Below are 57,671 nucleotides of genomic sequence, written 5' to 3'. Positions count from 1 at the left end.
ACGCAGCGCTGAACGGGTGATGTACAACCGCATCCAGATCGCACAAATTTATGGTGTGGCCTGGGGATACGGTATTATTTTGCGGGTCGAACCCGGCAACACTGAGCAGATCCGCAGTCAGTTACCGGATGTGCTGAAAACCGTCGATCCAAATATTGAAGTTTTTTCCGTGCGGACTATGGATGAACAGTTGCATCGGATGTATCGCAACGAATTCGGCCTTGCCACTTTGTTGGCGGTGTTAAGCGGGTTGATGCTATTAGTGTCGATGATTTCCAGCTACAGCAACGCCCATTTTAATGCACTGAAACGCCAGCAGGAAATTGGTATCAAACGGGCGCTTGGTGCCAGCAAACAAGGCATTTTGCTGGAAATGCTGACGGAAAACTGGTGTACGACAGTGGCAGGTGCAGGCATAGGGATAGTGGCGGCCTGGCTGCTGAATCAGGCACTGGCACTGGTGATTAGTATTCCGGCCTTACCGGTCTGGCTGCCGCTGACGGCGCTGTTGATGCTGATGCTTTGTGTCACTCTGGCCACATGGTATCCTGCCAGAATTGCAACCCAGGTTTCTCCGGCAACAGCAACTAAGACTTTGTAACTGATGGCAAAAATACTGGTTATTGATGACAACGAAGCGGTGCTGACCGCTTTGCTGACGCTGTTTCAGCTGGAAGGGCATCAGGTCTGGACCGCGACTGAGCCCAGCGCAGCGCTGGCATTACTGGCGCAACAACCGTTGGATCTGGTGTTGCAGGATATGAATTTTGCCAAAGGTGAAATGACCGGGCAGCAAGGCAAAACACTGTTTTATTTGTTACGTGCGCAATATCCGCAGATCCCGGTGGTATTGATGACGGCCTGGACCGCGCTGGATATGGTGGTCGAGCTGGTCAAAGCCGGCGCCTGTGATTACATCGCCAAACCCTGGGACGACCAGCGTCTGCTGATGACCGTACAAAACGCGCTGAAATTGAAAAAATTGCAGGATCAGCAACGCGACACTGAACGGAAACAGCAGGAACGGCTGCAGGCATTTATCGGCAAGGATCTGTGTGGGCTGGTATTTGCCAGCACTGCGATGGAACGACTGCTGCAGATGACGCTGCAGCTCGCACCATCGCAGGCGGCAGTGCTGATCACCGGTGAAAACGGCAGTGGCAAAGAAGGCATCGCGCAGATTTTGCATGCCAACTCGCCGCGGGCCGGTAAAGCGCTGATCAAAGTCAATATGGGCGCGCTGCCGGCAGATTTAATGGAAGCCGAATTGTTTGGCGCTGAAGCCGGCGCTTACACCGGCCTGACCAAAGCCCGCATCGGCCGCTTTGAGGCGGCGGATGGCGGCACTTTGTTTCTCGATGAGATCGGCAATCTGTCATTAAGCGGTCAGATGAAATTGCTGCGGGTGCTGCAAACCGGTGAGTTCGAGCGGCTCGGGTCCAGCGTTACGCGCCGGGTTGATGTGCGATTATTGTCGGCGACTAACGCCGATTTAACCAAAGCCATTGCGCTTGGCCAGTTCCGTCAGGACTTGTACTACCGCATTAACGTGGTGCAGTTACATGTGCCGGCGTTAAAAGAGCGGCAGGACGATATTCTGCCCCTGGCGCGACATTTCTTAGCCGGTGAAAAAGCCCTGAGCCGGGACGCTGAAACGACACTGTTGCAGTACCCCTGGCCCGGCAATGTGCGCGAATTACAGAATGTGTGTCAGCGTGCGTTGTTATTGAGTCAGGGTGGGCAAATCAGTCCGGCCGATTTAGGGCTGGAAGCTGACAACAGCAGTAAAAACCGCGCCTTGGATGATATAGCCCGGCAAGATATTGAACGGGCACTGCATACGCATCAGGGCGTTGTGTCACGCGCGGCCAAAGCGCTTGGTATTACCCGGCAAGCCTTATACCGGCGAATGGAGTTTTATGGTATCGATGCGCCTTAAGCTGAGCCGGCGTAGTCTGATCTTGATGATTACACTGCTGCTGGCAGGTTTTGCCGGGTTGTTGTGGCAACTTGCGCCGCAGTCTTATGCGTTGTGGGGTAGCTATGGCGGATTGACGCTGGCGCTGGTGCTGCTGTTAGGGCGCTATTTGCAGCAACTGGATCAGGAAGTGTTGGCGCTGAATCTGCAAGCTGACAGTTTGCGTGACCAGAGTTTTAATCTGGCTGCCAACAGTGAGATCCTGGGCGAACTCAAGCCACTGGCCAACGCGCTGAATGACATGTCAGCCGAGCTGATGCGCCAGCGCGCCACCCTGTATCAACGTGAGTTATTGCTCGACACCGTATTACAGACCAGTCCCAGTGCATTGATCCTGACCGACGAGGGCGGACGGGTGCTGCTGAGCAACCCGGCGGCCCGGCATCTGTTGTGTCAGGGCCGCAAGTTTGATGGCAGTCTGCTCAGCAAGGTTTTAGCCGACTGGCCGGAATTACTGCAGGCTTGTCAGCGTGCCCAACAAGGCCTGATCCATTTAGGCGATGCGCAAAGTGTCTGGCATATATCGGTCAGTCCGTTCCGGTTGAATCAGCGTCAGCACTGGTTGTATCAGCTCAAACCGATGACAAGGGAATTTAAGCAGGAAGAAGTGAAAGCCTGGAAAAAACTCATCCGGGTGATTGGGCATGAACTGAATAACAGCCTGGCACCGATGTCATCGCTGGCGTTTTCCGGCGCCCGCTTGCTGAGCCAGTCTAGCGCTGCGGAGCCACCAGACAACCAACAGCTGGTGCAGATTTTTGCCCATATCGGTGAGCGTTGTCAGCAGTTAAACGGTTTTCTGCAGGGCTACCTGAATTTTGCAAAACTGCCGCCGCCAGTGCCATCACTGGTTAATTTTCCAAAACTTATCAATGCATTACAAAATCAGTACGAATTTGAGTTACTGGGCGATCTGCCCCGGCATGCCTGGTATCTGGACGGTGCACAGCTCACGCAGTTGTTACTGAATTTGCTGAAAAATGCGCATGAGGCCGGCGCCAGTGGCAGCGGTACGACGCTGAAACTGCAGGAATTCCCGCAGCAGCTGGTACTGGAATTACAGGATGACGGTGGCGGTGTCAGTGCTGAAGTGCTGCAGCATGCCTTAGTGCCGTTTTACACCACCAAAGTACAGGGATCGGGTATTGGCCTGACCTTGTGCAGCGATATTATGGAATCACATGGTGGCAGCCTGCAGCTGTTGAATCAGCCACCGGGTTTATTAGTCCGGCTGATCTTTCCGCGTATCACTGATACAACTCCGTCACAGCCATAGCGGCGGTACTTTGCAAAAGTCATCGCAGAAATTACACTGCCGCCTTTGCAGTACAGCCATCAAGACATCCAGAGGGATTTATGCAGGTTCAGACATCTGTTGTTGATTTAACCACGCCAACAGGCCCAATGCGGGTTGCAGTCTATCAGCCCAAAGCTGACAAGCCTTACCCGGCGGTATTGTTATATTCAGAAATTTTCCAGATCACGGCACCTATAACGCGGATGGCGACCATACTGGCCGGTCAGGGCCTGTTAGTTTTGGTGCCCGAAGTATTCCATGAACTGAATCCGCCAGGCACTGTGCTGGCATACGATGATGCCGGTAAAGATAAAGGCAATCAGGACAAATGGACCAAACCTTTAGGTCATTATGACAGCGACAATCAGGCGCTGATCGCATATTTGCAGACGCTGGCGCACTGGGACGGCCGGGTTGGCGCGATGGGTGTGTGTATTGGTGGTCACCTGGCGCTGCGTGCCGCTTTACAGCCGCAGGTGCGGGCTGCCCTTTGTTTGTATCCGACAGATTTACACAGTGACACGCTGCCTGCAGGTAATGCTGGCCAGACGTTGGCGCGGGTTGGCGAAAGTACGGCGCAATTAGTGTTTGTGTTTGGCCGGCAAGATCCGCATGTGGCGGAAGCCGGACGGCGTCAGATCCAACAACAGCTGCAACAATCCGGTGTCAGTTTCGACTGGCATGAAGTCAATGCTGAACATGCGTTTATGCGCGATGAAGGTGAACGTTATGACCCCGCTTTAGCACTGTGGGTGTACCAACGCGCCCGCGAGCTTTTTTTGCAAATGTAAGCAAATATTGCTCGGAAAATTTCGGAAAGTTTGTTATTTATTTGTATATCATACTTATTTAAGCTATTCATAAATATAAATACCTCACAAAAGGATTTGTTAATGAAATTATCTGCATTATTTCGCCGCAGTATGCTTGCTGCATGCTTCGGGCTGTTCAGTGCACAGTCGCTGGCCGCTGTGTCTGATCTGCCTACTTTACTGACTAAAAAACCGACATTATTCGATTTTAAAATTTCACCTGACGGCAACTATCTGGCCGCGAAGACATACAGCAATAACAAAGCCGTCTTGGTATTTTTAGATGCTAAAACTTTAACCATGCTGAGTTCGGTGCCGATGGGTGGTGACTTACAGGTCGGTGAGTATCAGTGGGTCACTGATAAACGGGTAATTTTCAAAATCACTGCATTACGGCCATGGGAAAAAGAACCGGTGCATACTGGTGAATTATATGGCGTCAATGTCGACGGCAGCAAAAATGGCTTGTTGTTCGGTTATCGTGCCGCTGAGCAACAAGTGGGAAGTAATTTCAAAAAGCGTGTGTCCCGCGATGCCTACGGTGATTTTATCGATATGGTACCGGATGAAAACAACCGGGTGCTGATTAAAAGTATCCCGGCAACGTTGGATGGCGAAGCCTACCCAGAAGTATTGGCGATGGATATTTACAACGGCCGCACGCAAAGCAGAGGTCGTTTACCGACACCACTGGCCGATGTAGTTCCGGGGGCAAACGGACGACCAAGAGTTGCGGCGGGAGTCAACCGGCAGCGCGAAAAAGAAGTGTTTATCCGGCCAGCTGACAGCACAAGTAATGACTGGGAAGCGATGCCTGCCCTGCAATATGGCAACATGTTTGATCCAGTCGCGGTTACTGCAGATAATAAGTCACTTTATGTGATTGATAATCCGAAAGGCGGCCTGAGTGGCGTGCACAAACTCAATCTGGCCACCGGAAAGTATGATGAGGTGTATACCGATGCCAATGTTGATGTGACAGAAGCCATCCGGACTACTGATGAGCGCGGTGTATACGGCATCCGGGTCGATGATGGCCGGCCGGCTTATTTGCTGTTGACCAACGACCATGCTGAAGCCAAAATTTTTAAAGAATTGCTGGCGACTTTCCCGGGCGAAAAAGTGGATATCACCAGCCAGACGCGTGATGGACACAAATGGATAGTGTATGTCAGTTCAGACGTGAACCCGGGCACCTATTATCTGTACGACAATCAGAAAGTATCGCTGTCGAAACTGGCGGATGTCAGTCCAGAACTTGCTGGTACGAATCTGGCGCCGGTTGAACCGATCCAATTTGCCGCCCGCGATGGCCTGAAAATTAATGGTTATCTGACCAAGGCACCGAAGCAGTCTGCCGAAAAACCAATGGTAGTGCTGGTACATGGCGGCCCGCATTTTGTCCGTGACAGTTGGGAGTTCAATGCCGAGGTGCAATTGTTGGCTCTGAGTGGCTATAACGTGTTGCAGGTCAACTACCGGGGGTCCGGTGGCTATGGTCAGGCTTACCAGCGGGCAGGGTTCCGTCAGTGGGGCGGTCTGATCCAGCAAGACATCATCGATGGTACCCAATGGGCTGTCAGTCAGGGCCATGCCAAAGCTGGCAATATTTGTCTGATGGGCGGCTCTTTTGGTGGCTATTCTGCGGTACAGGCCGCGACAATGGCGCCGGATCTGTACAAGTGCGGTGTGGCTGTTGCCGGTGTCTATGACTTATCAATCATGGGCAAAGAAGGGGATGTGCCCAGAGTCTATTTTGGCAAAGCCTATTTGAACGAAGTGTTAGGCCAGGATGAAGCACAGTTAGCGCAATTTTCACCAACACACCAAGCTGGCAAATTGAAGGCGCACTTGTTGATTATTCACGGCGCACGTGACGAGCGGGCGCCGATAGAGCATGCCGAACGGTTAAAAGCTGCATTGGATAAAGCCGGCAAACCTTATCAATGGCAGATTTTTGACGATGAAACCCATGGTTTTTATGGTGAAGAAAATCAACAAAAATACTTCCGGATGGTTCAGCAGTATCTGGGCACCCAGTTAAAGCTTTGATGCATTCCCAGGCTGAAGGTCGCAGTTGTGATGACTGCGGCCTTTATGCATATTGATAACCAGCTGAAATAAAACGTGTAAAAGCCTATACTGCAATTTAGTGCCAACTTTTGGCCTTGCATGACATTGGGATGGCAAACGTCATACCAATGTCAGACAAGCCTGCTACGCTGCGGGCGGTAACCGTAAAAGGCAGATCCATGTCGTTATTTGAACATATCCTCATCATCATATTGCTGATCACGATCAGCGCATTTTTTTCCATGTCCGAAATTGCACTCGCAGCCGCACGTAAATTACGCCTGCGCCAGTTGGTGGCTGAAGGCGAAGCACGCGCCAGTAAAGTCCTTGAATTGCAGCAGCACCCGGGTAATTTTTTCACTATCGTGCAGATTGGCCTCAATGCTGTGGCGATCCTCGGCGGTATCCTCGGTGAGGCAGCTTTCACCCCTTATATTGCCGATTTGTTACGCGACACTTACAACGGCGTCTGGCTGGAAAATATCAGCTTTGGCTTGTCGGTTTTATTGGTAACGACCTTGTTTATTTTGTTTGCCGATTTGATGCCGAAGCGTCTTGCCATGCTGGCGCCTGAGCAGGTTGCCTTGGTCGTGGTGCGGCCAATTCTGGCGCTGTTGGTGGTACTGAAACCACTGGTGTTTTTGTTTAACAGTGTCGCGAATCTGGTGTTCCGGTTGTTCAATGTTCCGATCCACCGCAAAGATCAAATTACACCGGAAGATATCATCTCGATGATGGATGAAGGCGCCGAAGCCGGTGTGTTGCAGCAGCAGGAACATAAACTGCTGGAAAATGTGTTTGATATGGACCAGCGTACCGTGACATCGGCGATGACCCCGCGTGAAAGTCTGGTCTATTTTATCCTGGGTGAAGCCGAAGACAGTATCCGCAAAAAGTTGCTGGATTCGCCGCACGCACGGTTTTTGGTCTGTGACACCAGTCTGGATCGGGTGGTGGGTTACATTGAATCACGGGAATTGCTGGTGCAGGTGCTGAACGGTCTGCCGATTTCGATCACGCATCCTGGCATGCTCCATACGCCGCTGATTATTCCGGACACGCTGTCGTTGTACGAAGTGCTGGAGCATTTCAAAAGCAGCGGTGTTGATTTTGCCGTGATCCTGAACGAATACGCGATGGTGGTTGGCATGATCACGCTCAAAGATGTAATGAGTATCGTGATGGGCGAGTTAGTGCACTCGGAAGAAGAGCAAATCGTCAAACGGGATGATGATTCGTGGTTAGTTGAAGGCTTAACGCCGCTGGACGACGTGATGCGGGCGCTGGAAATTGATGCCTTTCCGGATCAGCAAAACTATGAAACCATTGCCGGTTTTATGATGTATATGCTGCGCAAAATTCCTAAGCGCACCGACTCGGTCAATTACTGCGGCTACAAATTTGAAGTGGTCGATATCGACAGCTATAAAATCGACCAGTTGCTGGTGACCAAAATCAAAGCAGAAGACAAAGCCTGAGCGGACTCAGGCTTATGCAGAGTTAAAACAGGTAACGATACAAACTGGCGCCAGCCAGGATCAGATAACTAATTGCAACCGTGGGTTTCAGTGCGGCTTGCAGATAGCTGCCAATCAGACCGACCACACCCGGCCGCTCGGCCTGCCAACTGGTTTGCCACTGGCAGGCAATGTCCTTGCCTTCGCGCAGCGCTGCTTCCAATGCAAGTAAACGCAAGCCAGCGCGGTCCTGCTGCGCTTTCCACAGCGCTTCGTTCAACCAGCAAAAGCCAATCAGGCCAGCCTGCAGCACGACGCTGCTTTCGTTTTCAACTAAAGCCAGCCACAGCGTCAGACACAGCAGCCGCAGCCACAACGCGTGTTTTTCCATCTGATCGTAACTTTGCTGCAGTTGCAGCCATTCCTGTTGTGTTGCGTGCATTACCGCCTGCCTTTGTGATGAAATAAAAACCAGCCTGCGATAAAAAAACAGGCTGGTCAAGCCCATTACTGCTGCTGTAGCTGCTGCTGGATCCACTGATCAGTTTGTTTTTCCAGGATGAGCATCGGCATTGCGCCGCCGAGCAGGACCATGTCATGGAAGGCCCTGATATCAAATTTATCGCCCAGCGCCTGACGGGCTTTTTCTCTGAGCTCCACCAGCTTTAACATGCCAAGTTTGTAACCAAGCGCCTGACCAGGCCAGGCCATATAGCGTTCAATTTCGCTGATCACATCGGAAGACGCGGTACCGGTGGTGTCGGCCATATATTGGATTGCCTGCTCACGGGTCCATTTTTTCGCGTGCAGGCCGGTGTCAACGACCAGCCGCACCGAGCGGAACAGTTCGGCCTTGAGCCGGCCTAAATCACCGAACGGGTCATTTTTGTACATGCCCATTTCCGCCGCAACCAGCTCGGAATATAAACCCCAGCCTTCTGCATAAGCGTTGTATGGTGCAATACGCTGCAGCAATGGCAATTGCTCCTGCGCCAGATTCAAGGCGATCTGCCAATGATGACCTGGATTGGCTTCATGATAAGTCAGTGTTTTTAAATCAAATTTAGCGTTGGCTTTCATGTCGGCCAGATTGATCCAATAGATGCCAGGTTTGCTGCCGTCGATGGCCGGCGAGGTGTACTGACCACCAGCCGCGCTGTCCTGTACTTCAACCGGAATACGGCGCACTTCGACAGTATAGGGTGGGCGGGTTTTAAATTGTTCGCTGATCCGGCCGTCCATCTCTTTAATGTAGCCGTTTAGATCAGCCAGCAGCTGCGCGCGGCCTGCATCTGAATCTTCATATAAAAAGCGTGGCTCTTCATTGAGTGCCGCCATCCGGTCGCCAACACTGCCTTCATTGTAACCGTTGGCTTTGAGAATTTTGTCCATGGCTTTACTGATCCGCGCCACTTCGTCCAGACCCACCTGGTGGATTTGTTCCGGCGTCAGTGTGGTGTCACCAAGCTGGCGCACCGAATAGGCGTAAAAATCGCTGCCATTGGGTTGTGCCCAAATACCGGCTTCGATTCGGGCATTGGGTAATGCGGCTTTGACATCGTCATGCAGCTGCTGATAAGCCGGTGCGACCACAGTGCTGATCAGTTCAGCTGCCCGGCCCAGATATTGAGTTTTGCTGGCAGCATCTATCCCGGTTGCTGCATTGAGTTTTTTCTCGAAATCCTGATATAGCGCATGGGCTTTTGCATCAGGCTGTGCATAAGTACTGAGAATTTTGCTCGATTTATCTAACAGCACGCGGGGTGGTAACCAGCCAGATTTTTGGTCGGTGGCAAATTTATCGCTGACTGAACGCAATGCCGGGCCAAATTGTTCCAGCCGTTGCAGATAGTTCTGTGCGTCAGCAGCGTTTTTTACCGGGTGAGAATTTAACAAGGCACCAGGCATATCAATGGTTGGGCCATTGATTTGATTGATAATAAATGGGGAATGGCCCATCCAGATATCGATGTAACCTTGTGAGAAACGCGGGTCGCCGGCATAAAAAGCCAGAATATTGGCCATGACTTGCTGGCTGATAGCATTGGCGGGTAATTCTGGCAGTGGTAAGGCACTCAGCGCTTTGGCATTAACTGCCATATTTTCACGCAAGGCATTTTCAGCGCTGCTGTTGTAAAACTCCATCTCGCCGGCAAAAGGTTTGCCAACCTGGCTTTCTGACAAACTGTATGCCGAAGCACTGAGCGGACGCGCCTGAAATAATGCTTGGGTTGCCGCCTGATAATAATCCGCGGCATAAGGACTGGCGGCTTTGACGGTTGGTGTGACTGCGGCTGGCTGCGGCTGACTGGTGCTGCTGTCGGCCGCTGGCTGACAGGCGCTCAGCAAGCCGGCAGCAATAGCGGCGGTAATTAAAGATAAACGCATCAAAAAGTCCTCAGAGATCAATCATGCAAAAGTCGTTATGATACACCTTTTCATCGCAACATCAGCAAGAGCGGCCGCAGCGAATCCACCTTCTGGCCGGATCTGGTATGGAGTATTTACCGATGTATGGCAAAGGCAGCCGGCAGTACCGGCAAATCACCTGGGTCCTCTGCTTTGCCGCTGTCGTGGTATTTGCCAATCTGCACGCTTTACAGCCGTTGCTGCCGGAACTGAGCAGGTTGTTTGTCCTGACGCCGCTGCAGGCCAGCTGGAGTTATGCGATCGGCACCCTGACCCTTGGCTTGTCACTGTTGTTGTACAGTGCGCTGTCCGATGCCATTGGCCGGCGTGCCTTGCTTGGTTTCAGTCTGATTGGCATGACCTGCAGCACTTTATTGCTGACCCAGGTCGAATCTTTCAGCGCACTCCTGTGGGGCCGCGCACTGCAGGGTTTTTTTCTCGGTGGATTGCCGGCCATTGCAGTAGCGTACATGGGCGAAGAGCTGGAGAAACCCGCGTTGTTGACCGCAGTTGGCCTCTATATCAGTGCCAGTTCTTTAGGCGGCATTTCCGGACGGGTTCTGGCCGGTTTTGGTGCAGAACTGGGCCACTGGCAGTGGGTGTTCTGGTTGTGGAGCCTGCTGTCACTTGGATTACTTTGGGTATTCTGGCGCTATCTGCCGGCGTCGCAGCATTTTGTCCGCAAAGCTTTTTCGGCACGCCAAGCGCTCAGATACAACTGGTATCATCTGCGGCAAAAAGTTTTGTTGCTGACGTTTCTGCTTGGCGGGCTTAATTTTTTTATCTATCTGAATCAATATACTTACATCGCTTTTGTTCTGGCAGAGCCGCCTTATTCGCTCAGTTCCGGCTGGATTGGTTTGTTATTTTTGACTTATCTGACCGGTACGCTGGGCTCGGCTATTTCCGGAAAAGTCGCGCGGCGGATGTCGATCCCGCAGGGGATGGCGCTTGGTGTCGTCATCATGATGGCTGGTTCGCTCTGTACGTTGTTGCCGGGGATCCTGTGGATAGTTGTGGGCTTTTTTATCAGCGCTTTTGGCTTTTTCTTAACGCACAGCCTGGCGACGGGCTGGGTCAATCAACATGCGACACACGCCAAAGCCAGTGCCAGTGCGCTTTATCTGGTGTTCTATTATCTGGGCGCCAGTACCGGCGGTTTATATCTGCATTGGTTCTGGCAATGGCAAGGCTGGATGGGCGTGGTGCTGGGGTCTTTATGTGGATATGCGCTGGCGTTGTGGCTTTGTGCCAGGTTGCGGGATTATACCTTACCTGTCGTTCATACTGCTGCTGTGGTTAACCCATCACCGCCTGTGCCACCTGCTGCGGACTAAGCTCACGTACTTCACCGGTATTGAGTTCGGGCAATGATAAGGCACCAATACTAATGCGTTGTAACTGCAATACTTTTAACCCAAGTTGCTTGCACATATAACGAATTTGCCGGTTTTTGCCTTCGGTCAGCGTCAGTTGCAGCAATGTGGGTGCGAGCAGCTCCGCCAGACAGGGGCGAGCCTCAATCCACTGCGTCCCAGCCCGGTAACATAAACCCACACGCAACTGTTGTAGCATTATAGTGCTGACGGTTTTATCAACCTGAACCTGATAGGTTTTCTGATGTTGTTGCGCAGGGTGTAGTAATCGCTGCGCAAAGGCACCGTCATTACTGAGCAATAACAAGCCACAGCTGTCTTTATCGAGCCGGCCAATGGCAAACACACCCGCCGGCAGGTGCTGGAGTACTGACGCGATGCTATGTGGATCTGATGTCCGGACATTGCAGTCGACACCAACAGGTTTGTGGTAGGCCCAATATTGCCGTGGCGGCACTGCGGGTAACTGCAGGTTATCGACCCAGAGCTGACTGTCGTTTGGCAGCCAGTGGGACAGTTTGAGTGGTGAGGTAGTCGCTGGAACCAGACTCAACCGGCCCGCGTCCAGCAAAGCCTGCTGCGAAGCCGGTGGGATCCCGGCCTCGGTCAGGCGTTGCCATAAACGCTGGCGCAGCTGCTGGCTTGTCATGCCGGATTAAGCTGAAGTGCCTTGTGGTTTGCGCGCTGCTGCCGGCCGGTTTTGCTGTGGGCGTGGGCTGTTCTGGCCTGCGCCTTGTGGTTTACGTTGACCTTGCGGCTGACCCGGACGACCAGCAGGACGTGAGACGGTATTGCCATCAGCACCAGTGGCGGCTGCTGGTTTACGCGCCGGACGTGGTGCGCCCTGACGTGGAGCAGCCCGTTCGCCGGCCGGCCCTTTTGGTTGCGGGCGAGGTGGGCGTGGCGGGCGTTGTGTCAGTTCTTTATCATTCAGCTGCAAGGATGGATCAATTGTGATGCTGCCTTGTGGGATCTTCATACCGATCAGTTTTTCGACCTGTTTCAGCTGGCTGACTTCATCCGGATATACCAGTGACACAGCAAGCCCGGTCATCCCGGCACGACCGGTCCGGCCGATGCGGTGCACATAATCAGCCGGACTACGTGGCAGCGTGAAGTTCACCACATACGGCAGCTGGGCGATGTCGATGCCACGGGCGGCCACATCAGAGGCAACCAACACGCGGATCTCATTGGATTTAAAGCCGGCCAGGGCTGCAGTACGGGCGTTTTGGCTTTTATTGCCGTGAATGGCCGCAGCGCTGATGCCGGCTTCGTTTAACTTGTCAGTCAGGCGATTGGCTTCATGTTTGGTGGCCATAAAGACCAACACTTGTTTCCAGTCGTTTTTGGCGATCAGCTGGATCAGTGTGGCTGATTTCTGGCCTTTGGCGACCTGATACACCTGCTGTTCAACTTTTTCAGCGGTGCTGTTTTGTGGCGCCACACTGATCGACAACGGGTTGTGCAGCAGTTTGTTGGTGAACTGTTTAATGTCATCAGAGAAGGTCGCGGAAAACAGCAGGTTTTGCCGTTGCTTTGGCAGTAAAGCCAGAATTTTCTTGATGTCGTGGATAAAACCCATATCCAGCATGCGGTCAGCTTCATCAAGGACCAGCGTTTGCACCTGATTGATTTTCAGGGCGTTCTGGCCAATTAAATCTAATAAACGACCTGGTGTTGCAGTCAGGATATCAACACCGCCACGCAGAGCCTGCATCTGTGGATTGATGGAAACACCACCAAACACCACCAGATGTTTCAGTTTTGGCTGCAGGTGTTGGCTGTATTTTGCCACCTGTTCACTGACCTGCGCGGCCAGTTCACGGGTTGGCGTCAGGATTAATGCGCGGACCGGGCGCGGATGCGCCACTGGCTGACTCATCAGCTGCTGCAGGATTGGCAGTACGAAGCTGGCAGTTTTGCCGGTACCGGTCTGGGCAGCGGCCATCAGGTCGCGGCCACTCAGCACTGCCGGAATGGCTTGTTGCTGGATCGGAGTAGGCGTGCTGTAACCAGCATCAGTAATTGCCTGTAACAGCTTCGGATCTAAATTTAACGCAGAAAACGACATATCAACCCCAGGTAGCACAGCGCGCCGGGGTGGGGCTGTACGAAAAAGTCGCGCATTCTACCTTGGATGCCGGGCGCTGGCTATCTTTGTGTCAGGATTTCGCCGATCGGCCACTACTTTGCCGTCAGGCGAAATGCAGCGCCGATAGAGTGCACAGGCCTTTACCAACTGAACCGAAGCGATCTCCGGCGATTAGTGGTACATCTGGCAGTAATTGCTGTAATTGTCGCTTGACTCCGCTGGCCGCTGATGCACCGCCGGTTAAAAAAATCTGATCAGGGACAACCCCGGCGGCCGTCAGGCAATCGCTGATCAACACTTTTAAACTGTTCATTTCGACATACAGGGCATGGTCCAGCATAGCGTTGTCCAATATGGTACTAAGGCCTGACTGTAGCCGCTCCAGGTTGACCTGCACCTGCGCCGCTGCTGCCAGATTGATTTTGGCTTGTTCCGCCTGCTGCACCAGATAATAACTCAGGTGCTGCTGATACAAAGTCTGCAGCAATGCGACTTGCGCAGGCGTTGCGGCTATTTCCAGTAACTTGCTAATCTCTTTTGCAGTGGCTGGTTGATAAAACTGCTCCTGCGCATAGATATCGATAATGTTGACCGCATCACTGAACAAAGCAGAGGGGAGCGGTTTCCCGCTTTGTGCCAGACTGCCGCGGCCCAATAACGGCATCAGGCCATAGATTGCCAGTTTGATATCCATATCGACGCCGCCAAGTCGCCGGCCGGCGTGACTGAGTAAATCGGCACTGCGATCGGCCTGATGCGCATGGTTTGGGCCCAGGCGGATCAAGCTGATATCAGACGTGCCCCCACCGATATCAACCACAAGTACCAGTTGTTCAGACGTTAATGTGCGTTCGTATTCAACGGCCGCTGCGACTGGTTCATAGGCAAATTGCACTTCACGAAAACCAGCGCTGGCCGCTGCGGCGCGCAGCAATGTTTCGGCGCGGGCATCACCGTCGGCGCCATCAATGCCCTGAAAATGCACAGGCCGGCCGATCACAGCACATTCAGTATGTTGCTGGCTACTTTGGTCAGCGCATTGGTGGATGTGTGACAACATCAGGCCACACACTTGTTGGTAGAGCTGAGTTTGCAGCGGATTGAGTCTTGAACCCAACATCGATTTGGGTGAGCGAATGAAAATACCGCCGAGGGGATCGCTACTGTAGCGATCATGTGCGGCCTGACCCAACAACGCATGTTGTGGTTGGCGCAACAGCTGCGCCAGTGATGGCTTTTTCTGGCTATCATCCTCAATGTCGTAGCTGTCCGGCCATGGCAGGTATAGCGCCGAACTCAGATAAGCAGAACCGCCTTCCAGTGCCAGAAGTTCCGGTTGACGCGACTGGCTTAGTCGTCCGGCAGTGCAGTTGGAGGTGCCAAAGTCGATACCGAGATAAGATGATTGCATAGTGTACTAAGCCTTGCGCTGTAAGCTACAAAAGCGCGGCAGTATACCCAAGCAGCGCAAAGACCCCAAACTTCTGGCATAAAAGTTTGCATCAGGAACAAATCTGGCAGGTTTTTTGCTGAACTTCCGATAATTCAGCTGTTTTTTTAATCTGTCCGGAGGTCCAATGCGACATTCCAGCTTGATCTTGCTGGCCCTGAGCGCCAGTTTAGCGGCCTGCCAGCAACAACCAGAGCGGCAGGAAACTGCCGCTGTGGTGCAGGATGTGGCCGTGGGGCCCATTTTAATGTACACCGAGCGTCTGGCTGGCAGGCTGTTTGCCGGGATCCAGCCGTTGCCCAAGGGGGCAGTGGCGGTGGTCAGTTTTACTGAGTTGCGAAATCTCATGCCTGACCCCTATAACCTGTCACAAAATTTACTCGGATTACAGTTACAGGAAAGCATGATTGCAGTGGCTTCACAGCGCGGCTATCAGGTCAAAGAGTTGCGGGCAGGTCAGGCTGTTGAAGTCTTCAGCGATCACGAACGTTTGCTGACACGTGATTTGGCGGAACTTGCGACGCAACAGGCGGTGCGTTACGTCATCGTGGGCACGCTGAATCAGGCGGAGCAGTACACTACAGTAAATGCCCGGATGGTCGATATCCAAACTAATACGGTGGTGGCTGCGGCGTCAGATCTGATCCCGGCAGAAGTGCTGGGCGCCACTGAGCAAGTGCAGCTGCGGCAGCAAAAATTGTATCGTCAGAGTGACAATTAAACTCGCCGGAATAAATTGGAACCAACTATGAAAAAAATTCACAGTCTTTTGTTGCTATGTCTGACAGTGTTATCCGGTTGTGCCAGCTGGGAGCGTTATTCGCTGCTGACCGGGAACGCTGAGGCGGAAGTGGAAATACAAGGCCAGGCACAGCAGCGCAGTAAACCGCAGTATTTTGTCAGTCCTGCTTTATACGACGGTGAGGCTTATCAGGCAACGCAGCAGGCCGTTCAGAAGCTGCAATCGCAGTATCAACCACAAGCAGCCGTGAACGTGAATCACTATGTGCAAAGTATGATGCATGATCTGGTGGCCAATCTCGATTTAGTCAATCCACAAATGGTGATAGGCATGACCAGTTTTGTTTATCTGGACGGCCCGTATGATCAAACCGATTTGCTTGGCAATCAGTTGTCTGAAAGCTTTATGCACGAAGTACATCAGTTTGGCCTTGGCGTGATCGACTTTAAAACCACTGACTACATTAGGGTTACACCGCAAGGCGATTTTGTCTTCAGTCGTGATTTTATGGATCTTAAAGAGGAGCAGCCGATTGAATACGTGCTTGGTGGGACATTGGTTCGTCATCAGGGCGGGACTTTGATCAATGCACGGCTGGTGTCCGTGGCCAGTAAAAAGGTTGCCGCGACTGCGCAGGGTTTCATTCCACAACAGGTTGTGGACGCACTCTATCAATCAGGTGGTTCAGAAAAGCTGTTACTGAAGCAGGGTGAATAAGATGAAAAAAACGGCATTGAGCTTGTTAGTAATCGGTTTGTCCGGCTGTGCTCAGTGGTGTGAGTGTGACAAACATAGCCGTGCTGCTGATTCTGCAGCGACAGTGCCCGCCGAAAAGCCTAATGCTACAGCCGTTGGCAGTGATGGTTATGTGTTGCAAGACAAGCCAATGGCAGAGGCGGAACCTGCAGGAACCATCAGCCGGCCCTCTCAGCTGGAGATGGTCGCCAACGACCCAAATGCCCGGCCATTTTTACCAGTGACTGCAACGCAACGAAGGCTGACCCGTAAACTGTTGCCTTCAGAGTTTCCGGTAGCAATTGAAGGAGCTGTGGTGCCAGCATCACCATACCCAAACTTGCAGCATAGTAAGAAGCAGCTGGCAGATTATGCCGGCCAGCTTGGCTTTAAACTGGCAGCATTTGACGTATTAAAAGGCGCCAAAGTAGGCGTCACCAGTTTTGTTGAATTTGACGACAGTCTGCAACACAGCAATGCACTGGGGAATCAGTTCGCCGAAGCAATGGCGACAACACTGCCGCAACACGGCGTTGACGTGATTGATTTTAAGCTGACACGAAAGATTATCGTCAGCCGGGAGGGGGATTTTGCTCTGTCGCGTGATGTCCGTCAGTTATCAGAAAAAGCTGGTATGGATTACATCCTGGTCGGAACGCTGGTGACAACCCGACGTGGTGTGCAAATTAACAGCAGGGTGGTGTCGGTCAAAGGTCAGCAAGTGGTCGCGGCTGCATCAACCTTGCTACCCCATTTAGTACTGCAACAAATCCAGCCCTGAAATAGTTGAGAGTCATATAATACGCAGATGCCTGCTTATGCAGGCGCTGTTTATTTAATCTGTTGATTTCAGAGCGATTCACAGCCGTGCGGCCATCTGTTAGACTCGTCGCTCTGCTGCCTCGTAGTTAAACTGGATATAACGGGTGCCTCCTAAGCGCCAGTCGTGAGTTCGAGTCTCGCCGGGGCAGCCAGTTCATTCTTCTGTGGTATCCGCTTCATCACCAAAGTCGTCAACTGGCTTGCGGGTTGGCATTGCCAAATCACCCGCTTGTATGTTGGCCAACAAATCGGCGTTGACACTCTCTGCCCATGCTGCCTCGCTACTTAGTTGGGTAATTTTCACCGTCAGCTCAGTGACTGCGAGCAAAGGTTGGATCCGCCCAAAGCTATCTGGGATTTCACGGCGATGCACCAGCTTGAACGTGTCACCGACATTGGCACCATGCGCTTTACCAATACTAAGAAGTACCTGATTTTGTTTCACTTGTATCACTTCGGCCTGCAATGGTTCGCAACGGATGGCTTCTTCAACATCCATCGCCGCGGCATTTAATATTCGCTCAGCTGCCTGACCGTAGGGCGTCTCCCAGAACCGGTGATAGTCTGGATCAAGATTGGTTGATTTTCGATGTGTCCACAGCGCGTTGGTTTGATATTTTTGACTGAAAACGGTACGTTCTTCGGCCAAATCAAACACCTGAACCTGTAAGTGATAATAGCGGTCCCGGTCAGCATCGGTCCAGAACGTCCAGTTGGTCCCTGTGGTGCCACCTAAGGAAACGTCGTCAATACTTGCGCTGAGCACATAACGGGCGCCAAGCTGTTGTTGCAGTGCCTTACGTTCCAAATAGCTTAACGCAGTGACATCGATAGGGTTGTTGTAAGCTGCTGGCCAGCTGCTATGACCAACTTCTTCCAGTTTGTTGCTAAATACTTTGCCGCTGACTTTACCGATATTAAAGAGGTCGCCCACAATCGCCTGTTCCGGGATCGCCAGTCTGAATGGTGTGATCAATAATTTTTTGCGGTACGCCATCGTTGGGCAAATTGCCTCAGTCGGCTCAATGTCGGCTCGGATGGTCACTTCAAAATAACCATCGCGGGTCATTTCAGAGACTAATTGCACATTTTGTACTTCACCACTACTTTCAACTTGAAGGCTTTCTTGCGTCAATAATCCGTCAGTGACTTGCTGGACACTGCGGATACTAACACCGGCAAACAACAAAGCGCGTTTCACAGCGTCCTCAGTGGCCTGTGCGCGGGCTGTCGCTTCATCTCCCTGCCTGATCAGTGCCCGACCGGTAGTTTCATACCACTGGGCCGTCGCGGGTAGGGCAGAGATCCCGAGCAGTGCCGGGACCCACAATTTGGCTGACGATGACATAACACAACTCCGCATTCCGATATTGGACTGATTAAGCAAAGACTATGCCTTAGCTGCGGAATTTCTGCGGAGACAGCAGTGTTGGCGTGATTTCTGCAAAGTTTTTGCAGTCATGTGTTGGAATTGTTTGCCACACACCATTTTTCCGGAGAGTTCAGATGCGCATTGTATTTATATTCCTCAGCTTGGGACTTCTTTCTGGTTGCGGCATGTTTTATGACCGCGAAGTTCAGTGGGAAACTGTCCCGCCAAAAACATTCCCTGTGCTGAAAGCTATTGGCTATGCACCGTTAGCAGAGCAGAAAGCGGATAGTGCGGAGCAACGGATGCTGATGGCAATCAAGGCATCGAAATTAGAAGCGTATCGCGAGCTGGCAGAGCAGGTTTATGGTCAGAAAGTTGACTATAAAGTGACCATGCAGCAGGCGGTGATTGGTAATGACAAACTGAAAGCGTCAGTACAGGGCATTATCAAGGGGGCCCGTGTCGTAAAGACCTATCCGGTGGGTGAGTTTTACGCTACAGAGATGGAGTTAGATTTCAAGCAGGTATATGAAATTTATCAGAATTCAGCACCTGTGAGACGGATAAAGTCGGTGAAGTATTACTGAACGCTATGAAAGACTGTGAATTTGTTGACAGTCCGACTCTATCAGGCTTTTATTCCTTTGCCGACTGAATCAAGGGCGGGCTTACCTTTAGCGTTATAAGTAAGTCCTGATTTACCGCGCTGCTGCAGTAACTCATGTTTAAAGCGTTCTATTTTCAGTTGGCTTTGCTCTAACGTCAGACGGTTGATTTCATTTTGTTCTTTGCACAGCAGTAACACACTATCAATGCTATGCACTTGACTGAGCAATGATGGCTCTGTTTTCAACTGTAGCAATTGGGGGTGGCCGGCGATCTGTAAGTCTAACAGCTGAATTTGTTCAAGCTGCTGCAACTTGACAGCGGAATTCTCTTCAAGAGCGGTAATGTCGCGACTGCTGATGGCGTTAAGCTCTTGCTTTAAAAGCAACAAAAGCACTTCGAGGTGCTCTTGTTGTTGTATCAGTAAGGAAAGGACAGGGGGCTGACTGGTCATTTTTTACCGAACAACTCGCCTTCAAATTGTACAATGCGACGCGCTAACTGCTCTACGTTCACTTTATATTTGCCTTCGGCAATCGCCTGTTTGATCTCGTCGACCTTTTTATGGTCTATGCCTGAGCTATTGCTGGCTTTTTCTTGTGCTTTGGTAAATTGTTGCGCCTGACTGGTCAACGACACAGAATCCTGGCGTTGTGCAGGTTGGTTAATTCCAGTTTGCTGCTGTGCAACCTGTTGTTGTTTCTGAATATTTTGGTCAACTTTATCGGTTTTCACCGTGGTGGTTGCCGGCACCGTTTGATTCACATTAATAGACATTTTGACACCCCATTGACCTGCTGGCCTCTTCCTTGACCATTTTAACGGCAGCTCCTGCTGAAACTTTAGGACTATTTACAGATTTATCGCGACTCTTTTTACTGCCGTGACGCTGGCCTGAACCTTGCGCCCTGAATTCAGGTTTTGTACCTGAATATTGTCGCCTAAACTGCCGTCAGATAACGCTTTGCCGCTGGTTGCGACGCTAAGACTACCAGAGATCACTTCAATTGTAACCATATCTCCTTTACATACAAGGCAAAGGTCCTGCAAAGTTAAAATCTGCCCGCGACTAAGTGATTTTTTAGTTCGCGCTCCATCCAGAAGCGCCAGATCTGTAACAACTGCGCCACGGCTATAAAGCTGATCTCGGGATTCCATCTGGATCATTTCTTTATTCAGAATGACTCCCGGCGCCAGTTGCCGACGGCTGACAACAACCTCCTGCATCTGGCTCACTTTTGCACTTAGATAAAGTTGCCACCCGGAATCGGTCTCACACAGCACTTTTATACTGTTTTGAGTTTGTAATTTCGGATTTACCAGACTGAATTGCAGAGGGACAGCGCATTCCCGATCCTGACTGCGAGAATCCAAAGGATATACGCGGATTTGGGCTTGTCCTGAGCCAGCGTTTTGTTGCAACCAATGCTCGGCAGCAGCTGTCAATTTGTCTGGTGAATATATTTCAGCAGATGCCGCACCATGCAGGAATCCGATCAGTAATGCCAGACTACTTAACTTGCTTAACTTAAAATTGTCGTACATTTTCATATGGTTTCGGCTATGCTTTATCGACAAAGGGGAATAACATACAGTTCTTTGTATTTTCAGTACTTTGCTGCAGATACTCTCTACTTACCTGTAGGTCTGCAAGAATCGATCCGAACTGTTTTGCTTGGAGTCTTAAATGGCGAGTATTCTTGATTCAGTCAATCAGCGCACACAATTAGTCGGGCAGAACCGGTTAGAGTTATTGCTATTCCGTCTCGCCGGCCGTCAAAGATTTGGCATTAATGTATTTAAAGTGCGTGAAGTTCTGCAGTGCCCGCCGCTTACTGCAATCCCAAAACGTAATAAGTTCGTCAGAGGCATAGCTCACATTCGCGGTCAGACCATTTCGGTGATTGACCTCAGTCTGGCGACCGGCGGACGGCCGATCGAAAATACCAAAGATAGTTTCATCATCATTGCTGAATATAATCGTTCCGTGCAGGGATTTCTGGTCAACTCAGTCGAGCGCATTATCAATATTAATTGGGAAGCAATTATGCCTCCGCCAAAAGGAACGGGCGGTCGGCAAAGCTATTTAACTGCAGTAACAGAGATCGATAAGGAACTAGTTGAAATTATCGACGTTGAAAAAATACTTGAAGAAATCTCACCGTCACCGACAGCCGTCAGCAATACCTTTGAAACTCAGACGATTCAGCAGGATTTAGGCGACCGGATTATTCTGATTGCTGATGACTCCGCAGTTGCACGAAATCAGGTGAAACGTGCATTAGACAGTCTGGGCATTGCAATGCATCTGGTGAAAAATGGCCGGGAAGCATTAACCTACCTGCAAGAAGTTGCCGCCCAATGTGAGCAGTCAGTGACCGAAAAAATTGGTCTGTTGATTTCCGACATCGAAATGCCTGATATGGATGGCTATACCCTGACTGCCGAAGTGCGTCTCGATCCTAAACTCAAGCCACTGCACGTCATTTTGCACACATCACTCAGCGGAGTGTTTAATCAGCAAATGGTGCAAAAAGTTGGTGCTGACGATTTTATTGCCAAATTTAATCCGGATGAATTGGCTGAGTCAGTACGTAAATGGTTGCATACTGAATAACTTGCGGAAACAGACGCGTGAATAAAGAGCTGCACGACAGCGAGTATAAAACATTCCGGGATTTCCTCGAGCAGCAATGTGGAATTGTGTTGGGGGAGAATAAACAATATCTGGTCAAAAGCCGGCTGGCGCCTTTGATGATGCGTTTTAGTCTTGACAGCTTGTCTGAGCTGGTAAACAAAACGCTGAGTCCTTTTGAACGCCAGCTAAGGTCAGCAGTTATTGATGCGATGACCACGAACGAAACTTTATGGTTTCGAGACACCTATCCCTATGAATTATTAAAGAAGCAAATTTTTCCTGAGCTGGAGAAAGACCATCGTAATGTCAAAATATGGTCGGCCGCCAGCTCCAGCGGACAAGAACCTTATTCAATTGCGATGACCGGTCTTGAGTATCAGCAGATGCGTCCTGCTGCATTTGGCTTGGGTGTACATATATTGGGGACTGATATATCGAATACGATGCTCGAGCATTGCCAACGCGCAGAATACGATGGCTTAGCTTTATCACGAGGACTGTCACCAGAACGACGTAGTAAGTTTTTCGAGGACAGTGGGAATGGCATGATGCGGGTTAAGGACGTAGCCAGGCGTAATGTCAGCTTCCGTCATTTGAATCTGTTGGACAGTTATACATTGCTTGGTAAATTTGACATCATTTTTTGCCGCAATGTACTGATTTATTTTTCACCTGAAGTGAAAGCAAAAATCATCCGTCAGTTCGCACAGGCACTAAATCCAAAAGGTTTCCTCATTTTGGGTGCCTCAGAGTCTTTATCCAGCACGAACAACGACTTCGAGATGATTCGCTGTAATCCGGGTATTATCTATCGCCGCAAGAACTAGGTTTTGTTGACAGCAAAACCAATTTCCCTTTCAACACTGTTATAAATCTGACACTGCTGTTGGCCTGACTCTTGCTAACAAACTAATAAGGTTTGATGGAGGAGCGGGTCATGGCCATTAGTTTTAACAACGCATTTGGTTTACATGAGCAGGGTACGTTACTGCGTGAACGGCGAACTGAGCTGTTGGCTAATAACATAGCCAATGCTGATACGCCGGGATACAAAGCACAAGATCTTGATTTTCATACTGCTCTGGCAAATGCGCAGGCTCGGCAAACAGGCTCTTTGCAGCAATCTGACGTCAAGCACTTTGATATTTCGCCATCAACTCGCCACGAAGTGTTATTCCGCAATGTAGAACAAACCGATACAGGTGATGGCAATAGCGTGGATATTCATCGCGAACGCAATGCGTTTAGTCAGAATGCCATGGAATACCAAAGCTCTCTGCAGTTTTTAAACAGTAAAATCAGTGGGTTAAAAAAAGCTTTAGGAGGACAATCCTGATGAGCTTATACCGAGTTTTTGATATTGCCGGAACTGGATTGACTGCGCAGGCGCTGCGATTAAATACAACGGCCAGTAACATAGCCAATGCAGAAAGCGTCAGCTCAAATTTAGAGTCGACCTATCGGGGCCGTCATCCGGTGTTTGCTGCTGAGTATGACAATGCGATGTCGGAACAAGGCGCTGGCGTTAAAGTGCTTGGGGTCGTCGAGAGTGATGCACCATTGAACAAAGAGTACAACCCGGCGCACCCGCTGGCGGATGAAAACGGATTTATCTACAAACCAAATGTAAATGTGATGGAAGAAATGGCCAACATGATTTCTGCATCACGATCTTATGATGCCAACGTGCAGGTCGCTGATGCAGCAAAACAGATGCTGAGCCGGACTCTGACCCTTGGTCAGCGTTGATAAGGAGTAAATGATGACCACGGTTTCCAATACCAGCGGTAGTAGTTATATCGACAGCCTGAAGGGTGTCACCGATGGCACAAAAAAAGAAGACAGCGGGGCGTTAACCCAGTCCGATTTTTTTGCCTTATTGACGCAGCAACTGGCATTTCAGGATCCCACCAAGCCCGTTGAGAATGACCAAATGATTGCGCAAATGACCAGCTTTACGATGGCCGACGGCATCAGTTCATTGAATACCAATTTCAAAGATTTTGCCGCCAGCATGAATTCAAATCAGGCATTGCAGGCATCCAGTCTGGTTGGGCGCAATGTGAGGGTGAATTCGGATACCCTTATTTTTGATGGCACCAACAAGTCTTATGGCGCAATTGAGGTACCAGGAAAAACTACCTCGATGAAAGTCAGTATCTATGATGCCAGCGGAGCGCTGCTGAAAAGCGATACGGTGACGAACCCTGATGAAGGTAAGTTTGAACTGGCCTGGGATGGAACGAATGAAGCCGGTGTGAAACAAACCGCAGGCCTTTACACGATGAAAATTGACGCAACTGTTGATGGTAAAAGTCAAAGTCTGGTGACGTCCAGCTATGTACCCGTCGCGAGTGTCACACTCGGCACATCAACCGCAGACATGAAACTGAATTTGCTTGGCCTTGGCGCCAAAAAAATGTCAGACATATTAGAAATTGCAGCAGGCTGATGCCTGACTATCGAGGTGAACTATGAGTTTTAATATTGCATTGAGTGGTCTGGCAGCGGCCCAGAAAGATCTGGATACCACCGCAAATAATATCGCCAACGTGAATACAACAGGCTTTAAAGAATCCCGCGCTGAGTTTGCTGACGTGTATGCAGGCTCAATTTTTTCACCGGGGCGCACCAAAGTAGGTGATGGCGTGACGACATCACAAGTCGCACAACAGTTCAGCCAAGGAGCGTTGAAATTCACACAGAACTCACTGGACATGGCGATCACCGGCGACGGTTTTTTTGCATTGACCGCTGATTTGTCGTCGCGCGATATGACTTTTACCCGTTCTGGTGCTTTTAAACTCAGCAAAGATAATTTTATTGTCGATAATAACGGCAACTTTCTGCAGGGTTATCCGGTCGACCCGGCAACAGGCTCTGCCAGTTCGGTCAGTCTGAGCACAACCAAACCGATCCAGATCCCAAGCACTGCCGGCGCCCCACGGTCTACCAATAATGTCTATATGACAATGAATCTGAATTCAACAATGACTGCGCCTGCAGGCGGTTGGCCAGCTTTTAATCCGACCGACAAAGCCACCTATAACAATGGTGCCACAACATCCACCACAGTTTATGACAGCTTGGGTGAACCACATGTGTTGTCATTTTATTTCCGTCGAACAGCCACTGCGACTGACAATGATTGGGAAGTCTACGCAGTGTTTGATGATAATACAGCCGCCCCACCAGGAACCGCGACCAATGGTCAGTACTTCGGGACTGGTACCTTGCTGAGATTCGATGCCAACGGTATTCCTGAGTTTCCAACTTCGACTTCAATGCCAGATTTGGTGATCCCGTCCGCATCGTTAAACACAACGGCGTATTTAACCAATGGTGCACAGTTTACCAGTAACTTGACCGTGAACTTCAGTAACCAGGCTGGAACGAATTTTCCGACGCAATATGCCAGCAAGTTCGAAGTCGGTTCCTTAAATCAGGATGGCACCACTGTAGGTCGACTGACCAGCATCGATATTGATGCTGCGGGCAAAGTGATGGCGAGTTACAGCAATGGCGACCAGACTTATCTGTCGCAGGTCAGCATGGTGAAATTTGCCAATCCACAAGGTCTGACACAGGCGGGCAATACTTCCTGGAAACAAAGTCTGCGTTCAGGTGAAGCGCTGGCCGGCGAAGCCAATACCGGCACCCTTGGTGCTATTAACTCGTCGGCTTTGGAAAGCTCCAATGTCAACCTGACCAACGAGCTGGTTGACCTGATTGCGGCACAACGTAACTTTCAGGCTAACTCACGGGCGCTGGAAGTGAACAGTTCGTTGCAACAAACAGTCCTGCAAATCCGCTAATCCAGCGATTGAATTAAAAACCACCTTCGGGTGGTTTTTTGTTTTGTAGTCTCTGGTTTGCGGCACTATGTTGCCGCATGCCTTGTCCTGTATGCATCTCTCATTGTGGCACTATCCTTGCTTTAACTACCTTAGTGCACAAGGGGGATCACTATGGATCGCATGGTTTACATCGCAATGACGGGCGCAAAAGAAAATATGAATGCGCTGTCAGTGCGGGCTAATAACCTGGCAAATGCCAATACCGTTGGTTTTAAAGCAGATTTAGCGCAAGCACGCGCAATGCAGGCTTTCGGTGATGGCCAGCCGACCCGTGTGTTTGCACTTACTGAAATGCCAAGTCAGAATTTTGACGCTGGCGAGATAAAAGTCACGCAAAACGAACTAGACGTGGCGATTCAGGGCGACGGCTGGTTTGCTGTTGAAGATGGTGAAGGCAACGAAGCCTATACCCGTGCCGGCAACCTGCAAATTAACGCACAAGGTTTTTTACAGACATCGTCAGGTCTCAATATTATCGGTGAGGGTGGGCCTATCGAGGTGCCTCAGCCGATGAGCAAAATTGAGATCACGAAAGACGGGGCCGTTAATGTATTACCACGCGGAGCACCTTCAACAGCGATGGTTGAAGTTGCCCGGATCAAATTGGTGAAGCCAGAACATCAGGACATGTTTAAGGGAAATGACGGCTTGTTTCGGCGCAAAGACGGCGAAGCGGCTGAAGTTGACCCAACAGTGAATTTACTCAGTGGTGCCGTCGAAGGCAGTAATGTCAACGCAGTCTCTGAGATGACTTATATGATCAACCTGCAACGGCAATATGAGCTGCAGGTAAAAATGATGAAGACGGCTGAAGATATGGACCGTCAACATAATCAGGTACTTCGTATCATCTAGAGCTTAAAGCTCAGGAGGACTCTATGCATCCGGCACTTTGGATCAGTAAAACCGGTTTAGACGCCAAGCAGCGTGACATTTCGGTGATCTCTAACAATTTGGCGAACGCCAGTACGGTAGGCTATAAAAAGAGCCGCGCGGTGTTTGAAGATTTGCTGTATCAAAATATCAACCAGCCTGGTGGCCGTTCCTCGCAGAACTCTGAGCTGCCAAACGGCCTGATGATCGGTGCCGGGACCAAAGTGGTTGCGACGCAGAAAAACTTTACTCAGGGCAATCACATGACAACTGACAATGCGTTGGATGTGATGATACAGGGGTCAGGTTTTTTTGAAGTACTGATGCCAGACGGCACCATTTCTTATTCCCGTAATGGCCAGTTCACCACCGATAACGAAGGCAATCTGGTCACCTCAGGTGCCGGTTATCAGATCCAGCCAACCATTACTATTCCACCTGAAGCTACCGAAATTACCATCTCCCAAGATGGTGAGGTGTCGGTAAAGCTGCCCGGACAAGTTGAAAATGCCGTGTTGGGTCAGCTTGTTGTCACTAATTTTATCAATCCGGCTGGTCTTGAGCCTATAGGCCAAAACCTGTTTAAACAAACCGGGGCCAGCGGTGATCCGGTGCAAGGAGTGCCCGGCATAGAAGGTATTGGCTTTATTGTACAAGGCGCATTGGAAGCATCCAACGTCAATGTGACCGAAGAGTTAGTCGGTCTAATTGAAAGTCAGCGGGTCTATGAGATGAACTCCAAAGTCATCTCCGCGGTAGACCAGATGCTGAGCTTTGCAATCCAGCAGCTCTAAGAGCAAGGGGGAGTTATGCGGCAGTTATGGTTGGTGTTGTTGTGTTGGGGGCTGGCATCTTGTGCTACCTATACGCCGGAAGCATTCCCGGATGATCCTGCTTTTGCACCGTTACCGCCGGAACCCGCAGCGAAGCCGGTGCTGCATACCGGATCGCTGTATGCCAATGGCTTATCCAATGGTCTGTATTCCGATAACAAAGCCCGACGTGAAGGCGATATCATCACTGTGGTGCTGAAAGAAAATACCCAGGCATCCAAAAAGGCAAAAACTGAATTTGGTAAAGACGCCAGCAATTCTGTTGATCCGATGATTGGGCTTGGGGGGCGTAACGTGTCTGTGGCGAACAATACTCTGCAGCTGGGGATTAATTCCAGCAGCGAATTTAAAGGCGATTCTAAAGCAGACCAGAGCAATAGCCTGGTTGGTGATATTTCGGTCAATGTGCTGCGGGTGATGGCAAACGGCAATTTGGTGATCCGTGGCGAAAAATGGCTGACATTAAACACCGGAAAAGAATATATCCGGCTGACCGGCGTGATCCGGCCGGAAGATGTCGATGCACGCAATACCGTTGAATCAACCAAGATTGCCAATGCCCGGATTGAATACAGCGGTACTGGCGCAGCGCATGGCGGACAAGGCCCTGGTTGGCTGACGCGGTTCTTTTCAAGCGCATTGTGGCCATTCTGAGGCAAGGGGTAATGTATGCATAAGTATCTGATCAGTATGCTGTTGGTCCTGCTCAGCACGGTTGCTCAGGCTGCGCGTGTCAAAGACGTGGCAACAGTCGAAGGTGTGCGGCACAACCAGCTGGTTGGTTACGGTCTGGTGGTTGGTTTGCCGGGCACAGGCGAACAAAGCCCGTTTACCGAGCAAAGTTTTAAAACCATGCTGGCGAATTTTGGCATTAATTTGCCAGCAGGCATGAAAGCGCAAATCAAAAACGTCGCAGCAGTTGCGGTGACGGCAGAATTACCACCTTTTGCCAAGCCGGGCCAAAATTTGGATATCACTGTTGCCTCTGTCGGCAGTTCCAAAGGTCTGCGTGGCGGCCAATTGCTGCAGACTTTTCTGAAAGGTCTGGACGGGCAGGTATATGCGGTGGCACAGGGCAGTCTCATTGTGTCGGGTCTGGGCGCGGAAGGTGCTGATGGTTCACAGGTGGTGGTAAATACACCGACGGTCGGGCGCATTCCGAATGGTGCTACCGTCGAGCGAGAGGTGCCGACGCCATTCGCGCAGGGCGATTACATCACGTTTAACTTAAATCGCGGCGACTTCACGACCGCAAAAAATTTGACGGCAGCCATTAATCAGTTTATCGGCGCTGACACTGCACGCACACTCGATGCACGCTCAGTTCAGGTGCGTGCGCCGCGCGACATCGATCAGCGGGTATCCTACCTGTCAACACTGGAAAACCTCAGTTTTGAACCAGCGTCTGATGCCGCCAAAATCATTATAAATTCGCGCACCGGCACTATTGTGATCGGTAAAGATGTTCGGCTGTTTCCGGCGGCGATCACACATGGCGGGATGACCGTGACTATCGCGGAAAACCCAACAGTAGTGCAACCAAATGCACTGGCTGGCGGCCAGACCGCTGTTGAGCAAAATACCATTATTGATGTGCGGCCTGATAAGTCGCGAATGTTTAAATTTGACCCAGGCACCACTTTGGATGAGCTGGTGCAAACTGTAAATGCAGTCGGTGCTGCACCTGGTGACCTGATGGCGATTCTGGAAGCACTGAAAGAAGCCGGTGCTATCCACGGCGAACTGGTGGTGATCTAACATGGCCGCGCCGCAAGTTGATGTGTCGTATCACGACCTCTCCAGCCTCAATGATATCCGTGCTTTAGCCAGCAAGGATAAAATTGGCGCGATCCGTCAGGCGGCACAGCAGTTTGAATCAGTCTTTATGGGCATGTTGATGTCGAGTATGCGCAAGGCCAACCAGACGTTTGAGGAAGATAACCCTTTAAACAGTCAGGCAACCGGATTTTACCGCGACATGTATGACAGTCAGTTAACTGCGGAGTTATCAAAAAAGGGCACGCTGGGACTAGCGGATCTGATGGTACAACAACTGGCACCTGAAGCTGCAAAAAGCAAAGTCGCCAGTCTGGTTTCCGCATCTAACCAGTTCTCTGCACCATCAGAAAAATCGTTGCCGCTGGAAAAAGTAGTGCAAGCCAAAACCCTGCCCAAACACCAGGCAATGAAACTTGATGCGGAACGTATTATATATCCGGCACAGCACGTCAACGTGACAAAACCTTTGATCGCTGGTGGTTCCCGTGAGCTGGAAGGGCAAGTAGTAACTTCCCCGCTGACCGGTTCGTCGGGGGCTGGCTTGTATCAACTGGGAGCGGAACTTGTCGTGGCGCAAACTATTGTTCCGGTAAAGGCCAGTCAGCCTCAGAACTCCGTGCCAGCGAAATCTGCACAGCCTACAGCCTCGGTTAAGGCAGACGTCGACACATTAGACCCACTCGCAGCCTTACAGGGGCCGGAAGCTGAGTTTGTCCGTAAGATTCTGCCAGCGGCGCGCCAGGCTGCCCGTCAGCTTGGTCTGGAGCCTCTGGCATTAGTCGCTCAAGCTGCACTGGAAACCGGCTGGGGTCAACGCATGTTAAAAGCGGCGGACGGCCGGGAAAGTTTTAATTTATTTGGCATCAAAGCGCATGGTGAATGGCAGGGCGATGTAGCTGTGGTCGATACACTGGAATACCGGCAGGGTATTGCCCGGCAGGAGAAAGCCAAATTTCGCATATATCAGGATGTTCAGGCTAGTTTGCAGGATTATGTTGATTTTATCCGCCAACAACCGCGTTATCAGGATGCGGTAGCTGTCAGTCATGATACGGCGAATTATTTCCAGCAGCTGCAAGCCGCTGGTTATGCGACGGATCCAAACTATGCTCAAAAAATTTTACAGGTGATGAATGGTTCTGTGCTGAAAGAGGTACGGAATTTGCTCAATAACTCAGGTCAAACAGCGTTGTGAACCGGTGCAATGCGCCTGAACGGGAGTAAACCATGGCTGATAATTTATTAACGATAGGCACTTCAGGTGTCCTGGCCAGTACCGGCTTGCTCAATACCACCGGTAATAACATCAGTAATCTCAATAGCAAAGGCTATGTCCGGCAAAGTACTGAATATCAGTCCGCGATGTTGGGGCTTGGCGTCGGCCGGGGGACAACCAACCGGCTGGCCAATGAGTTCTCCATGTTACAATTGCGCCGCGATACTTCCGCTTTAAGTTACAACCAGCAATTTCTGACCGAGGCGAGTCGGGTTGATACGTTGTTCTCTAACACATCAAACAGCATTTCCAGCGGCATTTCGGATATGTTTAAGCAGCTGCAATCTGCCAATAACGATCCAGCCAATACGTCATCCCGTCAGCTAGTGATGGGGAGTGCTCAGACTTTAATAAGTAAATTCAATACGTTATCTAGTATTGTGTTAGAGCAACGTACTTCCATTAATCAACAGCTGGATAATCTGGTCTCGGCAGCCAACTCGCAAATTACCATTATCGCAGAAATGAATAAGCAGATTTCAGCCTACGGCAGCGGCATCAATACTCCGGTGCCGATGGACATACTTGATAAACGTGACGAAGCCTTACGGCAGTTATCTGAGATGGTCGAAATCAGCACTCTGGACGCAGAAAATGGTGAAAAGCTGGTATTTCTCAACACCGGACAGTCGGTGGTGTTACAACATGGCAAATTCAGTCTGATGAGTGCTGTGGGTAACCCTGATCCCGAACGTAAAACCCTGCAACTGCAACTTGATTACAACAGTAATGTTATTGGTGAGGTTGAAAGTCAGACACTCGGTGGCAAAATCGGCGGTTTACTGGAGTTTCGGGCACAGCTGCTGGAACCGACTCAGAACAAGCTTGGCCAGTTAGCAATTGGCCTTGCCGATGCGTTTAATACGCAGAACCGCTTGGGTATGGATGGAAATGGTCAGCTCGGCAAAAACATTTTCAGCCTTGGCACTTACGGTGGTTATCCTATGACGACCAATACCGGGTCTGGACTGGTAACGGCGACGGTCGAATCAGGCAAAGGCAAAGATGTCCCACCAAATGACTTACTGGTGACATTTACCGCCCCAAATCAGTTTAAACTGGAAACTTTAGATGAGCGTGGCAAAGTGATTGCAGGCTCTGCGGTCACGCAAACGATCACTGCGTATCCGGCAACCTTTAATAGTACCAACGTACCTGGCAATTTCCTGAATGGTTACGAAATCAAATTGGATAACTCGGCAGGTGCTTTTGGTAACGGCGATCAGTTTGTGCTGAAGCCATTAGGTGTTGCCGCACAAAATGTTACCTTGCTCAATAGCCGGCCTGAGGATTTGGCTTTGGCGTCACCACTTCGTGGGGAATTCAGCGTTAATAATCTGGGAAATGCTAAAATAGGTACAATCAATGTAACGAATACCAATCCTGCAAGCTCCCAATTTACTTCGCCCGGCGATGTCAATGGTGAACCATTCACATTGACCTACATTGGCGGTGAGCGATTTGAGATCCGTAATAATGCAAATACATTATTGGGGACAACAGCAGTTATGTCCGCAGGAAATTACAACAATCTGTTTAATTCTGCAGGTTTAACGACATATGGCTTTGACATGTCCATCTCAGGCGTCCCTAAGGCCGGTGATACATTTACCTTGAGTTACAACACGGGTGGGCAGAAAGACAACCGCAACGGTCTGGCCTTGGCGCAATTGCAGGAAAAAGAAATTATCAGAAAAAATGCAGTTGCAGTTCCTGGTGCCGATAACCAGATGAGTTTGAACGAAGGCTATGGTGTCATGGTCGGTTTTATTGGTGAAAAAACCAGCCAGGTGAAAATTGCCACTGAATCGTCAAAGGCGTTGTTAGCACAGTCTCAATCCTGGTATGAGTCAATTTCCGGGGTGAATCTGGACGAAGAAGCAGCGAATCTGATCCGGTTCCAGCAATCTTACGCTGCAGCGGCTAAGATTATTTCCACATCCCAAACCATATTTGACACGTTATTGGCGGCGGCGAGGTAGTAACAGATGCGACTTTCATTTAATCAGAAGTATCAAATCAATCTGAATGCGATCCTTAATGCACAGGAAAAACTGCAAACTGCCAGCGCCAAACTGGAGAAGCAAACAAAAATTCTGAGTCCATCCGACGACCCTGCGGGTTCTGCACGTGTGGTTGCGCTTGATCAGCAAATCTCCCAGGTTGGCCAATATCAAAATAACAGTGTATTGCTGAAAAACAGCCTTGGTATCGAGGAAACTGTCTTATCAAGTCTTCGGACTTCAAGCGATCAGGCGCGGAGTCTGGTGGTGTCCCTCGGTAACGGTACTTATTCCCAGCAAGATCGCAGTGCCATAGCCAAGCAACTGGATAATATCAAAACTCAAATGTACGACCTGATGAATCAAAAAGACGCCGCTGGCGGATATCTGTTCTCAGGTTTTCAGCAAGAAACACAGCCCTACAGTTTTAACCAGTCAACCGGCTTGTATGAATTTAATGGTGATGAAGGGCAAAAATCACTGCAGGTGTCGCCAACAGTCACGATCCCGAGTAATGACAGTGGTAAAGAGTTGTTTGAAGATGTCAATGCGAGATTTAAAACGACCGCGGCTACCGTTGGTGGAGGGTTAACCACTGGCTCCATCAATGTGCAGAACCAATCAGTATTCGATGATTTTTACCGACAAAATTACGACGGACAAACGCCAGCTAACAATAATTACCGCTTGGTTGTTGATGCCGCCAATAATTATGAGATCCGCCGCAATGGCGCCAGTCTCAGCCCCCCGGTGACTGGTTCCTATACATCAGGACAAGCCGTGAGCTTTCAGGGGCTGAGCCTGCAAACACAAGGTGCTGGGCCTGGCCAACTTGATTTTACCTTGCAGGCGCCGGAAAAGAAAAATGTGCTAAATACACTGCAAGAGCTAGTTAATGCCATAGAAAAAGATCAGGTGATTGGTGGGCCACTTGCGGAATCCATTGCTGATGCTCTAGTACAAATTGATAATGCTGCGCTGAAGATAGATGCAGGAGTATCGGGAGTGGGGGGGCGTCAGAATGTCCTCGACAGTGTGTTTGAGGGGAACGAAGACTTACAAATCACAAACAAAGCATTCCGTGCACAGATTTATGAAGTTGACTATGCCGAAGCACTGACAGAACTGACCAAACAGGAAACTGCGCTACAGGCAGTGCAAAATACCTTTCAGCGAGTGACTAACACCAGTTTGTTTGACTATATCCGTTGAGTTGCGATCCTGGCAGGGCGGCATCGATGTATGCCTTCCCTGTGTCGCTACTCTATTACTCTTGCAAGTTTGTCTAGATCCCATTGGATACTTCCTTTCAACGGCAATTCTCTGCCGCATAATTGCAAACTCATTTCGCATGAAATCGTTGGATTTTCAGTATTTTCGACGTCAAATGCTTATTAGAATCTATAAACTCCCCTTATGTATGCCATTTTTGGCAATGTTTTGCCGCTTCATAAGATTTGGAAACTGCCGTGTATCCCTTTAAAAATAAGGGTTGTGATTAAAATACGCTCAAGTTTTCCTGGTTATGGCCGTTATATAAGTATCAGCATTCAGAATCATAAAATCAGCTGGTGATGTAGCAAAATAACATCAGGAGAAACGTATCATGGCTTTATTTGTCAACACCAATGTGTCATCGCTGAATGCTCAACGTCAGCTGATTAATTCAGGTAAATCATTAGATACCGCGTTTCAGCGTTTATCTTCGGGTTTACGGATCAATAGCGCAGCGGATGACGCTGCAGGTCTGCAAATCAGTAACCGGCTGACCAGTCAGATTCAAGGTCTGGATCAAGCTATCCGAAATGCCAACGATGGTATTTCGCTGGCCCAGGTCGCTGAAGGCGCGATGGATGAAATTACATCTGCATTACAACGGATCCGTGTGCTGTCAGTGCAATCTCAGAATGGTATTAACAGTTCGTCAGACCGGCTGGCACTGCAAAAAGAAGTCTCAGCGTTAAAAGCTGAAATCAGCCGGATCGCGACGACGACTCAGTTTGGTGGTGTGAAAATCCTTGATGGCAAATATTCATCTACCTTTCTGGTTGGCGCTAACGCAGGGCAAAGCATCAGCGTGAATATTTCACGTGTAGGTGGTGGTTATGGCGCTTCAGGCCTGAACCTGGCAACACTTTCCATCGCAACATTAGCGGGTGCATCTACTGCATTGACTGCCATCGACAGTGCTATTAATGCGATTGACGCGACCAGGGCAGATCTGGGAGCGATCCAGAATCGATTTCAGTCAACGATCCGAAACCTGTCGAATATTGTTGAAAACGTTTCGTCTGCGCGTAGCAGGATCCGCGATACTGACTTTGCCAAAGAAACAGCTGAGCTGACGCGCGCGCAAATCCTGCAGCAGGCCAGCACAACGATCCTTGCTCAATCAAATCAACGCCCGCAGTCAGCCTTGTCTCTGCTGCAAAGCTAAGTCTTCGACTCGTCCGAAAAAAAAGAGCCATTGGCTCTTTTTTTCAGACTGCTGACAAAGGCCTGGACGTAGATCCAGGCCTTTGATCTAATAGAGGGAGTCCAAACAGGAGCTGCCCTCATGCTCAGAGATATCTCCCCGCAACAACATCAGCTTGAAATGGTGACACTGGAACAGCTGGTGCCACAAAACCATCTGGTTCGTAAAATCGATACCACCATAGATTTTGAATTTATCCGTGCTGAAGTCGCTGATTTGTATTGTAAAGACAATGGCCGSCCRGCGATTGACCCGGTGATGCTGTTCAAAATCATGCTGCTTGGTTATTTGTTTGGCGTGCCCAGTGAGCGCCGGCTGATGCAGGAGATTGAGGTCAATGTGGCCTATCGCTGGTTTTTGCGTTTGTCGCTGACCGATAAAGTACCGGACGCTTCAACGCTCAGTCAGAACCGTATTCGCCGTTTCAACGGGACTGATGTGTTCCAACGGGTCTTCGACCGGATTGTTGAGCAGGCCATTGCCAAAAGGTTGATTGGCGGCCGCGTGCTTTACACCGACAGCACGCACTTAAAAGCCAGTGCCAATAAGAATAAATCCATCAATAAGTTAGTGGCAGCCAGTACCTCGGCCTATGTCGACCAGCTCAACGCGGCGATTGAGGAGGAGCGCAAAGCCGCCGGAAAAAAGCCACTGGCTCCCAAGGATGACAGCGTCTGTGAACTGAGCGAGATAAAAGCCAGTACCACAGACCCTGACAGTGGTTTTATGACGCGCGAAGGCAAACCGCAGGGCTTTTTTTACCTCGACCACCGCACCGTCGATGGCCGGCACGGCCTTATTACTGACACGCACGTCACGCCTGGCAATCAGCACGACAGTCAGCCTTATATTGCGAGGCTTGACCGGCAACTGCAGCGTTTCCAGCTTGAGCCGGTCGCGGTTGGGCTGGATGCGGGCTACAACACTGCGATGCTGTGCCACCTGATTAAAGCGCGGCAAATTGAGCCGGTGATGGGCTACCGCCGGCCCAACAAAGGCAAAGACTTATTGCGCAAAAGCGCGTTTGACTACGATAAAGACAGCGATTGTTACCGCTGCCCGCAAGGCGAACTGCTGCAGTACAGCACCACCAATCGTGCCGGGTATCGTGAGTACAAATCCGACCGCAACAAATGCAAAGATTGTCCTATCCGCAGCCGCTGCACGAAAAGTGAGAATCACACCAAAGTATTGACCCGACACGTATTTGAAACGGCCAAAGAGGCAGCCAATGAAACCCGGTTAAGCGCATGGGGCAAGAAGATTTACAAAAGGCGCAAAGAAACAGTAGAGCGTAGCTTCGCGGACGCCAAACAACACCACGGCCACCGCTATGCCCGCTTCAGAGGGCTGGAAAAAGTCCAGATGCAATGTCTGCTGGCGGGTGCTGCGCAAAACATCAAGAAAATGGCGTTACTGCTGGCCGCCTGAGCCAGTCTCAAGCCTAAATCCCTATCAACCAAGCCAAATGCCGGCTCATTCAACACCAGCCCAATCAAATTCAACAACCCACAACTCATTATTAAGCCATGACCACTGACGGAGAATGCACCACTCCTGAAAAGCACAAACCCCAGAAAACTGGGGTTTGTCATTAATCTGAAAAAAAGAGCCATTGGCTCTTTTTTTGTTTTTTCTTCTCAAGTTTTAAAAAAAAATGCCGATACAACCGATGTCGTTATTTTTACATGTTTTATTGTTTAAAGGTTAAGAGATAAAATTCAATAAATGTTAAAGTTATTCCTTCGTGGGTCGATACATTAATCAAGCAGGCACACAAATAAATAAGCCGGCTAAATATAAGACTCAGGAGAAATATCATGGCTTTATTTGTTAACACCAACGTGTCATCGTTGAACGCTCAGCGTCAACTAATTAATTCAGGCAAATCATTAGATACAGCATTTCAGCGCTTATCTTCTGGTTTACGTATCAATAGTGCTGCAGATGATGCTGCAGGTCTGCAAATCAGTAACCGGTTGACCAGCCAGATTCAAGGCCTGGATCAAGCCATCCGTAATGCCAATGATGGTATTTCGCTGGCTCAGGTGGCTGAAGGCGCGATGGATGAGATTACCTCGGCATTGCAACGGATCCGTGTGCTGTCGGTGCAATCTCAAAATGGTATTAACAGCTCATCAGACCGGCTGGCTCTGCAAAAAGAAGTCTCGGCGTTGAAGGCTGAAATCAGCCGGATCGCCACTACCACGCAGTTTGGTGGGGTCAAAATTCTTGATGGCAAATATTCATCGACGTTCCTGGTTGGCGCGAACGCCGGGCAAAGCATCAGCGTGAATATTTCTCGTACCGGCGGTGGTTATGGCACTTCTGGTTTAAACCTGGCATCGGTATCAATCGCAACACTGGCAGGTGCCTCAACAGCACTCACCGCTATCGATAGTGCGATCAATGCCATTGACGCGAAGCGCGCTGATTTGGGGGCAATCCAGAACCGCTTCCAGTCGACTATCCGAAACTTATCGAACATTGTTGAAAACGTATCTTCAGCACGCAGCCGGATCCGGGACACAGACTTTGCAAAAGAAACGGCTGAGTTGACGCGCGCGCAAATCCTGCAGCAGGCCAGTACGACCATTCTGGCGCAGTCGAACCAACGGCCACAGTCTGCATTGTCTCTGTTACAAGGATAATATATAAAAACAATTAAATGATGAAACTTTTTTGATACAACTCCTGAGCTTTTGCTCATTGGCTACACATTATTGTGTAGCCTTTTTTATTTCCGATTGATCTTGGTTTAATTTACTTCATTTAATCTGAGATATTTCTCAATAAACATCTAAAGAATATTGTTCTGCATCCGATAAGTATATTGAGCGAGTTAAATAATATAAAGAAGTCTCGCGTCATTAATCATAAGTTCAGGAGAAAGAGCCATGGCTTTATTTGTAAATACCAACGTATCCGCGCTCAATGCGCAACGTCAGCTGATTAACTCAGGAAAAAGTCTGGATGTATCTTTCCAGCGCTTGTCCTCAGGTTTCCGGATCAATAGTGCTGCCGACGACGCTGCTGGCCTTCAGATCAGTAACAGGCTAACGAGCCAAATTCAGGGCTTGGATCAGGCCATCCGCAATGCAAACGATGGGATTTCATTGTCTCAGGTCGCTGAAGGTGCAATGGACGAAATCACGACGGCATTGCAACGCATTCGCGTGTTGTCTGTGCAGTCTCAGAACGGCATCAATAGTTCCGGGGATCGGCTGGCTCTGCAAAAAGAAGTGTCAGCGTTAAAGACTGAAATTAGCCGGATTGCAACGACGACCCAGTTTGGAGGAGTGAAGCTGCTTGATGGCACATACTCATCAACATTCCTTGTCGGTGCCAATGCGGGTCAGAATATCAGTGTGAATATTTCGCGCACAGGTGGTGGTTATGGCGCGTCAGGTTTGAACCTGTCGACTTTGTCCATCGCAACATTGATCGGCGCTTCCGCTGCGCTGGCGTCTGTTGATAGTGCCATTACGATCATCGATTCAAAACGAGCTGACCTTGGTGCTATCCAAAACCGCTTCCAGGCCACCATTCGCAACTTATCCAACATTGTTGAAAACGTTTCCTCTGCACGCAGTCGGATCCGTGACACAGATTTTGCCAAAGAAACGGCAGAACTGACCCGTTCGCAAATATTGCAACAGGCCAGCACCACGATTTTGTCACAGGCAAACCAAAGACCGCAGTCAGCATTATCGCTGCTGCAAGGTTAAGTCTGATATGACAGGGGTGCCTGACACCCCACTGAATGACATGCGGTCTGGAGTCTTCCTGCATTTAACGACCAGACCATGACAATGACTTATGACACTGCGGCCTATGCACTCAACGGCGGCACCTGTCGAAGAAAAGAGGACGGCTTTTATGGCTACGTATTACACAACCGGAGGATGACGCTATGTCATTATATGTAAACACTAACGTTTCAGCGTTAAATGCTCAGCGTCAGCTGATTAACTCAGGCAATTCACTGGACAGTTCGTTTAAACGTTTGTCATCAGGTTTTCGCATTAACAGTGCAGCTGATGACGCAGCGGGTTTGCAGATCAGCAACCGCTTAACCAGTCAGATCCAAGGTTTGGATCAGGCCATTCGAAATGCCAATGATGGTATTTCTCTGGCGCAAACGGCTGAAGGTGCGATGGATGAAATTACCAACGGGCTGCAACGTATCCGTACACTGGCGGTACAATCTCAAAACGGGATTAATAACTCAGCGGACCGGGTTGCGTTACAAAAAGAAGTATCTGCGCTGAAAACGGAAATCAGCCGGATCGCGACCACAACCCAGTTTGGTGGTGTGGCACTGTTAAACGGAAGTTATTCTTCCAAGTTCCTGGTTGGTGCAAACGCTAATCAGAACATCAGTGTCAACCTGTCAAGAACCGGTGGTTTTGGTGCGTCAGGTTTAAGTATCGGGACTTTGTCGATTGCGACAATTGCCAATGCCTCTGCAGCTTTAGCCAGCATTGACAGTGCAATTAAAACAATCGACAGCAAACGGGCAGATTTGGGTGCGTTACAAAACCGCTTCCAATCTACCATCCGTAATCTGAGTAATATCGTAGAGAACGTGTCATCTGCACGTAGTCGGATCCGGGATACTGATTTCGCCAAAGAAACAGCTGAACTGACCCGCTCGCAGATCCTGCAACAGGCCAGTACTACTATCCTGTCACAGGCCAATCAGCGTCCACAGTCTGCACTTTCACTGCTGGGTTAACCCGGCAGCTGATAGGACCAGAGATGCTTCAGGGATGAACGCCTCTGCCCGGTTACCGGGCAGGGGCGCTCTTATTTTTGCGCCATCGAAGTTTCCTGCTTTTATCTTGTCCAGTAAAATCACTGCTAGTCGCTTAAAATTCCTCCTTGCCCTATGCGACTGTGTCTCTCGCAATATTCATTTGTTTTGCTACCTGTATTTTTCTCAGCCACGCTTTTGAGTAACTGCATTATTTTGGCGAATTTTTGCCGCCAGCCCGTCATTTTAGAAAGGAAGTGCAATTTATTTCCGCTTTTATCTATCTGATAAATATATGTATTTTTATATTTTTCAAAAGAATGGAAAAAAATTGCCTTTTTTTCCTAAAGTCCTGAAAGTTGTTGCCGATACCTCAGTTAAGCCAAATTGCAGTTTGGCGAAAATTGCGGGAATCCGCTTAATCAAGAAGTTGCCGAAGGTTTGCAGACCGGACCCAACTTTTAAGGAGTGACTTATGGCTTTAGCAGTAAACACCAACGTATCGGCGCTGAATGCTCAGCGCCAATTATTAACTTCAGGTACAGCACTGGACACAGCCTACAAACGTCTGTCTTCAGGCTTCCGTATCAACAGCGCCGCGGACGATGCCGCCGGCTTGCAAATCAGCAACCGGCTGACTTCTCAGGTTAATGGTCTGAATCAGGCGATCAGTAACGCCAATGATGGTATTTCTGCATCACAGGTTGCTGAAGGTGCGTTGGATGAGATCACCACTTCACTGCAACGTATCCGTACGTTAGCAGTTCAATCTCAAAATGGTATCAACAACTCGGCTGACCGCACAGCACTGCAAAAAGAAGTGTCAGCACTAAAAACAGAGATTAGCCGTATTGCACAAAACACCCAGTTTGGTGGTGTCGATATTCTGAAAGGTGGTTATTCAGCTAAGTTCCTGGTTGGTGCTAACGCTGGTCAGTCAATCAGCGTGAACCTTTCTCGTGCTGGCGGTTTCGGAGCCTCTGGTTTGAGCCTCGGAAGTTTGTCGATTGCATCGGTTGGCGGCGCTTCTACTGCCTTGGCGAGTATCGATAGTGCAATCAAAACTATTGACAGTACACGGGCTGACTTGGGTGCGTTACAAAACCGCTTTCAATCAACCATCCGTAACTTAAGTAACGTTGTAGAAAACGTATCCGCTGCGCGCAGCCGGATCCGTGATACAGACTTCGCGAAAGAAACTGCGGAACTGACACGGGCACAGATTTTGCAACAAGCGAGTACTACAGTGTTGGCGCAGGCTAACACTCGTCCGCAATCTGCATTATCTTTACTGGGTTAATTCTGAGATTGACTGGCTGGGCGGGACTTTGATTTAAGTTACCGCCATGCCAGCCGATAAAAGGTGACAGATTATGAACTCAGTCGAAATGAACAGTGTGTTGCGTCAGCAGCGCAATGTGCCGCCTCTAAAGGAATTTTCGGCGGTCGACAATGAGGTCAAGTCTGCAACCCGGCTTCCTCAGGATGTAGCAAAGCTGCCTGCTGAGAATGCTACCGTCACTAAAGACCAGACAGCACCCAGTGCAGCTGAGCTTGGTGAGGCGGTAGAGAGCATTAACCAGTTTGTGAATGCACAGATGCGCACACTGAATTTTTCAGTGGATGAGAACTCCGGAAAAGCGGTGGTCAAAGTCATCGACTTTGAAACCAAAGATGTGATCCGGCAGATCCCAGGTGAAGAAGTGCTTAAAATGGCAAGTGCAATCAAAAAGTTGCAGGATGATCTCGGATCAGCAACCGGTTTGCTGATTAATAGTAAAGTGTAATACAGCGAGGAGAAATCATGGCAATCCGTGCCCTAGGGTCGGCCTCTGGCTTAGATCTGGAAAGTTTGGTCACACAATTAGTAAAAGCTGAGCGGATGACGAAAGAAGACCGTTTGGACACTACTAAGAAGAGCCTGGATTCCTCCTTGTCTGGCTACGGTAAACTGAAATCGTCGATGTCCAAATTTCAGGATGCAGTGAAGGCGTTGAGTCTGGATAATCTCAACGCCAGAACTGCTACCGTCAAACAACCTACAGATACCAAAACATACCTGGAAGCTACCGCTAAAACGACCGCAGCTCCTGGTGTGTTTGATATGAAAGTCAAAACCTTAGCATCTGGCAGCCGAGTAGAAAGTGCGGATTTGGCATATGCATCAGCGTCAGCTGTTGTCAGTACGACCGCAGGTGAATTGACTTTCGGCGCCGACGGAAAAACCTTCAAGGTTAATGTAACGGCAAATATGACTCTGGATGAGTTGCGTCAGGCCATTAATACCAATAAAGATAACTTTGGAGTAAGTGCCAACATTATCAACGCTGGTGGAAGTGTGGGTACTAAATTAGTACTGACGTCAAGTATCACCGGTTCAACCAATGATTTAAGTATCACCAACAACAATGCAGCGCTTGATGGTATTTCCACTGTTCCTAACAGCGGAGGTACAGCTGGATTGACAGTCACAAAAGCTGCTGCCAGTGCCGAAGTTATTATCGACGGCATCAGTACTTTTAGTAAAACCAATACTTTCACTAACGCTTTGCAGGATACCGAGTTTACCGTGCAGAACGTGACGCCGGATGGCAACAACGCCACGCTGACCATTGCGACGGATAAAAAAGGTACCGAAGACAAACTGAAAGCCTTTATAGACAGCTACAACTCATTGGTCAGTGAAGTCGAATCGTTAACAAGAAACCGCGTATTAGGTGCTGATGGTAAAACAGTAGTCAGTGAGGGCGGAGCACTGAATAGTGACCCAACAGTACGCAGTATGCTGAATATGGTGACCAGCGCCTTGGGTAAAGCCGTTGGCTCCGCCGAGCCCGGGCTCAATAATTTGTACTCAATGGGCATCACCATGACCAACAATGGTCGTTTGGAGATTTCGAGTAGCAAGATTGGTTCAACCTCTGGTCGTGAGCGCCTGGACTCCGCGCTAAAAGACAATTTTGACGGTATCGCTAAATTGTTCGGCAATAGCGATGGATTTAATACCACGCTTACCAGTTTGGTGACTCAATTCACACAAAAAGGTGGCCTGCTGGAGAACAAAGAAACGTCTCTGAAAAATAGTTTATCAAAAAATACTAAAGATCGAGAGGCTTACACCCGATACATAGAGAGCTACGAGAATACTTTACGGCAACGTTATGGTGCGCTCGATTCGCAATTAGGTCAGCTGCAAAGTACATCATCGATGTTAAGTTCGCAGCTGGCATCATTGTCCAATATCCGATGATAACAGGAGTTTCACATGAGTTACGGCATCAACGCATATAAATCGGTAGGCGTTAAAAACGACCTAGCGGTGGCTGATCCGCATCGGGTGATCCAACTGTTGATGCAGGGTTCACTTGAGAATATGGCAAAAGCGCGTGGCTGTATTGAGCGTAAAGACTTCGTTGGCAAATCGCAGACCATGTCCAAAGCGATGAGTATCATTACAGCACTACAACATTCGTTGGATATGGATGTTGGCGGCGATGTGTCACAGAATCTTTGGTCCTTGTACGATTTTATGGTAAACCATTTGATGATGGCTAGCCGCGAAAGTAGTGTAGAAAAAATCGACGACGTCATTGAAATCATGTTGAAAATTAAATCAGCCTGGGATCAAATTCCGGTCAGTGAACGCGAGCTTGGTTTTCGGATGCTTGCAGACCGTGATTCACGGCAAAATCTGGCTTCCGCATGAACCCGGTCTTAGCAGGCATCGCGCAGCGCAGAGCCGTCATCGAGATGCTTTTGACACTTGAAGATTATGATCTCAGTGAGTTTGCCGAATCCTGGCAGAATTACCAAACCGATTTGGAAGCTTTTTGTGCTGAGGCTACTGAGGCCGATAGGTCTGTACTTGAAGCTGAATTAAAATGGGTGCAGGCAAGACAGCAGCAGGTGATAGACGAACGTCAACGTATTGGCGGTGCTTTAATAAATCTGCAAAATGGTCGCAAGGCCATTGATAATTATGGTAATTATTGACCTGTAGTTGTCGCTCTTATATTGACCGCTTATGCTGTAACCGGCTGCGTGCTGAGGGGCATGCTCAGTGTATTTCAATGCCGAGGTAACGCATGAAACTCAGTGTTCTTATTCCCGCCTACAAATTTTCTGCCTATATCCATGAGTGTTTGCTCAGTGTGCTGGCGCAAAAAACCGACTTTGATTTTGAAGTTCTGGTTTGTAATGATTGTTCTCCCGACAATACACGTGAAGTTATCCGCTATCTTGAGACCGCTTATCCGCAGTTAAAAGTGTTAGATAATGTCCAGAATACCGGCCTGATAGGCAGCATGACCAACCTGTTGCAGGCTGCTTGCGGTGACTATATTGCTTATCTGGATGGCGACGATGTTGCACTTCCCGGCAAATTGCAGGCACAGGTGAATTATCTGGACGCGAATCCGGGCTGTGCCATCAGTTATCACGAATCAGACATGTTTGATACTGTGACCGGTGCCCGCCTGAAGTGGTATTCCAAGGAATTCTATAACGCTGGGTATATTCCGCAAAAAGCAGATATCAGTCATTTAATCCGCTATGGAACTTTTCCGCAGGCCAGTAGCATCATGTTCCGCCGGCATGATTCAATGCTGCAGGCACTGGATCATGGCAGTAAAATTATCTGTGATTACCCTTGGCATATTATGAATGCCGGATTTTTGCAGGGAACTATCGATTTGCTACCGCAGGTGTTTGGCCGCTATCGGGTACATCCGAATAGTTTTTGTGCGATGACACAGCAAAGTGCCACCCGTCGTGTGCAGGTCACTGAAGAATTGGTTAGTGCCTGCCGGCTGGGTGAACGTTTTGGAGTTGATTTGGATGTGATTCAACTGGGTGTGAATCATCAATATTTTGCGGCTGCGTTGTTTTTCCTGAAAAATCAGGAAGATGATTTGTTTTTACAGATGATAGAGCGTTCAGCCGCACAGCCATTATGGTTCGATGGCCGCCATCAGCAAGCATTCGAGTTAAGAGCCAAACCGGACGATGTACGCCGAAACTTATGGGGTGACCATGCAGTATGATGCGATAGTTGTCGGCGCCGGTTTGTCCGGAGCTGTCATGGCTGAACAAATGGCCACTGTTCTGAACTGGCGTGTGTTAGTGCTTGACCAGCGTCCGCATCTGGCGGGAAACTGTTTTGACGAGCGCGATCAATTCGGCTGTCTGATCCACCGGTATGGCCCACATCTGTTCCACACCAATAAAAAACCAGTCTGGGATTATCTGAGCCGATTTACCAGTTGGCAGCCCTATGAACACAAAGTGCTGGCGCAAGTTGGCGATTTACAGATCCCGCTGCCGTTTAATTTGAATTCACTTTATCGTTTGTATCAGCCAGAGCAGGCGAAGTTGCTGGAACAACAACTACTGGAGCGATACGGGACAGGTGCCCGTGTTCCTATTCTGGAACTGCGCCAATCTGGCGTTGAGGCTTTACAGAAACTGGCTGACTGGATTTACAACAATATTTTTGTGCAATACACCATGCGACAGTGGGGTATCAGTGCAGAACAGATTGATCCATCTGTGTTATCCCGTGTGCCGGTAGTGTTAAGCCGTGACGATCGTTATTTTCATGACGCTTATCAGGCAATGCCGGTGGGTGGTTACAGCCAGATGATCGGCGCTATGCTCAATCACACGTTAATAGATGTTGAGACGGGAGTGGATGCGCTGACCAGGTTGACCCTGTCGGAGGGTAAGGTCCGGTTCGATAGCGAGTGTTTTCAGGGCACAGTGATTTATACCGGCATGCTCGATCAGTTATTTGCTTATCAATGTGGTGAATTGCCATACCGCTCTTTGCAGTTTGTGTTTCAAAGTTACGAGTACCCGTACTACCAGACGGCGACCACTGTCAATTACCCGTTGGCGCCAGATTTGACCCGTATTACTGAGTTCAAGCACATTTTAGGGGACAAGGGCTCAGGGACCACAGTGGTACTTGAATACCCACAGGATTACGACAAAAACGACCCTAAAAAAAATATCCCTTATTACCCGGTGTTTACCAGCGAAAATCAACAACGCTATCAGCAATACCAGGCTTTGGCAGCGCAATATCCCCAGTTGCTGGTCCTCGGGCGGCTCGCAGAGTATAAATACTTCAATATGGATGACGCAGTGGCCAACGCACTGGCGATTTTTCAGTCCAGACTAGCTAACAAAGGCTAGGTGTCAGATTCCCGACAGTCTTGTCTGGCACAGAAATTGTTTGCCGAATCAAAACCTTCGGGCGCATTATAGAATTCACTTGCAGCAGCAGCGGCGGTCGCTTTGCCGCTGCTGATTCTTCTTCTTTGGCAGAGACGTTATGCTTAAATTTATTCAGTATCAAATTGACGATGACACCGAAGCGCAGCAGGCGCTGGAAAAGCAGGTGTCCGCCGGCATTGCCAAGAATATCAACAGCAACATTGCGGCTTTTCGCGAGCATATCCCAAGCCTTGTCGATATCATCGACTCGCATCAGATCCAGCAATATTCACTGTTTTGTACCAAAGAACAGCAACTCAATATTGTAGATTTCTCGACCGGTCGCGCCTTCTATGGTGTGAACCCGCAGCAAGACGTCAGTGAAGAACTGGCGCAGTATTTTAAAGCCGCCAGTTATTTCAGCTTAACTGACGCGGACGGACAAACCTGGCGTCGGCGGCCATTACCTAACAGCGTTGACGTGATGCTGGTATTTGGTATGGGCCTTGGTTATCACCTGACTGAACTGATTTCTAATTGTCGTATCCGCTTTTTGGTGGTGTATGAACCAAACCTGGACATGTTGATGTGTTCAGTCCAAACCCACGACTGGTCGATGTTGCTGGATACCGCCAGAGCGCTTGGTACTCATATTTTTATTCAGGCCGGTTCGGATGCGTCAGGCATCACTTCAGAGCTTGCTGAATTGCTGCAGTTCGACGCCAATTTGCATGATATCTACGTCTATCGTCATCAGTTCCATCCGGTGATGGACGAAGTCATTAACTACCTGATGGAAAATTCCGGTGATCTAGACAAATTAACTAAGGCTAAACCGCTATTTGCAGGTTACCAGCATGCACTCGATTATGTGCCGGAGCATGCACCCAATACCGCCGCGACTTATCAGGAAAATAAATTTAGTGATAGTCAAGCCGAAAAAAAGTTCGCGGCGAACATGGAGGCTTTGCAACGTTTTTATCCTGAAATTTACCAAAGTATGCTTGAGTACCAGCCAGCGAATTGGTTTTTGGTCGAAGATCATAATGGTCAGGCAAATGTCTTCCATCGACGTCGTCAAGCATTTCTTTATAGTGACCTTGAAGTCGAATCACGAGAAATATCAGATTACTTCATTTCCCACCCCTTTAAAGATGATGTAGTTATCAGTCAAAAAGGTGGAGGGAAACTGTGGAGGTATTTGCACTTCGATATTATAGAAAATCTAAAACCAGTGATGGAAACTGTATTAGAGAAACAAACTAGACTGCCTTCAGAAGTTGATTCTTTACTAGTGTTTGGTGTTGCCTTAGGCAAACATCTAGATAAGTTATTGGAAAAAACGGTTGTAAATAATTTATATATTTGCGAACCGAATATAGACCTTTTTTATGCAAGCCTATACATAATTGAATGGAGTGAATACTTTTATGCAGCTGATAAGTTACAAGGGAGGATATATCTCAATCTAGGCGGCGATGGAAGTAATTACTTTTATGATTTAATGGCCCAGTTCTATCAAGTTGGCGCATACTCGATAGCTGACACTTATATACTTGCCAGCTATTACAACTCCGGAATGCAAAAGTCTATCTCAGATTTACGATCTGAGTTTAAAGTTGTTCTGGCATTGGGGGAATATTATGATCATTCGAAATATGGAATTGCTCATACATACCACAATTTGAAAAACAATAATAAAATAATCAAGAATGATTTAAGTTTAGTTGCGTCGGACTATTTTTTTGACAAGCCGGTCGTAATCGTTGGTAATGGACCAAGTCTCGACGAAGGATTCGCATATATAAATGAAATTCGAGACAAAGTTATATTAATAAGCTGTGGCACATCGTTAAGAGCCTTGTATAAAAAAGGCATTACCCCTGATTTTCATGCAGAAATAGAGCAGAATCGTTCGACATACGATTGGATTTCACAGATAAATGATAAAAATTATCTGAATAAAATAATTCTCCTAAGTGTTAATGGTATTCATCCGGATACATCTGAACTTTTTAGGGATACTGTTATTTGCTTTAAAGAAGGTGAAGCATCTACATATGTATTCCAAAATGGATTGCAAAGCCGTGGTATTTATCCCGCATCTCTATCGTATGCTTATCCCACAGTTACAAATTTAGTGATGAATTTTTGTATAAAATGGGGTTTTAAATACTTCTATTTGTTTGGCGTAGATTTGGGTTTTATAGATGTAAGCAAGCATCACTCAATTCATTCTTCATATTATAGCCAAAGTGGTTCACAGGTTTATGATTACTTTGGACAACATGGTGGTGGTATTGCTTCGAGAGGAAATTTCAGGCCACTTGTATTTACAAAGCCCGAGTTTGACGTTTCCAGGAAATTGCTAGAACAAGCTATTTCTCATGCAGGTAGAAAAATTGAAGTTTATAACTGCAGTGATGGTGTGTTGATAAACGGTGCAGTGCCACTTCGGCCAGAGAATATTATTATAGAGGATGTCAATGTTCGGGCTTCCAGTTTGCAGAAAATAATGCAGTTGAGTTGTTATTCTAACTTGGAAGAATTAGCAGATGATATATATGAGGTCTATTCCATGGAAAATCTCGCTGCAACGATGGAACAATGGCAGGACATTCTTAGAGATAATATAAAAAGTCAGAAAGAAGCAAAGTCTATGATTCGAATACAATGGGAGCTTCTCAGAAAAAAAGCTGTATTGGATGATGATCTCACGTTTTGCCTCTATCATGGAAGTGCAAATTACATCGCTGGTATATTAACAAAACTAGCTGCAAACATAGATGATAAAAGCGATAAAAAAGAGGCGATCATTGCAGCATTCAATAGAGTATTAGAATTATGGAGGTACTACCTGGCCGAAGGTTTCCGTAGGTACTCAAAAGCACCTCTTGGCCTTGATGATATAACAGTAAAAGACCTCTTCGAGAAAGATAATCAGTAATTCAATTTCTACGTATCAGATATCAGTGAGGTGAGTGATGTGCGCGATTGCCGGTATATATAACGTGTCAAGCGATCTCACAGCGTTAGAGATTGCAGAGCTAGTAACTCGTATGGCTGGCTTAATGGCTCACCGTGGTCCAGATGATCAAGGTTTTTGGCAATCTGAAAATGGTCGTTGTGCGATGTCTCACCGCCGATTAAGCATTGTCGATACAACTTCCGGTGGCCATCAACCTATGACAAGTAATGATGGTTCTAAAGTGATTGTATTTAATGGCGAAGTATATAATTTTCAGGAACTGCGAGATACACTCATAGGCACAGGTTCAAATTTCAAATCGAAATCGGATACCGAAGTACTTCTGGAAGGGTTGAATAGAAAAGGCATCGACTTCTTGACTTATATCGACGGAATGTTTGGCTTTGGACTTTTTGATTCAAGCAATGATACATTACTCCTTGCTCGTGATGCTTTCGGAGAAAAGCCGCTGTACTATACTTTCCAAAACGGAATATTTGCATTCTCCTCTGAGTTAAAGGCACTGACTCTTCTTCCTGGCTTTGACCCATTAATTACTGATGATTTGATTTCGACCTACCTGGCATTTCAAATGATTCCAGCGCCATATACAATATATCATCACTGCTATAAGCTTGAACCGGGTCACACTTTACGAATTTCGCCTACTGGACCTGGAAAACCTATCCGATATGCTCACTGGCAAAGCACCGATAAACTTGATTCGGACGCTTCAATTGGAAAAAAGGTAGATGAATTGCATGAATTACTTTTTAACTCAGTTCGTCGGAGGCTAATTGCTGACGTGCCAATAGGCGCTTTTCTTTCAGGTGGGGTTGATTCTTCAACTACTGTTGCCATCATGACAAAAGAGTTCGGACATCAGGTTCAATCTTTTTCAGTTGGATTTAAAGACTGTAATGAAAGTGAGCACGAAGACGCGCGTAATATGGCTAACCTTTTAGGTAGTCGACATGATGATATAATGATTGACCCGGCAAATTATGTTGATTATATGAAAATGTTGGCAGCAGTACTCGATGAACCAAATATAGACAGCTCGTGCGTACCGACCTATTTTGTTTCAAAGTTAGCTAGAAGCCAAGTAACTGTAGCGATGACAGGAGATGGTGGTGATGAAATGTTCGCTGGTTATAGCAGATATTTTCAGCTAGCAGACGAAGCTTCAGCACACAGTTCGGATATAAAAAGTAGAAAATGGCATGTTGGACGAGCATATTATACATTTATGGGGCAGTTGTTTCCCGATAACTACATCAAGGATATTTTTGATTCTGTACCAACTCTCGCTTCTGATCTGCTACTGGAAGCTCGTCGAGAATTGGACATGGACAGTCGAAGCATTATAAACAGGCTACGACAGGTTGATGTTAAAAACTACCTGCCTGTTGTTTTGGCAAAAGTCGACCGGATGAGCATGCTTAATTCATTGGAATGTCGCACCCCTTTTCTGTCTCCTGAAATAGCTAAGTTTGCTGCGGGTTTAGATTCGTCCGCTTTATATGGTGACGGTAAAGGAAAATATATACTTCGGAGAGTTGCCGAACGTTACATTCCTAAGTCGTGGTTGGAACGGCCAAAAAAGGGTTTCGGCATAGATCCTTTTTCACCGATAGTAAAAGGTAGACTACTAGAGGAAGCAAATAAGCTTTTGACGGATCCTGAATGTACACTTGTCCGCTATATATCTAAGGCACGACTCCAAAATTTAGTTGCAGAAAAATTCCCAAACTGGAGCTTCTATCATCTATGGGGAATTCTTTTACTAGATTACTGGCTTAGGAGTAATCTTCATAGGCCTTGCAGAGGAAGCGCTCAGTGATTAGGTTCAATGCTCTATTTTTATCACTGACACGGACTGGGACTGCGGCCGTACAAAATATCATATCCAGCCATCCCGAAGTGTATATGGCTGATTACGAAATGCAGTCGGTATTATATCCATTAGGATTGTCGATTAAACCCAATGATGTGAAGTCCAGAGTGGTATTCATACATGATGCTAAGGTCTTGCAGTATTGGAAACAGATCAAATCTTCGTTATCTCTTGAAAAGTTCATCTATACAGTTCGAAATCCCGTCGATCAACTGGTTGGAATGTACAACGCCGCTTTATACGAAAGCTCACTTGGCCTGTATCAAACTCCTGAACTTGACTTGTTTTTCTCTAAAGACTCTTTGATTGAAATATTTAAATATTCGGCAGATGTATTAGCGTACTCCGAAATGTTATCAAAACAATTCAGACATAGCATGCCTGTAGAGTTTAATACTTTAAAGGCAGACCGGGTTAAAGAGACTAGTAAGAGGATATACGAATTTCTAGAGACGGATTCGACATATTACAACCAAAATTTTGAAGCTCCTGCCTTTTCTGACGTTGTAGGTTTTTTAGGCTCAACTCCTATCCACATTCAGTTGCCAAAAAATAACACAGTCGATATTTTTATAACATTTGACAAGATGGCACCTAAGAATGGTTTTTTTAATCAAGGACACCTTGGAAAGAACTATAAATGCCTCGGTACTTTGAAGATAAATGAAAATAGGGTAAGAGGTTTATCTGGTCGAGTCCTATTTATGTGGTTTGACAGTTTTCAGATAGAGGTTTTACATCCGTCTGAAGTGAGGGTTCTCCAGAATATTTTTTCTGATCTTTTTGATATTGGAATCAATAATTGGATAAATAAAGCTCTCGAAATAGAAAATTTTTGTGAGAGAAAAAAAATTCAGTCGTTGCCCGATGACGCTGTCTCTGTGGTTAAAGAACTTATAGGGGAGAGAGTTCGGATTTTTTTGAAGTCTCATCCTGAGATCCAGTGGGAACATTTCTTATAGGGATGAAATATGTACGAGGTTCAACAAGACATCGAAGAGATGGCCATAAAGTTGGGTGAGGTCAATTCTAATTCAACAATAGAAACTATCACGAATTTTAACTCACTATTTCGATTCATGTTAAATAACTCTGGTAAGACGGTCTATATTTGGGGCGCCGGCAAGTATTCTGCAGCAATCATACAAAGTAGATTGTTTGAAGGTATTTTTTCCGGTGTTGTGGACAAAAATGAGTTACTCGCGGGTACTCAATTTTTGGGTTTGCCAGTTATTGTTCCAAGCGAACTAAACTCACTGAATAATCCATTGATATTAATAGCAAGTAACTGGTTTCCAGATATTAAAAAATATCTTGAAGGAATCGGCTATGGTGAAGGGCATGATTTTGTAAACATTATTGGTGTTTACAAAGGTTTGAGCTGGATGTTTAATTTTTGCGACATGGAAAGTATAGAAGTTCAAAGAGTTTATTCAAGCGACCTGTAGCGTGGTGGATATGAAAAATTTTGTCATTATGGATTCGTCTTTATCTTTAGGGGGGGCTGAGACTTTTAATGCACGCTTTATCAAATATCTCAGCAAAGACTCTTCTAATAGAGTAATTCTTCTAACTGTCCCTGGCGGAACTGTCAAAAGTTTACTGGAGGTTAATGATATTGATGTTGAAGTATTTTACATTCCCGATGCGTGGACATTCAATGTCCCTCCTCGTTCTCGAGATATGCTATATGAGTTAGGGCGTGAAATAAGAGGTGTTTTAAATGGCAAAGTATTTGTTCTTTGCTGTTATATAGAGAATTTGCATAAAGCAATGTACATGTTTGATGGTCAATCAGATGTATATTTATTGAGTGGGGTCCTGCATCCAGAGGCATGGAGTTTATGGCACCCTGATTCAGGTTTTGACGCTAGTCATAGTTTCGGACCAAGACAAGTCGATGAATTGTGGCACTATAAGAGACGCCTTTTGAAAGAGCTAGATAGTCATAAAGCGTTATGGTATCCGAATGATATCTATCGAAGGTACAACGAGTATTATTTTGATATTGAAATGAAACACCGAGCTTCTGCAACGGTTCCTGTTGAGCTACCCGAAGCGAAATTCAAATATCAGCCCATGATTTTTTCAAATGTACTTAGAGTAGTTTGGTTAGGTCGTTTTGATTTTTTTAAAAACGCGAGCATTCGAGCCTTTATTGACGGAGTTCGTGAAGTAATTACAGATAGTTCGATCTGCGTTCAAATCGATTTGATTGGGTACGGAGAGGCGAAATATGAGCATGAACTACGCGAGCTATCCGGTCCAAAAGAGATAGACCTTAATTTTATCGGTAAACTATCAGAGGCGGATATTCAAATATTACTCTGCAAGAATCAATATCACTTTGGCTTTGGCATGGGGTCATCAGCATATCACCTAGCGGCAATAGGTTTACCAGTACTAGCTATCGATTCCGCTGTCAAAGGGTATGAAAAATGGGTGAAAGCATGCTGGCTCTGCGATGCGAGTGATGAATTTGATGAGGGCTCATCTCTATATTTAGATCTGATTGGCGAGGCTTCAGGTAATCGTCAGCAGCTAGCAGAGATTATACAAGATATAATATCAGATGTTGATTCTCTACGTTATATTGGTAAGAAGTGTCAGAGTTATGTTAGAAAGTATCATGATGTAGATACAATAATGGGCAAAATATCTGGTTTTATGATGAACTCTAATTTTAATAAAAAAATAGTTTATGAACCAAATAATGTTATAGCTGATTCTTTTTTTTACTTAGTTAGCCCCCATCTTTCGGATGTAACGATTGCGGTTTTCGGCACTGGGGCTGCATCGCTTGGGTGGTGTAATTTAGTTGATTCGCATAATGATAGAAACCCAAATAAAATAAATATAGCCTGTTTTTTTGACAATAACAGCGCCAAGCACGGCTCTTACTTTGAGGGGAAATTAGTTTCGCCTGTATCTGTTGAATTGTGCAATTCCGTAGATCTTATTGTACTTGCCTCTGAGTATTGGTATCAAATGCAAAAACAAATTTTAGATATTGGTGTTTCAAGAAATAAAATATTCCGTGCTCGATAGGATTTGGAGGCCTCTTGAAGAAAGTTGCGATTGTGCAATCGAATTATATTCCATGGATTGGTTATTTTGACTTAATTAATAGGGTCGATGAATTTATTTTATTGGATAGCGTACAATATACAACAAGAGATTGGAGAAATAGAAATAAAATCAAAACTGCAGCAGGCCTTAGCTGGTTGACGATCCCTGTTGTGCACGTCGAGCGTAAGCAACTAATTCGCGACACACAAATTGCCACTCCGAGTTGGAGCAAGCAACATTTCGATACTTTACGGCATGTATACGCTAGAGCTGAAGGGTGGGTTAAAGTTGATGATTTTATTGGAAATATTTACCATCAAGCACATGCCTTGCTTTACTTGTCGGACATTAATAGCCTGTTCACACAGCAAATTTGTCAATTTCTCGCTATAGATACCGTAATCGCTGCCGATAGCTCAGTTATTGACGCTCCAGAGTTTTTTAGCGCGTCAGAAAGACTTTTACAGCTTTGCTTAAAACGTGAGGCTGATGTTTACGTCAGCGGCCCTGCAGCGCAGAATTATTTGGATGTTGAGCTGTTTAACAGACACGGAATCGAAGTTGAATGGATGTGTTATGGTCCGTATCTTCCATACAAACAGCTGTATGGTGATTTTGTACAAGCTGTAAGTGTTATTGATATGTTGGTTAGTCTTGGGGATGGAGCAAAAGATTATTTCCATCGCTGCGTTTAGGAGAACTGCTATGCCTCGTTATGGTTTTTATGATCGACTGACAGAACAGTTCCCATCTCAGGTTATTGTTGATATCACCGAAGTATGTAATCTTAAATGTGTTCATTGTCCGCATCCTTCTTTCAAGTTATCTGAGCACTATGCGGGTCGATTTCTTGCACCAGAGCTTAATGAAAAGCTCGTCGATGAAGTCGGTTCTGATGGTCTAGGTTTGTGCCAATACATTCGCTACACAAGCAATGGCGAGCCACTCATGCACCCCCACGCTCATGAAATGATTCAATATGCTGTTGAGAATAGTAATACATTCGTTACTTTGACGACGAATGGTACCATATTAAATGAAAAAAAAATGGAACTGTTGCTCGCTTCAGGCTTGCATATGATTGACATCAGTATAGATGCGTTCACATCTGACGTTTACCAAAAGGTCAGAGGAGGGAGACTAGAGCAAGTTGATCGGAATGTGCGGCGATTGATTGAACGAATCAGACTGACCGGGTCGAAAACTAAAGTCGTTGTGAGTTTCATCAGACAACCGTTAAACGAACTTGAAACGGATGATTTTCTCAGGTACTGGAACGATCAAGGAGTTGATCAGGTTCTTATCAGAAATTTGCATTCAGCTGCAGGGATGTTGAATGGCCCTGATAGTGGTACTCAAAGTAACAGACGACCGTGCTTATATCCCTGGGAACGCGTCACTTTGGATCCAAAGGGGCGGCTGGCATTTTGTCCGACAGATTGGGGTTATGCTTCGGCTTTTGCTGACTTCTCAGACACTACATTAAAAGCTGCTTGGCAGGGTGAATTTATGCAAACCCTACGTAAAGCTCATCTAGAAAACGATTACAAATGCCACGGATTCTGTGCGCAGTGTCCGGATTGGAAGTTAACACAGTGGCCTGATACGGGTCGCAGTTATGCAAATCTTGTTGAAGATTTAAAGGTGGTGTGATTATGAACACAAACAGCCAATTTATTCCGTTTAACTTGCCAACACCTGTAGAAAGTGGGATCGATACAAGTGTTATTTCCGGTCTAGGTAAAGGTAAATTTAAGGCTGGTTGTGAGAAGTTGTTGTCTGAGCAATTACATGGCCTGCGAGTTTTGCTTACACCATCTTGCAGCGCGTCACTCGAAATGAGTGCGCTGTCTATCGGAATTCAACCCGGAGACGAGGTTATTCTTCCTAGTTTCACTTTTGTCACATCTGCAAGTGCGTTTGCGTTGCGTGGTGCCAAACTTATATTTGTAGATATTCGTCCGGATACGTTAAATATTGATGAGAAACTAATTGAAGAAGCCATCACCGAAAAGACCAAAGCTGTAGTTGTAGTTCATTATGCTGGTGTTGCTTGTGAGATGGAGAGCATCAAAGCAATTTGTAAAAAATATCAGATTGCCTTAGTTGAGGATGCCGCGCAGGGAATTGGCGCCTTTTATAAGGAAACCTCACTTGGCACTATTGCAGATTATGGTTGTATAAGTTTTCATCACACCAAAAACATTCATGCAGGTGGGGAGGGGGGCGCACTTATCGTCAATGATGTGTCCGCTGTTCAACGGGTTGAGATACTTCAAGAGAAGGGAACCGATCGTTCGAGGTTCTTGCGTGGTGAAGTTGATAAGTATACCTGGCAGGAACTCTCTTCTAGTTATGTCATGTCAGAAGTTCAAGGTGCTGTTTTATATGATCAATTAACCAGGACGTCGGAAATAATTTCCCGGCGATTGGCCAAATGGAGCCACTACTATAAAGAGCTTCTTTGGTGCGAAGACGCAGGATTTATAAAACTTCCTGATATCCCCAGAGAGTGTCAACATAATGCACATATATTCTACATGATATTACCCTCCCAAGAAATACGGGATAGTTTGTTAATGTATTTGAAAGGTATAGGTATAGAAGCAACCACCCATTATGTTCCATTACATACAAGCCCTGCTGGAAGGAAATACTCTCGTTTTTTTGGCAAAGATCAACATACAACCAGAATTGCGAACAGCTTATTGAGGTTGCCATTGTACGATAGCTTGCCAGAAAGCGAGCAGAGTTACATTATTAGTTCGATCAATATGTACTTTAAGGATAAAAGATTTTTTATAAAAATGATGGCCTGATATTAATGGTTGCAAATATCTTAAAAATTCAGTTTTTGATTTCAATTGATCTCTATTTGTAGTGTGTTGTTAACGACTGTAATGTTTTGTCATAAATCTATATAATTATACCTTTGGCATCGCACTATCTAGTCTAGTGATGAATTTAATTTTCTTCGAAAATAGATTCATTAAAATGCGCTGGTAGCTACTTTAACTTAGCGCATAGAGGCGTTTTTCTAGAAACATATTCTGAATTTTATTGATTATTAATAGCAATTTGAGTTAAGTCGCAGTAACTCGAGTTGACTCTATTGGTTTCTATGCGGACAGTCACAGACTTTCCGGTTGTTAAAGCAGCTAGTGCAATATCAAGTGCGATTTTATCATTGTTGGGGATTCTTACTCCGTCTGCACCTCTACATACCGAAGGAAACCAAGACGAATCGGTAAATGTGACGTATGTAGAATTAGCATATTGTGGATTGTTAGGTCTATCTAATGTTTTGGCAACTGCAGCAATCTGAAGGTTAGTTCTGGAGACTTCTTCTGCAATTACCGGGACATTTAGGACTAAGGTTGTAGTGGCACACTGAATTTGGCCACCTGATTAGAGGTGTTATGCTACGCCTCGTAAGCAATTAGGTGACATGATGAACAAAAAGACAAGACCTACATTCAGCCCTGAATTTCGTCTGGAATGCGCCCAACTGGTACTGGACCAAGGTTACTCGGTTGCTAAAGCAGCGGCAGCGATGAATGTTGGCAAATCCACCATGGATAAATGGGTTCGGCAGTTGCGTGAAGAGCGCTCAGGCATCACGCCCAAAGCCACACCGATGACACCAGACCAACTTAAAATTCGCGAATTAGAGAAGCGAATCAAACAGATAGAGCTGGAAAAGGAAATCCTAAAAAAGGCTACCGCTCTCTTGATGTCGGACTCGCTGAACAATTCACGATAATTGCTCAGCTCAAGCAGAGTTATGCCGTGGCGCAGTTGTGCCG

53 protein-coding genes, 1 tRNA gene and 1 pseudogene (1 of these 55 running past the window's edge) are annotated in these 57,671 nt (G+C 47.7%); 46 read left to right on the top strand and 9 right to left on the bottom strand.

Going from position 1 to position 57,671, the window contains the following annotated elements; genetic code table 11:
- From ATY27_RS00275 to ATY27_RS00250, 6 genes are all read left to right on the top strand, one after another.
- Positions 1 to 601: the 3' portion of an FtsX-like permease family protein gene (locus ATY27_RS00275; RefSeq protein ID WP_244151372.1), read on the top strand. The gene continues 596 nt to the left of window position 1, outside the view; the window shows 601 of its 1,197 coding nt (coding positions 597-1,197); its start codon lies off the left edge, out of view; it ends in the stop codon at positions 599 to 601.
- A gap of 3 nt (positions 602 to 604) precedes the next feature.
- Positions 605 to 1,939 (top strand): sigma-54 dependent transcriptional regulator, encoded by a 1,335-nt coding sequence (locus ATY27_RS00270; RefSeq protein WP_208932162.1) that lies wholly within the window; start codon positions 605 to 607, stop codon positions 1,937 to 1,939.
- Positions 1,940 to 1,964: 25 nt separating this feature from the next.
- The gene (locus ATY27_RS00265) at positions 1,965 to 3,254 is read left to right on the top strand and encodes an ATP-binding protein (protein ID WP_208933365.1); all 1,290 of its coding nucleotides are present in this window, start codon (positions 1,965 to 1,967) and stop codon (positions 3,252 to 3,254) included.
- An 80-nt stretch (positions 3,255 to 3,334) separates the two neighbouring features.
- Positions 3,335 to 4,066: a dienelactone hydrolase family protein gene (locus ATY27_RS00260; protein WP_208932161.1), complete on the top strand. Its 732-nt coding sequence runs from the start codon at positions 3,335 to 3,337 to the stop codon at positions 4,064 to 4,066.
- Between the two features lie 102 nt (positions 4,067 to 4,168).
- Entirely contained in the window at positions 4,169 to 6,139 is a 1,971-nt protein-coding gene (locus ATY27_RS00255) for a S9 family peptidase (RefSeq protein ID WP_208932160.1), read from the top strand.
- 200 nt (positions 6,140 to 6,339) lie between these two features.
- The gene (locus ATY27_RS00250) at positions 6,340 to 7,638 is read left to right on the top strand and encodes a hemolysin family protein (protein WP_208932159.1); all 1,299 of its coding nucleotides are present in this window, start codon (positions 6,340 to 6,342) and stop codon (positions 7,636 to 7,638) included.
- 22 nt (positions 7,639 to 7,660) lie between these two features.
- On the opposite strand, the gene ATY27_RS00245 is transcribed toward ATY27_RS00250, so the two are convergent.
- Both ATY27_RS00245 and ATY27_RS00240 read right to left on the bottom strand, forming a co-directional pair.
- On the bottom strand, positions 7,661 to 8,059 hold the full coding sequence (locus tag ATY27_RS00245) for a hypothetical protein (RefSeq protein WP_208932158.1): 399 nt from the start codon (positions 8,057 to 8,059) through the stop codon (positions 7,661 to 7,663).
- 65 nt (positions 8,060 to 8,124) lie between these two features.
- Positions 8,125 to 10,005, bottom strand: a complete 1,881-nt coding sequence (locus ATY27_RS00240; protein WP_208932157.1) for a DUF885 domain-containing protein — start codon at positions 10,003 to 10,005, stop codon at positions 8,125 to 8,127.
- Between the two features lie 107 nt (positions 10,006 to 10,112).
- On the opposite strand from ATY27_RS00240, the gene ATY27_RS00235 reads away from it, so the two are divergent.
- On the top strand, positions 10,113 to 11,363 hold the full coding sequence (locus ATY27_RS00235) for an MFS transporter (RefSeq protein ID WP_244151371.1): 1,251 nt from the start codon (positions 10,113 to 10,115) through the stop codon (positions 11,361 to 11,363).
- Here ATY27_RS00235 and ATY27_RS00230 read toward each other — a convergent pair.
- The 3 genes from ATY27_RS00230 to yegD form a co-directional block, all read right to left on the bottom strand.
- Complete coding sequence (locus ATY27_RS00230; RefSeq protein WP_208932156.1) at positions 11,326 to 12,051, bottom strand: pseudouridine synthase; 726 nt, start codon at positions 12,049 to 12,051, stop codon at positions 11,326 to 11,328. The two genes, ATY27_RS00235 and ATY27_RS00230, sit on opposite strands and share 38 nt — an antisense overlap.
- Before the next feature lie 6 nt (positions 12,052 to 12,057).
- Complete coding sequence (locus tag ATY27_RS00225) at positions 12,058 to 13,476, bottom strand: DEAD/DEAH box helicase (RefSeq protein WP_208932155.1); 1,419 nt, start codon at positions 13,474 to 13,476, stop codon at positions 12,058 to 12,060.
- Positions 13,477 to 13,600: 124 nt separating this feature from the next.
- Entirely contained in the window at positions 13,601 to 14,908 is a 1,308-nt protein-coding gene (gene yegD, locus ATY27_RS00220) for a molecular chaperone (RefSeq protein ID WP_208932154.1), read from the bottom strand.
- A gap of 166 nt (positions 14,909 to 15,074) precedes the next feature.
- On the opposite strand from yegD, the gene ATY27_RS00215 reads away from it, so the two are divergent.
- The 4 genes from ATY27_RS00215 to ATY27_RS00200 all read left to right on the top strand — a co-directional run bounded on the left by ATY27_RS00215 (position 15,075) and on the right by ATY27_RS00200 (position 17,398).
- On the top strand, positions 15,075 to 15,668 hold the full coding sequence (locus tag ATY27_RS00215; protein WP_208932153.1) for a FlgO family outer membrane protein: 594 nt from the start codon (positions 15,075 to 15,077) through the stop codon (positions 15,666 to 15,668).
- 27 nt (positions 15,669 to 15,695) lie between these two features.
- Positions 15,696 to 16,406, top strand: a complete 711-nt coding sequence (locus tag ATY27_RS00210) for a FlgO family outer membrane protein (RefSeq protein WP_208932152.1) — start codon at positions 15,696 to 15,698, stop codon at positions 16,404 to 16,406.
- A 1-nt stretch (position 16,407) separates the two neighbouring features.
- On the top strand, positions 16,408 to 17,205 hold the full coding sequence (locus ATY27_RS00205) for a FlgO family outer membrane protein (protein ID WP_208932151.1): 798 nt from the start codon (positions 16,408 to 16,410) through the stop codon (positions 17,203 to 17,205).
- Positions 17,206 to 17,322: 117 nt separating this feature from the next.
- Positions 17,323 to 17,398 (top strand) — tRNA-Arg (locus ATY27_RS00200).
- Positions 17,399 to 17,400: 2 nt separating this feature from the next.
- Here ATY27_RS00200 and ATY27_RS00195 read toward each other — a convergent pair.
- Positions 17,401 to 18,594, bottom strand: a complete 1,194-nt coding sequence (locus ATY27_RS00195; protein WP_208932150.1) for a flagellar assembly protein T N-terminal domain-containing protein — start codon at positions 18,592 to 18,594, stop codon at positions 17,401 to 17,403.
- A gap of 158 nt (positions 18,595 to 18,752) precedes the next feature.
- On the opposite strand from ATY27_RS00195, the gene ATY27_RS00190 reads away from it, so the two are divergent.
- Entirely contained in the window at positions 18,753 to 19,205 is a 453-nt protein-coding gene (locus ATY27_RS00190; protein ID WP_208932149.1) for an LPP20 family lipoprotein, read from the top strand.
- Between the two features lie 41 nt (positions 19,206 to 19,246).
- Here ATY27_RS00190 and flgN read toward each other — a convergent pair whose 3' ends face one another.
- From flgN to flgA, 3 genes are all read right to left on the bottom strand, one after another.
- Entirely contained in the window at positions 19,247 to 19,678 is a 432-nt protein-coding gene (flgN, locus tag ATY27_RS00185; protein ID WP_208932148.1) for a flagellar export chaperone FlgN, read from the bottom strand.
- Positions 19,675 to 20,001, bottom strand: a complete 327-nt coding sequence (flgM, locus tag ATY27_RS00180; protein WP_208932147.1) for a flagellar biosynthesis anti-sigma factor FlgM — start codon at positions 19,999 to 20,001, stop codon at positions 19,675 to 19,677. Before flgM ends, flgN begins: the two co-directional genes overlap by 4 nt.
- Before the next feature lie 75 nt (positions 20,002 to 20,076).
- Complete coding sequence (gene flgA, locus ATY27_RS00175) at positions 20,077 to 20,775, bottom strand: flagellar basal body P-ring formation chaperone FlgA (protein ID WP_208932146.1); 699 nt, start codon at positions 20,773 to 20,775, stop codon at positions 20,077 to 20,079.
- Between the two features lie 136 nt (positions 20,776 to 20,911).
- On the opposite strand from flgA, the gene ATY27_RS00170 reads away from it, so the two are divergent.
- From ATY27_RS00170 to ATY27_RS00005, 34 genes and pseudogenes are all read left to right on the top strand, one after another.
- Positions 20,912 to 21,841: a chemotaxis protein CheV gene (locus ATY27_RS00170; protein ID WP_208932145.1), complete on the top strand. Its 930-nt coding sequence runs from the start codon at positions 20,912 to 20,914 to the stop codon at positions 21,839 to 21,841.
- Positions 21,842 to 21,858: 17 nt separating this feature from the next.
- On the top strand, positions 21,859 to 22,689 hold the full coding sequence (locus ATY27_RS00165) for a protein-glutamate O-methyltransferase CheR (protein WP_244151370.1): 831 nt from the start codon (positions 21,859 to 21,861) through the stop codon (positions 22,687 to 22,689).
- 110 nt (positions 22,690 to 22,799) lie between these two features.
- Positions 22,800 to 23,198, top strand: coding sequence for a flagellar basal body rod protein FlgB (flgB, locus tag ATY27_RS00160; RefSeq protein ID WP_208932144.1), 399 nt, complete (start codon positions 22,800 to 22,802; stop codon positions 23,196 to 23,198).
- On the top strand, positions 23,198 to 23,611 hold the full coding sequence (gene flgC, locus ATY27_RS00155) for a flagellar basal body rod protein FlgC (RefSeq protein ID WP_208932143.1): 414 nt from the start codon (positions 23,198 to 23,200) through the stop codon (positions 23,609 to 23,611). The genes flgB and flgC overlap by 1 nt, the downstream gene beginning before the upstream one ends.
- Positions 23,612 to 23,621: 10 nt before the next feature.
- On the top strand, positions 23,622 to 24,314 hold the full coding sequence (locus tag ATY27_RS00150; protein WP_244151369.1) for a flagellar hook assembly protein FlgD: 693 nt from the start codon (positions 23,622 to 23,624) through the stop codon (positions 24,312 to 24,314).
- Between the two features lie 22 nt (positions 24,315 to 24,336).
- Positions 24,337 to 25,677 (top strand): flagellar hook protein FlgE, encoded by a 1,341-nt coding sequence (gene flgE / locus ATY27_RS00145; protein WP_208932142.1) that lies wholly within the window; start codon positions 24,337 to 24,339, stop codon positions 25,675 to 25,677.
- Between the two features lie 153 nt (positions 25,678 to 25,830).
- Positions 25,831 to 26,574, top strand: a complete 744-nt coding sequence (flgF, locus tag ATY27_RS00140) for a flagellar basal-body rod protein FlgF (RefSeq protein WP_208932141.1) — start codon at positions 25,831 to 25,833, stop codon at positions 26,572 to 26,574.
- A 23-nt stretch (positions 26,575 to 26,597) separates the two neighbouring features.
- Positions 26,598 to 27,386: a flagellar basal-body rod protein FlgG gene (gene flgG / locus ATY27_RS00135; protein ID WP_208932140.1), complete on the top strand. Its 789-nt coding sequence runs from the start codon at positions 26,598 to 26,600 to the stop codon at positions 27,384 to 27,386.
- A gap of 15 nt (positions 27,387 to 27,401) precedes the next feature.
- On the top strand, positions 27,402 to 28,079 hold the full coding sequence (gene flgH / locus ATY27_RS00130) for a flagellar basal body L-ring protein FlgH (protein ID WP_208932139.1): 678 nt from the start codon (positions 27,402 to 27,404) through the stop codon (positions 28,077 to 28,079).
- A 15-nt stretch (positions 28,080 to 28,094) separates the two neighbouring features.
- On the top strand, positions 28,095 to 29,183 hold the full coding sequence (locus ATY27_RS00125; RefSeq protein WP_208932138.1) for a flagellar basal body P-ring protein FlgI: 1,089 nt from the start codon (positions 28,095 to 28,097) through the stop codon (positions 29,181 to 29,183).
- Position 29,184: 1 nt separating this feature from the next.
- On the top strand, positions 29,185 to 30,399 hold the full coding sequence (locus ATY27_RS00120) for a glucosaminidase domain-containing protein (protein WP_208932137.1): 1,215 nt from the start codon (positions 29,185 to 29,187) through the stop codon (positions 30,397 to 30,399).
- 32 nt (positions 30,400 to 30,431) lie between these two features.
- Complete coding sequence (flgK, locus tag ATY27_RS00115) at positions 30,432 to 32,462, top strand: flagellar hook-associated protein FlgK (RefSeq protein ID WP_208932136.1); 2,031 nt, start codon at positions 30,432 to 30,434, stop codon at positions 32,460 to 32,462.
- 6 nt (positions 32,463 to 32,468) lie between these two features.
- The gene (flgL, locus tag ATY27_RS00110; RefSeq protein ID WP_208932135.1) at positions 32,469 to 33,695 is read left to right on the top strand and encodes a flagellar hook-associated protein FlgL; all 1,227 of its coding nucleotides are present in this window, start codon (positions 32,469 to 32,471) and stop codon (positions 33,693 to 33,695) included.
- Between the two features lie 394 nt (positions 33,696 to 34,089).
- Positions 34,090 to 34,920 carry a flagellin gene (locus ATY27_RS00105; protein WP_208932134.1) on the top strand — a complete coding sequence of 277 codons (831 nt, stop codon included), beginning with the start codon at positions 34,090 to 34,092 and terminating at the stop codon, positions 34,918 to 34,920.
- 120 nt (positions 34,921 to 35,040) lie between these two features.
- Entirely contained in the window at positions 35,041 to 36,390 is a 1,350-nt protein-coding gene (locus ATY27_RS00100) for an IS1182 family transposase (protein WP_208932133.1), read from the top strand.
- A gap of 389 nt (positions 36,391 to 36,779) precedes the next feature.
- Positions 36,780 to 37,610, top strand: a complete 831-nt coding sequence (locus ATY27_RS00095; protein WP_208932132.1) for a flagellin — start codon at positions 36,780 to 36,782, stop codon at positions 37,608 to 37,610.
- Between the two features lie 246 nt (positions 37,611 to 37,856).
- A complete protein-coding gene (locus ATY27_RS00090) occupies positions 37,857 to 38,687 on the top strand; it encodes a flagellin (protein ID WP_208932131.1) in 831 nt (276 codons plus the stop codon).
- Positions 38,688 to 38,872: 185 nt separating this feature from the next.
- A complete protein-coding gene (locus tag ATY27_RS00085) occupies positions 38,873 to 39,697 on the top strand; it encodes a flagellin (RefSeq protein ID WP_208932130.1) in 825 nt (274 codons plus the stop codon).
- Between the two features lie 493 nt (positions 39,698 to 40,190).
- Positions 40,191 to 41,015, top strand: a complete 825-nt coding sequence (locus tag ATY27_RS00080; RefSeq protein ID WP_208932129.1) for a flagellin — start codon at positions 40,191 to 40,193, stop codon at positions 41,013 to 41,015.
- Between the two features lie 88 nt (positions 41,016 to 41,103).
- Positions 41,104 to 41,502, top strand: coding sequence for a flagellar protein FlaG (locus ATY27_RS00075; protein ID WP_208932128.1), 399 nt, complete (start codon positions 41,104 to 41,106; stop codon positions 41,500 to 41,502).
- Positions 41,503 to 41,519: 17 nt separating this feature from the next.
- Entirely contained in the window at positions 41,520 to 42,965 is a 1,446-nt protein-coding gene (gene fliD / locus ATY27_RS00070; protein WP_208932127.1) for a flagellar filament capping protein FliD, read from the top strand.
- A 15-nt stretch (positions 42,966 to 42,980) separates the two neighbouring features.
- Positions 42,981 to 43,421, top strand: a complete 441-nt coding sequence (gene fliS, locus ATY27_RS00065) for a flagellar export chaperone FliS (RefSeq protein WP_208932126.1) — start codon at positions 42,981 to 42,983, stop codon at positions 43,419 to 43,421.
- Positions 43,418 to 43,708 carry a hypothetical protein gene (locus ATY27_RS00060; RefSeq protein ID WP_208932125.1) on the top strand — a complete coding sequence of 97 codons (291 nt, stop codon included), beginning with the start codon at positions 43,418 to 43,420 and terminating at the stop codon, positions 43,706 to 43,708. Before fliS ends, ATY27_RS00060 begins: the two co-directional genes overlap by 4 nt.
- A gap of 92 nt (positions 43,709 to 43,800) precedes the next feature.
- Entirely contained in the window at positions 43,801 to 44,757 is a 957-nt protein-coding gene (locus ATY27_RS00055) for a glycosyltransferase family 2 protein (RefSeq protein ID WP_208932124.1), read from the top strand.
- Positions 44,720 to 45,910, top strand: coding sequence for a UDP-galactopyranose mutase (glf, locus tag ATY27_RS00050; protein ID WP_208932123.1), 1,191 nt, complete (start codon positions 44,720 to 44,722; stop codon positions 45,908 to 45,910). The genes ATY27_RS00055 and glf overlap by 38 nt, the downstream gene beginning before the upstream one ends.
- Before the next feature lie 139 nt (positions 45,911 to 46,049).
- The gene (locus ATY27_RS00045) at positions 46,050 to 48,878 is read left to right on the top strand and encodes a 6-hydroxymethylpterin diphosphokinase MptE-like protein (RefSeq protein WP_208932122.1); all 2,829 of its coding nucleotides are present in this window, start codon (positions 46,050 to 46,052) and stop codon (positions 48,876 to 48,878) included.
- A 37-nt stretch (positions 48,879 to 48,915) separates the two neighbouring features.
- Positions 48,916 to 50,742 carry an asparagine synthase (glutamine-hydrolyzing) gene (gene asnB, locus ATY27_RS00040; protein WP_279614568.1) on the top strand — a complete coding sequence of 609 codons (1,827 nt, stop codon included), beginning with the start codon at positions 48,916 to 48,918 and terminating at the stop codon, positions 50,740 to 50,742.
- A complete protein-coding gene (locus tag ATY27_RS00035; protein WP_347876415.1) occupies positions 50,739 to 51,758 on the top strand; it encodes a sulfotransferase domain-containing protein in 1,020 nt (339 codons plus the stop codon). Before asnB ends, ATY27_RS00035 begins: the two co-directional genes overlap by 4 nt.
- A 9-nt stretch (positions 51,759 to 51,767) precedes the next feature.
- The gene (locus tag ATY27_RS00030) at positions 51,768 to 52,244 is read left to right on the top strand and encodes a hypothetical protein (protein ID WP_208932119.1); all 477 of its coding nucleotides are present in this window, start codon (positions 51,768 to 51,770) and stop codon (positions 52,242 to 52,244) included.
- Between the two features lie 10 nt (positions 52,245 to 52,254).
- On the top strand, positions 52,255 to 53,844 hold the full coding sequence (locus tag ATY27_RS00025) for a hypothetical protein (protein WP_208932118.1): 1,590 nt from the start codon (positions 52,255 to 52,257) through the stop codon (positions 53,842 to 53,844).
- A gap of 14 nt (positions 53,845 to 53,858) precedes the next feature.
- Positions 53,859 to 54,560: a WbqC family protein gene (locus ATY27_RS00020; RefSeq protein ID WP_208932117.1), complete on the top strand. Its 702-nt coding sequence runs from the start codon at positions 53,859 to 53,861 to the stop codon at positions 54,558 to 54,560.
- 10 nt (positions 54,561 to 54,570) lie between these two features.
- Complete coding sequence (locus ATY27_RS00015; protein ID WP_208932116.1) at positions 54,571 to 55,518, top strand: radical SAM/SPASM domain-containing protein; 948 nt, start codon at positions 54,571 to 54,573, stop codon at positions 55,516 to 55,518.
- A gap of 2 nt (positions 55,519 to 55,520) precedes the next feature.
- Complete coding sequence (gene rffA / locus ATY27_RS00010) at positions 55,521 to 56,684, top strand: dTDP-4-amino-4,6-dideoxygalactose transaminase (protein WP_208932115.1); 1,164 nt, start codon at positions 55,521 to 55,523, stop codon at positions 56,682 to 56,684.
- 632 nt (positions 56,685 to 57,316) lie between these two features.
- A pseudogene (locus tag ATY27_RS00005) lies at positions 57,317 to 57,671 on the top strand (transposase); the annotation flags it as partial.

Source organism: Rheinheimera sp. F8, assembly GCF_001518915.1.
The sequence above is the reverse complement of the archived record's forward strand: the minus strand, read 5'-3'. Positions and strand labels throughout refer to the sequence as shown.

Coding starts and splice junctions, on each gene's coding strand:
- ATY27_RS00270 (WP_208932162.1), top strand. CDS start 605: ATGGCAAAAATACTGGTTATTGATGACAACGAAGCGGTGCTGACCGCT.
- ATY27_RS00265 (WP_208933365.1), top strand. CDS start 1,965: ATGATTACACTGCTGCTGGCAGGTTTTGCCGGGTTGTTGTGGCAACTT.
- ATY27_RS00260 (WP_208932161.1), top strand. CDS start 3,335: ATGCAGGTTCAGACATCTGTTGTTGATTTAACCACGCCAACAGGCCCA.
- ATY27_RS00255 (WP_208932160.1), top strand. CDS start 4,169: ATGAAATTATCTGCATTATTTCGCCGCAGTATGCTTGCTGCATGCTTC.
- ATY27_RS00250 (WP_208932159.1), top strand. CDS start 6,340: ATGTCGTTATTTGAACATATCCTCATCATCATATTGCTGATCACGATC.
- ATY27_RS00245 (WP_208932158.1), bottom strand. CDS start 8,059: ATGCACGCAACACAACAGGAATGGCTGCAACTGCAGCAAAGTTACGAT.
- ATY27_RS00240 (WP_208932157.1), bottom strand. CDS start 10,005: ATGCGTTTATCTTTAATTACCGCCGCTATTGCTGCCGGCTTGCTGAGC.
- ATY27_RS00235 (WP_244151371.1), top strand. CDS start 10,113: ATGGAGTATTTACCGATGTATGGCAAAGGCAGCCGGCAGTACCGGCAA.
- ATY27_RS00230 (WP_208932156.1), bottom strand. CDS start 12,051: ATGACAAGCCAGCAGCTGCGCCAGCGTTTATGGCAACGCCTGACCGAG.
- ATY27_RS00225 (WP_208932155.1), bottom strand. CDS start 13,476: ATGTCGTTTTCTGCGTTAAATTTAGATCCGAAGCTGTTACAGGCAATT.
- yegD (WP_208932154.1), bottom strand. CDS start 14,908: ATGCAATCATCTTATCTCGGTATCGACTTTGGCACCTCCAACTGCACT.
- ATY27_RS00215 (WP_208932153.1), top strand. CDS start 15,075: ATGCGACATTCCAGCTTGATCTTGCTGGCCCTGAGCGCCAGTTTAGCG.
- ATY27_RS00210 (WP_208932152.1), top strand. CDS start 15,696: ATGAAAAAAATTCACAGTCTTTTGTTGCTATGTCTGACAGTGTTATCC.
- ATY27_RS00205 (WP_208932151.1), top strand. CDS start 16,408: ATGAAAAAAACGGCATTGAGCTTGTTAGTAATCGGTTTGTCCGGCTGT.
- ATY27_RS00195 (WP_208932150.1), bottom strand. CDS start 18,594: ATGTCATCGTCAGCCAAATTGTGGGTCCCGGCACTGCTCGGGATCTCT.
- ATY27_RS00190 (WP_208932149.1), top strand. CDS start 18,753: ATGCGCATTGTATTTATATTCCTCAGCTTGGGACTTCTTTCTGGTTGC.
- flgN (WP_208932148.1), bottom strand. CDS start 19,678: ATGACCAGTCAGCCCCCTGTCCTTTCCTTACTGATACAACAACAAGAG.
- flgM (WP_208932147.1), bottom strand. CDS start 20,001: ATGTCTATTAATGTGAATCAAACGGTGCCGGCAACCACCACGGTGAAA.
- flgA (WP_208932146.1), bottom strand. CDS start 20,775: ATGAAAATGTACGACAATTTTAAGTTAAGCAAGTTAAGTAGTCTGGCA.
- ATY27_RS00170 (WP_208932145.1), top strand. CDS start 20,912: ATGGCGAGTATTCTTGATTCAGTCAATCAGCGCACACAATTAGTCGGG.
- flgB (WP_208932144.1), top strand. CDS start 22,800: ATGGCCATTAGTTTTAACAACGCATTTGGTTTACATGAGCAGGGTACG.
- flgC (WP_208932143.1), top strand. CDS start 23,198: ATGAGCTTATACCGAGTTTTTGATATTGCCGGAACTGGATTGACTGCG.
- ATY27_RS00150 (WP_244151369.1), top strand. CDS start 23,622: ATGATGACCACGGTTTCCAATACCAGCGGTAGTAGTTATATCGACAGC.
- flgE (WP_208932142.1), top strand. CDS start 24,337: ATGAGTTTTAATATTGCATTGAGTGGTCTGGCAGCGGCCCAGAAAGAT.
- flgF (WP_208932141.1), top strand. CDS start 25,831: ATGGATCGCATGGTTTACATCGCAATGACGGGCGCAAAAGAAAATATG.
- flgG (WP_208932140.1), top strand. CDS start 26,598: ATGCATCCGGCACTTTGGATCAGTAAAACCGGTTTAGACGCCAAGCAG.
- flgH (WP_208932139.1), top strand. CDS start 27,402: ATGCGGCAGTTATGGTTGGTGTTGTTGTGTTGGGGGCTGGCATCTTGT.
- ATY27_RS00125 (WP_208932138.1), top strand. CDS start 28,095: ATGCATAAGTATCTGATCAGTATGCTGTTGGTCCTGCTCAGCACGGTT.
- ATY27_RS00120 (WP_208932137.1), top strand. CDS start 29,185: ATGGCCGCGCCGCAAGTTGATGTGTCGTATCACGACCTCTCCAGCCTC.
- flgK (WP_208932136.1), top strand. CDS start 30,432: ATGGCTGATAATTTATTAACGATAGGCACTTCAGGTGTCCTGGCCAGT.
- flgL (WP_208932135.1), top strand. CDS start 32,469: ATGCGACTTTCATTTAATCAGAAGTATCAAATCAATCTGAATGCGATC.
- ATY27_RS00105 (WP_208932134.1), top strand. CDS start 34,090: ATGGCTTTATTTGTCAACACCAATGTGTCATCGCTGAATGCTCAACGT.
- ATY27_RS00095 (WP_208932132.1), top strand. CDS start 36,780: ATGGCTTTATTTGTTAACACCAACGTGTCATCGTTGAACGCTCAGCGT.
- ATY27_RS00090 (WP_208932131.1), top strand. CDS start 37,857: ATGGCTTTATTTGTAAATACCAACGTATCCGCGCTCAATGCGCAACGT.
- ATY27_RS00085 (WP_208932130.1), top strand. CDS start 38,873: ATGTCATTATATGTAAACACTAACGTTTCAGCGTTAAATGCTCAGCGT.
- ATY27_RS00080 (WP_208932129.1), top strand. CDS start 40,191: ATGGCTTTAGCAGTAAACACCAACGTATCGGCGCTGAATGCTCAGCGC.
- ATY27_RS00075 (WP_208932128.1), top strand. CDS start 41,104: ATGAACAGTGTGTTGCGTCAGCAGCGCAATGTGCCGCCTCTAAAGGAA.
- fliD (WP_208932127.1), top strand. CDS start 41,520: ATGGCAATCCGTGCCCTAGGGTCGGCCTCTGGCTTAGATCTGGAAAGT.
- fliS (WP_208932126.1), top strand. CDS start 42,981: ATGAGTTACGGCATCAACGCATATAAATCGGTAGGCGTTAAAAACGAC.
- ATY27_RS00060 (WP_208932125.1), top strand. CDS start 43,418: ATGAACCCGGTCTTAGCAGGCATCGCGCAGCGCAGAGCCGTCATCGAG.
- ATY27_RS00055 (WP_208932124.1), top strand. CDS start 43,801: ATGAAACTCAGTGTTCTTATTCCCGCCTACAAATTTTCTGCCTATATC.
- glf (WP_208932123.1), top strand. CDS start 44,720: ATGTACGCCGAAACTTATGGGGTGACCATGCAGTATGATGCGATAGTT.
- ATY27_RS00045 (WP_208932122.1), top strand. CDS start 46,050: ATGCTTAAATTTATTCAGTATCAAATTGACGATGACACCGAAGCGCAG.
- asnB (WP_279614568.1), top strand. CDS start 48,916: ATGTGCGCGATTGCCGGTATATATAACGTGTCAAGCGATCTCACAGCG.
- ATY27_RS00030 (WP_208932119.1), top strand. CDS start 51,768: ATGTACGAGGTTCAACAAGACATCGAAGAGATGGCCATAAAGTTGGGT.
- ATY27_RS00025 (WP_208932118.1), top strand. CDS start 52,255: ATGAAAAATTTTGTCATTATGGATTCGTCTTTATCTTTAGGGGGGGCT.
- ATY27_RS00015 (WP_208932116.1), top strand. CDS start 54,571: ATGCCTCGTTATGGTTTTTATGATCGACTGACAGAACAGTTCCCATCT.
- rffA (WP_208932115.1), top strand. CDS start 55,521: ATGAACACAAACAGCCAATTTATTCCGTTTAACTTGCCAACACCTGTA.